59 protein-coding genes and 2 tRNA genes (2 of these 61 cut by a window edge) are annotated in these 54,796 nt (G+C 65.8%); 49 read left to right on the top strand and 12 right to left on the bottom strand.

Features of this window, described 5'->3' with window-relative positions; translation table 11 throughout:
- The 4 genes from CP958_RS27365 to CP958_RS15390 all read left to right on the top strand — a co-directional run.
- Positions 1 to 552, top strand: the 3' portion of a protein-coding gene (locus tag CP958_RS27365; RefSeq protein WP_277948884.1) for a cache domain-containing protein. Its footprint begins 1,137 nt before the window's first position; the window shows 552 of its 1,689 coding nt (coding positions 1,138-1,689); its start codon lies beyond the left edge, outside the window; the stop codon is at positions 550 to 552.
- Between the two features lie 122 nt (positions 553 to 674).
- Positions 675 to 1,886 carry an NnrS family protein gene (locus CP958_RS15400; RefSeq protein WP_096703099.1) on the top strand — a complete coding sequence of 404 codons (1,212 nt, stop codon included), beginning with the start codon at positions 675 to 677 and terminating at the stop codon, positions 1,884 to 1,886.
- Between the two features lie 19 nt (positions 1,887 to 1,905).
- Positions 1,906 to 2,631: an SAM-dependent chlorinase/fluorinase gene (locus CP958_RS15395; RefSeq protein WP_096702984.1), complete on the top strand. Its 726-nt coding sequence runs from the start codon at positions 1,906 to 1,908 to the stop codon at positions 2,629 to 2,631.
- 105 nt (positions 2,632 to 2,736) lie between these two features.
- Positions 2,737 to 3,561, top strand: a complete 825-nt coding sequence (locus tag CP958_RS15390) for an MBL fold metallo-hydrolase (protein WP_096702982.1) — start codon at positions 2,737 to 2,739, stop codon at positions 3,559 to 3,561.
- Between the two features lie 121 nt (positions 3,562 to 3,682).
- Here CP958_RS15390 and CP958_RS15385 read toward each other — a convergent pair whose 3' ends face one another.
- Entirely contained in the window at positions 3,683 to 4,138 is a 456-nt protein-coding gene (locus CP958_RS15385) for a MucR family transcriptional regulator (protein WP_096702980.1), read from the bottom strand.
- A 339-nt stretch (positions 4,139 to 4,477) separates the two neighbouring features.
- Between CP958_RS15385 and rpiB the strand changes: the two genes are divergently transcribed.
- The 11 genes from rpiB (at position 4,478) to CP958_RS15330 (ending at position 14,617) form a co-directional block, all read left to right on the top strand.
- Positions 4,478 to 4,927 carry a ribose 5-phosphate isomerase B gene (gene rpiB / locus CP958_RS15380; protein WP_096702978.1) on the top strand — a complete coding sequence of 150 codons (450 nt, stop codon included), beginning with the start codon at positions 4,478 to 4,480 and terminating at the stop codon, positions 4,925 to 4,927.
- Between the two features lie 42 nt (positions 4,928 to 4,969).
- Positions 4,970 to 6,253: a serine hydroxymethyltransferase gene (gene glyA, locus CP958_RS15375; RefSeq protein ID WP_096702976.1), complete on the top strand. Its 1,284-nt coding sequence runs from the start codon at positions 4,970 to 4,972 to the stop codon at positions 6,251 to 6,253.
- Positions 6,254 to 6,322: 69 nt separating this feature from the next.
- Positions 6,323 to 6,784: a transcriptional regulator NrdR gene (gene nrdR, locus CP958_RS15370; protein ID WP_096702974.1), complete on the top strand. Its 462-nt coding sequence runs from the start codon at positions 6,323 to 6,325 to the stop codon at positions 6,782 to 6,784.
- 31 nt (positions 6,785 to 6,815) lie between these two features.
- Complete coding sequence (gene ribD / locus CP958_RS15365; protein ID WP_096703097.1) at positions 6,816 to 7,892, top strand: bifunctional diaminohydroxyphosphoribosylaminopyrimidine deaminase/5-amino-6-(5-phosphoribosylamino)uracil reductase RibD; 1,077 nt, start codon at positions 6,816 to 6,818, stop codon at positions 7,890 to 7,892.
- A 104-nt stretch (positions 7,893 to 7,996) separates the two neighbouring features.
- Complete coding sequence (locus CP958_RS15360; RefSeq protein WP_096702972.1) at positions 7,997 to 8,590, top strand: riboflavin synthase; 594 nt, start codon at positions 7,997 to 7,999, stop codon at positions 8,588 to 8,590.
- Positions 8,562 to 9,710, top strand: coding sequence for a 3,4-dihydroxy-2-butanone-4-phosphate synthase (gene ribB / locus CP958_RS15355; RefSeq protein ID WP_096702970.1), 1,149 nt, complete (start codon positions 8,562 to 8,564; stop codon positions 9,708 to 9,710). Before CP958_RS15360 ends, ribB begins: the two co-directional genes overlap by 29 nt.
- Before the next feature lie 134 nt (positions 9,711 to 9,844).
- Positions 9,845 to 10,291, top strand: coding sequence for a 6,7-dimethyl-8-ribityllumazine synthase (ribH, locus tag CP958_RS15350; RefSeq protein ID WP_096702968.1), 447 nt, complete (start codon positions 9,845 to 9,847; stop codon positions 10,289 to 10,291).
- A complete protein-coding gene (gene nusB / locus CP958_RS15345) occupies positions 10,288 to 10,758 on the top strand; it encodes a transcription antitermination factor NusB (protein ID WP_096702966.1) in 471 nt (156 codons plus the stop codon). The genes ribH and nusB overlap by 4 nt, the downstream gene beginning before the upstream one ends.
- Before the next feature lie 15 nt (positions 10,759 to 10,773).
- The gene (gene thiL / locus CP958_RS15340) at positions 10,774 to 11,778 is read left to right on the top strand and encodes a thiamine-phosphate kinase (protein WP_096702964.1); all 1,005 of its coding nucleotides are present in this window, start codon (positions 10,774 to 10,776) and stop codon (positions 11,776 to 11,778) included.
- A gap of 15 nt (positions 11,779 to 11,793) precedes the next feature.
- Entirely contained in the window at positions 11,794 to 12,255 is a 462-nt protein-coding gene (locus CP958_RS15335) for a flagellar basal body-associated protein FliL (RefSeq protein ID WP_242442916.1), read from the top strand.
- Between the two features lie 280 nt (positions 12,256 to 12,535).
- Positions 12,536 to 14,617, top strand: a complete 2,082-nt coding sequence (locus CP958_RS15330) for a sodium-translocating pyrophosphatase (RefSeq protein ID WP_096702960.1) — start codon at positions 12,536 to 12,538, stop codon at positions 14,615 to 14,617.
- Positions 14,618 to 14,754: 137 nt separating this feature from the next.
- On the opposite strand, the gene bamE is transcribed toward CP958_RS15330, so the two are convergent.
- Positions 14,755 to 15,216: an outer membrane protein assembly factor BamE gene (gene bamE, locus CP958_RS15325; RefSeq protein WP_096702958.1), complete on the bottom strand. Its 462-nt coding sequence runs from the start codon at positions 15,214 to 15,216 to the stop codon at positions 14,755 to 14,757.
- A 139-nt stretch (positions 15,217 to 15,355) separates the two neighbouring features.
- Here bamE and CP958_RS15320 point away from each other — a divergent pair, with 139 nt between their 5' ends.
- From CP958_RS15320 to CP958_RS15285, 8 genes are all read left to right on the top strand, one after another.
- Positions 15,356 to 15,919, top strand: a complete 564-nt coding sequence (locus CP958_RS15320) for a ubiquinol-cytochrome C chaperone family protein (RefSeq protein WP_096702956.1) — start codon at positions 15,356 to 15,358, stop codon at positions 15,917 to 15,919.
- Positions 15,916 to 16,461, top strand: coding sequence for a DUF177 domain-containing protein (locus tag CP958_RS15315; protein ID WP_096702954.1), 546 nt, complete (start codon positions 15,916 to 15,918; stop codon positions 16,459 to 16,461). Before CP958_RS15320 ends, CP958_RS15315 begins: the two co-directional genes overlap by 4 nt.
- A gap of 85 nt (positions 16,462 to 16,546) precedes the next feature.
- A complete protein-coding gene (gene rpmF / locus CP958_RS15310) occupies positions 16,547 to 16,729 on the top strand; it encodes a 50S ribosomal protein L32 (protein ID WP_009869122.1) in 183 nt (60 codons plus the stop codon).
- A 35-nt stretch (positions 16,730 to 16,764) separates the two neighbouring features.
- Positions 16,765 to 17,820 (top strand): phosphate acyltransferase PlsX, encoded by a 1,056-nt coding sequence (plsX, locus tag CP958_RS15305; RefSeq protein WP_096702952.1) that lies wholly within the window; start codon positions 16,765 to 16,767, stop codon positions 17,818 to 17,820.
- Between the two features lie 13 nt (positions 17,821 to 17,833).
- Positions 17,834 to 18,808, top strand: a complete 975-nt coding sequence (locus CP958_RS15300) for a beta-ketoacyl-ACP synthase III (protein ID WP_096702950.1) — start codon at positions 17,834 to 17,836, stop codon at positions 18,806 to 18,808.
- Positions 18,809 to 18,924: 116 nt separating this feature from the next.
- Positions 18,925 to 19,245 (top strand): integration host factor subunit alpha, encoded by a 321-nt coding sequence (locus tag CP958_RS15295; protein WP_096702948.1) that lies wholly within the window; start codon positions 18,925 to 18,927, stop codon positions 19,243 to 19,245.
- Complete coding sequence (locus tag CP958_RS15290) at positions 19,242 to 19,793, top strand: MerR family transcriptional regulator (RefSeq protein ID WP_096702946.1); 552 nt, start codon at positions 19,242 to 19,244, stop codon at positions 19,791 to 19,793. The genes CP958_RS15295 and CP958_RS15290 overlap by 4 nt, the downstream gene beginning before the upstream one ends.
- 143 nt (positions 19,794 to 19,936) lie before the next feature.
- Positions 19,937 to 20,013 (top strand) — tRNA-Pro (locus CP958_RS15285).
- Positions 20,014 to 20,082: 69 nt separating this feature from the next.
- On the opposite strand, the gene CP958_RS26450 is transcribed toward CP958_RS15285, so the two are convergent.
- Together CP958_RS26450 and CP958_RS15280 are read right to left on the bottom strand one after the other, a co-directional pair.
- Entirely contained in the window at positions 20,083 to 20,226 is a 144-nt protein-coding gene (locus tag CP958_RS26450; protein ID WP_170958989.1) for a hypothetical protein, read from the bottom strand.
- A gap of 148 nt (positions 20,227 to 20,374) precedes the next feature.
- Entirely contained in the window at positions 20,375 to 21,364 is a 990-nt protein-coding gene (locus CP958_RS15280) for a dihydroorotate dehydrogenase-like protein (RefSeq protein WP_096702944.1), read from the bottom strand.
- A 140-nt stretch (positions 21,365 to 21,504) separates the two neighbouring features.
- Between CP958_RS15280 and CP958_RS15275 the strand changes: the two genes are divergently transcribed.
- Both CP958_RS15275 and cutA read left to right on the top strand, forming a co-directional pair.
- Positions 21,505 to 22,599 (top strand): hypothetical protein, encoded by a 1,095-nt coding sequence (locus CP958_RS15275; protein WP_096702942.1) that lies wholly within the window; start codon positions 21,505 to 21,507, stop codon positions 22,597 to 22,599.
- A 219-nt stretch (positions 22,600 to 22,818) separates the two neighbouring features.
- Positions 22,819 to 23,124, top strand: coding sequence for a divalent-cation tolerance protein CutA (gene cutA, locus CP958_RS15270; RefSeq protein ID WP_096702940.1), 306 nt, complete (start codon positions 22,819 to 22,821; stop codon positions 23,122 to 23,124).
- 1 nt (position 23,125) lies between these two features.
- Here cutA and CP958_RS15265 read toward each other — a convergent pair whose 3' ends face one another.
- On the bottom strand, positions 23,126 to 24,280 hold the full coding sequence (locus CP958_RS15265) for a bifunctional 2-C-methyl-D-erythritol 4-phosphate cytidylyltransferase/2-C-methyl-D-erythritol 2,4-cyclodiphosphate synthase (protein WP_096702939.1): 1,155 nt from the start codon (positions 24,278 to 24,280) through the stop codon (positions 23,126 to 23,128).
- A 228-nt stretch (positions 24,281 to 24,508) separates the two neighbouring features.
- Here CP958_RS15265 and ccsA point away from each other — a divergent pair, with 228 nt between their 5' ends.
- The 11 genes from ccsA to CP958_RS15210 all read left to right on the top strand — a co-directional run bounded on the left by ccsA (position 24,509) and on the right by CP958_RS15210 (position 37,043).
- Positions 24,509 to 25,312, top strand: coding sequence for a cytochrome c biogenesis protein CcsA (gene ccsA / locus CP958_RS15260; RefSeq protein ID WP_096702937.1), 804 nt, complete (start codon positions 24,509 to 24,511; stop codon positions 25,310 to 25,312).
- 66 nt (positions 25,313 to 25,378) lie between these two features.
- Positions 25,379 to 26,386 (top strand): tRNA dihydrouridine synthase DusB, encoded by a 1,008-nt coding sequence (gene dusB, locus CP958_RS15255; RefSeq protein ID WP_096702935.1) that lies wholly within the window; start codon positions 25,379 to 25,381, stop codon positions 26,384 to 26,386.
- Complete coding sequence (locus tag CP958_RS15250) at positions 26,386 to 27,507, top strand: ATP-binding protein (RefSeq protein WP_096702933.1); 1,122 nt, start codon at positions 26,386 to 26,388, stop codon at positions 27,505 to 27,507. Before dusB ends, CP958_RS15250 begins: the two co-directional genes overlap by 1 nt.
- A gap of 5 nt (positions 27,508 to 27,512) precedes the next feature.
- Positions 27,513 to 28,967: a nitrogen regulation protein NR(I) gene (ntrC, locus tag CP958_RS15245; protein WP_096703095.1), complete on the top strand. Its 1,455-nt coding sequence runs from the start codon at positions 27,513 to 27,515 to the stop codon at positions 28,965 to 28,967.
- Positions 28,968 to 31,205: a PAS domain-containing sensor histidine kinase gene (locus CP958_RS15240; RefSeq protein WP_096702931.1), complete on the top strand. Its 2,238-nt coding sequence runs from the start codon at positions 28,968 to 28,970 to the stop codon at positions 31,203 to 31,205.
- Positions 31,195 to 32,586 (top strand): sigma-54 dependent transcriptional regulator, encoded by a 1,392-nt coding sequence (locus tag CP958_RS15235; protein WP_096702929.1) that lies wholly within the window; start codon positions 31,195 to 31,197, stop codon positions 32,584 to 32,586. The genes CP958_RS15240 and CP958_RS15235 overlap by 11 nt, the downstream gene beginning before the upstream one ends.
- On the top strand, positions 32,583 to 33,959 hold the full coding sequence (trkA, locus tag CP958_RS15230) for a Trk system potassium transporter TrkA (RefSeq protein WP_096702927.1): 1,377 nt from the start codon (positions 32,583 to 32,585) through the stop codon (positions 33,957 to 33,959). The genes CP958_RS15235 and trkA overlap by 4 nt, the downstream gene beginning before the upstream one ends.
- Positions 33,959 to 34,618: an HAD hydrolase-like protein gene (locus CP958_RS15225; protein ID WP_096702925.1), complete on the top strand. Its 660-nt coding sequence runs from the start codon at positions 33,959 to 33,961 to the stop codon at positions 34,616 to 34,618. Before trkA ends, CP958_RS15225 begins: the two co-directional genes overlap by 1 nt.
- A gap of 104 nt (positions 34,619 to 34,722) precedes the next feature.
- Positions 34,723 to 34,977, top strand: coding sequence for an RNA chaperone Hfq (gene hfq / locus CP958_RS15220; RefSeq protein ID WP_011384768.1), 255 nt, complete (start codon positions 34,723 to 34,725; stop codon positions 34,975 to 34,977).
- Positions 34,978 to 36,285: a GTPase HflX gene (gene hflX / locus CP958_RS15215; RefSeq protein ID WP_096702923.1), complete on the top strand. Its 1,308-nt coding sequence runs from the start codon at positions 34,978 to 34,980 to the stop codon at positions 36,283 to 36,285. It begins immediately after the preceding gene.
- A complete protein-coding gene (locus CP958_RS15210) occupies positions 36,285 to 37,043 on the top strand; it encodes an inositol monophosphatase family protein (RefSeq protein WP_096702921.1) in 759 nt (252 codons plus the stop codon). Before hflX ends, CP958_RS15210 begins: the two co-directional genes overlap by 1 nt.
- A gap of 10 nt (positions 37,044 to 37,053) precedes the next feature.
- Here the strand turns inward: CP958_RS15210 and argE are convergent, their stop codons facing one another.
- Complete coding sequence (argE, locus tag CP958_RS15205) at positions 37,054 to 38,199, bottom strand: acetylornithine deacetylase (protein ID WP_242442926.1); 1,146 nt, start codon at positions 38,197 to 38,199, stop codon at positions 37,054 to 37,056.
- Between the two features lie 235 nt (positions 38,200 to 38,434).
- On the opposite strand from argE, the gene CP958_RS15200 reads away from it, so the two are divergent.
- Genes CP958_RS15200 through CP958_RS15190 form a run of 3 tightly spaced genes read left to right on the top strand, consistent with a single transcriptional unit; the run spans position 38,435 to position 43,774 of the window.
- Positions 38,435 to 40,183, top strand: coding sequence for an ABC transporter transmembrane domain-containing protein (locus CP958_RS15200; RefSeq protein ID WP_242442915.1), 1,749 nt, complete (start codon positions 38,435 to 38,437; stop codon positions 40,181 to 40,183).
- Positions 40,180 to 42,360 (top strand): ATP-binding cassette domain-containing protein, encoded by a 2,181-nt coding sequence (locus CP958_RS15195; protein WP_096702915.1) that lies wholly within the window; start codon positions 40,180 to 40,182, stop codon positions 42,358 to 42,360. Before CP958_RS15200 ends, CP958_RS15195 begins: the two co-directional genes overlap by 4 nt.
- Before the next feature lies 1 nt (position 42,361).
- A complete protein-coding gene (locus CP958_RS15190; protein ID WP_096702913.1) occupies positions 42,362 to 43,774 on the top strand; it encodes an HlyD family type I secretion periplasmic adaptor subunit in 1,413 nt (470 codons plus the stop codon).
- 211 nt (positions 43,775 to 43,985) lie between these two features.
- Here the strand turns inward: CP958_RS15190 and ssb are convergent, their stop codons facing one another.
- Entirely contained in the window at positions 43,986 to 44,477 is a 492-nt protein-coding gene (ssb, locus tag CP958_RS15185) for a single-stranded DNA-binding protein (RefSeq protein ID WP_096703093.1), read from the bottom strand.
- A gap of 66 nt (positions 44,478 to 44,543) precedes the next feature.
- Positions 44,544 to 44,954, bottom strand: a complete 411-nt coding sequence (locus tag CP958_RS15180; protein WP_096702911.1) for a hypothetical protein — start codon at positions 44,952 to 44,954, stop codon at positions 44,544 to 44,546.
- A gap of 187 nt (positions 44,955 to 45,141) precedes the next feature.
- On the opposite strand from CP958_RS15180, the gene gyrA reads away from it, so the two are divergent.
- From gyrA to CP958_RS15135, 10 genes are all read left to right on the top strand, one after another.
- Positions 45,142 to 47,829 carry a DNA gyrase subunit A gene (gene gyrA / locus CP958_RS15175; RefSeq protein WP_096702910.1) on the top strand — a complete coding sequence of 896 codons (2,688 nt, stop codon included), beginning with the start codon at positions 45,142 to 45,144 and terminating at the stop codon, positions 47,827 to 47,829.
- A complete protein-coding gene (gene coaD / locus CP958_RS15170) occupies positions 47,822 to 48,328 on the top strand; it encodes a pantetheine-phosphate adenylyltransferase (RefSeq protein ID WP_096702908.1) in 507 nt (168 codons plus the stop codon). The genes gyrA and coaD overlap by 8 nt, the downstream gene beginning before the upstream one ends.
- Positions 48,329 to 48,339: 11 nt before the next feature.
- The gene (locus CP958_RS15165; protein ID WP_096702906.1) at positions 48,340 to 48,816 is read left to right on the top strand and encodes a peptidylprolyl isomerase; all 477 of its coding nucleotides are present in this window, start codon (positions 48,340 to 48,342) and stop codon (positions 48,814 to 48,816) included.
- A 4-nt stretch (positions 48,817 to 48,820) separates the two neighbouring features.
- Positions 48,821 to 49,366: a peptidylprolyl isomerase gene (locus tag CP958_RS15160; protein ID WP_096702904.1), complete on the top strand. Its 546-nt coding sequence runs from the start codon at positions 48,821 to 48,823 to the stop codon at positions 49,364 to 49,366.
- 59 nt (positions 49,367 to 49,425) lie between these two features.
- Positions 49,426 to 49,501: transfer RNA gene (locus CP958_RS15155), tRNA-Lys, on the top strand.
- Between the two features lie 134 nt (positions 49,502 to 49,635).
- The gene (locus CP958_RS26445) at positions 49,636 to 49,785 is read left to right on the top strand and encodes a hypothetical protein (RefSeq protein ID WP_170958987.1); all 150 of its coding nucleotides are present in this window, start codon (positions 49,636 to 49,638) and stop codon (positions 49,783 to 49,785) included.
- Positions 49,786 to 49,855: 70 nt separating this feature from the next.
- On the top strand, positions 49,856 to 50,743 hold the full coding sequence (locus CP958_RS15150; protein ID WP_096702902.1) for an HTH domain-containing protein: 888 nt from the start codon (positions 49,856 to 49,858) through the stop codon (positions 50,741 to 50,743).
- 82 nt (positions 50,744 to 50,825) lie between these two features.
- Positions 50,826 to 51,413, top strand: a complete 588-nt coding sequence (locus CP958_RS15145) for a BON domain-containing protein (protein ID WP_096703091.1) — start codon at positions 50,826 to 50,828, stop codon at positions 51,411 to 51,413.
- Positions 51,414 to 51,418: 5 nt separating this feature from the next.
- Entirely contained in the window at positions 51,419 to 51,664 is a 246-nt protein-coding gene (locus tag CP958_RS15140) for a hypothetical protein (RefSeq protein WP_096702900.1), read from the top strand.
- A gap of 32 nt (positions 51,665 to 51,696) precedes the next feature.
- Complete coding sequence (locus CP958_RS15135) at positions 51,697 to 52,545, top strand: DMT family transporter (protein WP_096703089.1); 849 nt, start codon at positions 51,697 to 51,699, stop codon at positions 52,543 to 52,545.
- A gap of 6 nt (positions 52,546 to 52,551) precedes the next feature.
- Here CP958_RS15135 and CP958_RS15130 read toward each other — a convergent pair whose 3' ends face one another.
- The 4 genes in view from CP958_RS15130 to CP958_RS15115 are tightly spaced (at most 19 nt apart) and all read right to left on the bottom strand, a layout consistent with a single transcriptional unit that may run on beyond the window.
- Positions 52,552 to 53,304 (bottom strand): SDR family oxidoreductase, encoded by a 753-nt coding sequence (locus tag CP958_RS15130; protein ID WP_096702898.1) that lies wholly within the window; start codon positions 53,302 to 53,304, stop codon positions 52,552 to 52,554.
- A 19-nt stretch (positions 53,305 to 53,323) separates the two neighbouring features.
- The gene (locus tag CP958_RS15125; RefSeq protein ID WP_096702896.1) at positions 53,324 to 53,974 is read right to left on the bottom strand and encodes a hypothetical protein; all 651 of its coding nucleotides are present in this window, start codon (positions 53,972 to 53,974) and stop codon (positions 53,324 to 53,326) included.
- The gene (mazG, locus tag CP958_RS15120; RefSeq protein ID WP_096702894.1) at positions 53,961 to 54,782 is read right to left on the bottom strand and encodes a nucleoside triphosphate pyrophosphohydrolase; all 822 of its coding nucleotides are present in this window, start codon (positions 54,780 to 54,782) and stop codon (positions 53,961 to 53,963) included. The genes CP958_RS15125 and mazG overlap by 14 nt, the downstream gene beginning before the upstream one ends.
- Positions 54,782 to 54,796, bottom strand: the final stretch of a protein-coding gene (locus CP958_RS15115; RefSeq protein ID WP_096702892.1) for a transglutaminase-like domain-containing protein. It continues 654 nt past the right edge of the window; only the last 15 of its 669 coding nucleotides appear in the window; its start codon lies off the right edge, out of view — the gene reads right to left on this strand; its stop codon occupies positions 54,782 to 54,784. The genes mazG and CP958_RS15115 overlap by 1 nt, the downstream gene beginning before the upstream one ends.

Raw genomic sequence — 54,796 nt, 5'->3', positions numbered from 1 at the left:
ACCGATTCCGTGGTGCGCGGTCTGTCCGAGGCGGCCGACCGTATCGGCGAGGTGGTGCGCCTGATCAACGACATCGCCGGCCAGACCAATCTACTGGCCTTGAACGCCACCATCGAGGCGGCCCGCGCCGGCGAGGCGGGAAAAGGCTTCGCCGTGGTCGCCAACGAGGTCAAGCATCTGGCCAGCCAGACCGCCAAGGCCACCGACGAGATCGGCCAGCAGATCGCCGCCATCCAGTCGACCACCGCCGACGCGGTGGGGGCCATCGAGGGGATCGGCAAGACCATCGGCCGCATGGACGAGATCGCCACCGCCATCGCCGAGGCGGTGGATCAGCAGGGCGCCGCCACCCGGGAGATCGCCCGCAACGTTCACGAGGCGGCCGGTGGAGCGCAGGAAGTGTCCCGCCACATCTCCTCCATCAGCCGTACCGCCGCCGAAGCCGGCGTCGCCGCCCGCGAATTGCAGGGCGCCGCCGCCGGTCTGGCCCATGAATCCGAGACCCTGCGCAGCGGTGTCGACCGCTTCCTGGGTGAAGTGCGGGCCATGTGATCCTGTCTCCGGCCATGCGGTCATTGGGGCCGCATGGCGATGGTTGCCCTTGACGCTCCTCAAGGCACGGACGACTTGAAAGGGGCATCATCGCCCGGTCGTTCGCTTCAGGATGCTTGTTCATGGCCACCATTCCGTTGATGGAACCCGTCTATAAGGGCTCGCAGGGCCCGATGTTCTTCGCCGCCGGCTTCCGTCCGTTCTTCCTGTTCGCTGCAGTCCAGGCGGCGGTCATGCTGCCGCTGTGGCTTCTCGCCTTCTCGGGAATTCTGCCGGTGGGGGCCAACTGGAATCCGGTGGTCTGGCACTCCCACGCCATGGTCTTCGGCTTCGCCGGAGCGGCGGTGGGCGGCTTCCTGCTGACGGCGGTTCCCAACTGGACCAATTCGCACCACGTGTCGGGCAAGCCGCTGATGGCGCTGTTCGCCCTGTGGCTGGCCGGCCGCGTCGCCATCGCCCTGGCCGGGGTTCTGCCGCCGGTCCTGGTGGCGGTGCTCGATCTCGGCTATCTGCCGCTGCTCGCCTTCCTGCTGGCCAAGCCGCTGATCGAGGCGGGCAAGTGGCGCAACATCGTCTTCCTGCCCATCCTCGGCGTGCTGTGGCTGGCCGGGCTGTGCGCCCATATCGAGGCCCTGACCGGCAAGGTCGTCGGGCTCAAGGGCGTGACGCTGGGCATCTTCGTCCTGCTCCTGATGATCGCCATCGTCGGCGGACGCATCATTCCGTCCTTCACCCAGAACTGGCTGCGCATGCAGGGCCGTCCGGTGGAGCTGGCGCCGGTGGGCTGGATCGAGAAGGGCGGGGCGGGGGCCGTCGTCGCCCTGGCCGGTCTCGCCCAGGTCTTCCTGCCGTCCTCGCCGGCGGCCGGCGCGCTGCTGCTGCTGGCGGCGGTGGTCCACGCCTGGCGCCTCTCGGGCTGGCATGGTCTCAAGACCGTGTCCAATCCCATCCTGGTGGTCCTGCATGTGGGTTATGCCTGGATGGTGCTGGGCTTCGCCCTGCTGGGCCTGTCGGCCTTCATCGAGCCGCTGCCGGCCTCGGCGGCGCTGCACGCCCTGACCGCCGGTTCCGTCGCCACCATGGTCATGGCGGTGATGAGCCGTGCCGCCCTGGGCCATGCCGGCCACCCGCTGGTGGTGGCCAAGGCCACCGTGTGGGCCTATGGCCTGATTTCCGCCGGGGCGCTGCTGCGCGTGGTCGCTCCGGTCATTCCCGACGGCATGATGGTGCTGACCATGCTGGGCGGCGGTCTGTGGACCCTCGGCTGGATTCTCTATGTCGTGGTCTACTTCCCCATCTGCACCAAGCCGCGCGCCGACGGCCGGCCGGGGTGACACGGGGAGGGGCGGCGGGATGATCGTCCTTTTTACCGATTTCGGGGTGCAAGGCCCCTATCTCGGCCAGATGGAGATGGTCATCCGCCAGACCCTGCCGGCCGAGCCGGTGGTCAATCTGCTGGCCGACGCGCCACGCTTCGACCCCAAGGCCTCGGCCTATCTGCTGGCGGCGCTGGCGCCCGCCATTCCCCGCCAGTCGGTGGTTCTGGCGGTGGTCGATCCCGGGGTGGGAGGCGAGCGCCTGCCCCTGGTGGTCGAAGCGGACGGCGTACTGTTCGTCGGCCCCGACAACGGCCTGTTCGAGCCGCTGCTGCGCCGCGCCAAGACCTCTCGCGCCTGGGAGATCGTCTGGCGGCCCGACCGCCTGTCGGCCAGCTTTCACGGCCGCGATCTCTTCGCCCCCATGGCGGCCCGTCTGGCCGCCGGCCTGAATCCCGAGGATGCGGGGTGCAAGCCCCTGGACCCGCCGCGCCGTGCCGACTGGCCCGACGATCTGGCGGCCGTCATCTACCACGACCATTACGGCAATGCCTGGACCGGGCTGCGGGCCTCGGCCCTGGCCGGGGATGCCGTTCTGCGGGCCGGCGGGCACGAGTTTCATCGGGCGCGTACATTCTCCGACGTGCCGGCCGGCGAGGCGTTCTGGTACGAGAATTCTTCGGGATTGGTGGAGATCGCCGTCAATGGCGGCGCGGCCTCCAGCCTTCCGGCATTGGCCATTGGTGATTATGTCACAATTTAACTAACATTCTTTCTTATTTTTCCCCGTTTGTGTGACCAAATACATAGGCGCAAGGCGGCACTGTGGCTACAGTCGTGCCGTGGGGCTAGCGCGGGGAGCCAGGGAATGGTTTGCACGGTGAAGTTTTGGGGGGTGCGCGGAAGCATCGCCTGTCCTTCGCCCGATCATGTGGTCTATGGCGGCAATACCTCCTGTATTGCCGTTACCACCGAGGCTGGGATCATTGTCTTTGACGCCGGGACGGGTATCCGCTCCCTTGGGCGCGATATCATTGGTCGCGGCATCGGGCAGGCCCATCTGTTCTTCACCCACACCCATTGGGACCACATCAACGGCTTTCCCTTCTTCGCTCCCGCCTACAACCCGGCTTTCCGCCTCGAGGTTCACGGCCCCAGGCAGGAGGGCAGCCCGCGCGGCATCCAGCACGTGCTGACCGGCCAGATGGAAACACCCAATTTCCCGGTGCCCCTGGCCGCCATGCGCGGCATCGTCTCGTACGAGGATTTCGAGGTGGGCAGCGTTTTCACCCCCTATGACGGGGTGACGTTGCGTACCGCGCCGCTGCGCCATCCCAACGGTGCCTGCGGCTATCGCCTGGAGACCGGCGGCGTCGCCATGGCCTATATCACCGATACAGAGCATACGCCCGGCACCCTCGACGACAACGTGCTGTCGCTGATGCGGGGTGCCGATCTGGTGATCTACGACTGCACCTATACCGATGCCGAATTCCCCGGCAAGGTCGGCTGGGGGCACTCCACCTGGCAGGAGGGTATCCGCCTGGCCCGGGCGGCCGGTGCCGGGCGTCTGGCCATCTTCCATCACGACCCGGAGCACACCGACGACGTCATGGCCGGTATCGAGGCCGAGGCGCTTCAGACCTGGGATGGGGTAGTCGTGGCTCGCGACGGCATGGAAATCGTTCTGTAGGAGCGGTATCCGCCGCCCGGCAAACGTTGACCGGCGTATCTCGCCATCGGAACCGAATCCGGAATCGAAAACGGCGCGATGCCCGAGGCATCGCGCCGTTCGAGTTTCAGCCCGTCCGCGTTTAGCGGCGGCCGCGACGGACCGGCTTGTCGGTGGCTTCGCCGGCCTTGCGGCCCAGACCGATCTTCTTGGCGAAGTCCGAGCGCTGGGCGGCATAGTTGGGGGCGACCATGGGATAGTCGGGGGTCAGGCCCCACTTCATCCGGTACTCGTCCGGCGTCATATTGTAGGTGGTGCGCAGATGCCGCTTGAGCATCTTCAACTTTTTGCCATCCTCGAGACAGATGATGTAGTCGGGAGTCACCGACTTCTTGACGGCGATGGCGGGTTTCGGAGCCTCGGACTTTGCTTCCGGCTGGCCGCCTTCAAGGGATGAAAGCGATCCGTAGACCGTATTGATCAGTTCAGGCAACTGCCCCGCCGGAACCGGGTTCTTACCCACATAGGCGGCGACTACATCGACGGCCATGCGCAGCAGGTCGTCACGATTGGTCTTATCCGAGTTGATGTCGCTCATCTGGCTATCCGACCACAGTTTGTTGGCATAATTGAATCAATGAAGACATGGCAGGACTTCACTGTCAATTGGAAATTGAACCACATGAATAATGAGTTCTTGGAGTTGGTGTGAACTGCAATAATGATTATCCCGACGTATGGGGGTTTACGCCGATGGTCTGTATAAGCGGTCAGGCTTCTATTGCCGGAAGGCCTGTTCGTGATGCTTTTTTGGCCGTCGCCGCGGTGGTTCGGTGTCGCGATCGGGTATGCCCCATAAGCTTGTGGCGCATTGGCAAGGTGGTCCGACATATGGTATCTAGCCCATGCAAACAAGGATCGCCGGGGTAGGTTGCTGATGAGTGCCAAAACCATAGCCATTGCCTGCGATCACGGCGGCATCGAGATGAAGGAATTGCTGGTCAAGGATCTGGCCGCCTCCGGCTGGTCGGTGCTTGACCTGGGCACCGATGGGCCGGATTCGGTGGACTATCCCGATTTCGCCGTGAAGCTGGCCGACGCGCTGAAAAGCGGCAAGGCCCAGCGCGGCGTGCTGCTGTGCGGCACCGGTATCGGCATCTCCATCGCCGCCAACCGTTTCGAGCATGTCCGCGCCGCCCTGGTGCACGATGCCTTCGGAGCGCGCATGTGCCGGAGCCACAACGACGCTAACGTCCTGGTGATGGGCGGGCGTACCACCGGTCCCGAGGTGGCGCGCGATTGCCTGAAAATTTTTCTCGAGACCGAATTCGAGGGCGGCCGTCATGCGCGGCGCGTCTCCAAGCTGTCCGGCGACGGGCAGTCCTGAGCCCCCTACATCGTCACGACCCGACTGCCAGAAAGAGATCCGATGTCCAGCGCACCCACCGACGCCTTTTTCCGCACTCCGCTTTCCGAGCGTGATCCCGAGGTCTTCGCGGCCATCACCAAGGAACTGAAGCGCCAGCAGGACCAGATCGAGCTGATCGCCTCCGAGAACATCGTCTCGCGGGCCGTGCTCGAGGCCCAGGGCTCGGTGCTGACCAACAAGTACGCCGAGGGGTATCCCGGCAAGCGCTATTACGGCGGTTGCGAGTTCGTGGACATCGCGGAAAGCCTGGCCATTTCCCGCGCCTGCGAGATTTTCGGCTGCTCCTACGCCAACGTGCAGCCCAGCTCGGGTTCCCAGGCCAATCAGGGCGTGTTCATGGCGCTCTTGCAGCCCGGCGACACCATCATGGGCATGAGCCTCGCCGCCGGCGGTCACCTGACCCACGGCGCGGCCCCCAACCAGTCGGGCAAGTGGTTCAAGGCCGTGCAGTACGGCGTGCGCAAGCAGGATGCCCAGATCGACTTCGCCGAGGTGGAGGAACTGGCCCGCACCCACAAGCCGAAGCTGATCATCGCCGGCGGCTCGGCCTATCCGCGTACCATCGACTTCGCCCGCTTCCGCAAGATCGCCGACGAGGTCGGGGCCTTCTTCATGGTGGACATGGCACACTTCGCCGGTCTGGTGGCCGGCGGCGTGTATCCCAATCCGCTGCCCCACGCCCACGTGGTGACCACCACCACCCACAAGACCCTGCGCGGCCCGCGCGGCGGCATGATCCTCTCCAACGACGCCGATATCGGCAAGAAGATCAACTCGGCCATCTTCCCGGGCATTCAGGGCGGCCCGCTGATGCACGTCATCGCCGGCAAGGCGGTGGCCTTCGGCGAGGCGCTGCGCCCCGAGTTCAAGCTTTATGCCAGGCAGGTGGTGGACAACGCCCGTGCCCTGGCCGACGTCCTGGTGCGGCGCGGCCTGGACATCGTGTCGGGCGGCACCGATTCCCACCTGATGCTGGTGGATCTGCGGCCCAAGAAGCTGACCGGCAAGGCCGCCGAGGCCAGCCTCGAGCATGCCGGCATGACCTGCAACAAGAACGGCATTCCCTTCGACCCCGAGAAGCCGACCATTACCTCGGGCGTTCGCCTGGGAACCCCGGCGGCGACCACCCGGGGCTTCGGCGTCGAGGAATTCAAGAAGGTGGGCGAACTGATCGGCGACGTGCTCGACGGTCTGGCCGCGAACCCTGAGGACAACTCGGTGGCGGAGGCCCGTGCCCGCGCCGAGGTGGCCGAACTGTGCCGGCGCTTCCCGATCTATTCGTAAGGCGACCATCGACCAAGAACAGGGGCGGGGGCAGGGGAAGCCTCCGCCGGTTTCCCGGGGGGAAAGATCATGCGGTGTCCGTTTTGCGGTCACGACGATACCCAGGTGAAGGACTCGCGGCCGACCGAGGACAACTCGGCCATCCGGCGGCGCCGGTCCTGCCCGGAATGCGGCTCGCGTTTCACCACCTTCGAGCGGGTGCAGATCCGTGATCTGGTGGTGATCAAGAAGGACGGCGCCCGCTCGCCCTTCGATCGTGACAAGGTGCTCAAATCCCTGCGTATAGCGCTGCGCAAGCGTCCGGTGGACGACGAGCAGATCGAGCGTATCGTCAACGGCATCCACCGCCGCCTGGAAAGCATGGGCGAGAACGAGGTTCCGTCCAAGTTCATCGGCGAACTGGTCATGGAGGTGCTGATGGACCTCGACAAGGTCGCCTATGTCCGTTACGCCTCGGTGTACCGCAACTTCCGCGAAGCCAAGGACTTCGAGGATTTCCTGGGGAAGATGGTTGTCCCACGCCTCGACTGATCGCACCCAGGCCGAGATCGACCTCGGCCACATGCGGGCCGCCCTGGCGCTGGCCCGCCGTGGCCTGGGCACCGTGTGGCCCAATCCGGCGGTGGGTTGCGTCATCGTGCGTGACGACCGGGTGGTCGGGCGCGGCTGGACCCAGCCCGGCGGCCGTCCCCATGCCGAGACCGAGGCGCTGGCCATGGCCGGCAAGGCGGCCAATGGCGCCACCGTCTACGTCACCCTGGAACCCTGCGCCCATCATGGCAAGACGGCGCCTTGCGCCGACGCCCTGATCGCCGCCGGGGTGTCCCGCGTGGTGGTGGCGGTGCAGGACCCGGATTCCCGGGTGGCCGGCAAGGGAGTCGACCGCCTGCGGGCCTCGGGCATTCCGGTGACCGAGGGGATTCTTCGCGCCGAGGCCTCCGAACTGAACGCCGGTTTCTTCCTGCGCATCAATACCGGCCGGCCGCTGGTGACCCTGAAACTGGCCACCACGCTTGACGGCCGCATCGCCACCCATACCGGTGAAAGCCGCTGGATCACCGGCGAGCCGGCCCGCGCGGCGGCCCATCTGCTGCGTGCCGAGACCGATGCCATCATGGTGGGCAGCGGCACCGCGCTGTACGACGACCCCGATCTGACCTGCCGTCTTCCCGGACTGGTGGAGCGTTCGCCGGTGCGTGTGGTGGTGGACGGGCGCCTGCGCCTGCCGCTGACCAGCCGGCTGGTCTCCACCGCCAACGATGTGCCCACCTGGCTGCTGACGCTGGAGGATTGCGACGCCAATCGTCGCGAGGCCTTCGAGGATTCCGGCGTCGACGTGATCGAGGTGGCGGCCGGTCCCGATGGCGCCATCGATCTGGAATTGGCCTTGCAGGCCCTGGGCGAGAGCGGCGTCACCCGTGTTCTGGTGGAGGGCGGCGCCCATCTGTCCGCCGCTTTGCTGCGCGCCGATCTGGTCGACCGGCTGGTGTGGTTCCGCGCGCCGCGCCTGATGGGCGGCGACGGTCTGCCGGCGGCCGTGTCGTTCGGCATCGACCATCTGGTGCAGACCCCCCATTTCGAACGCGTCGAGATCCGCCCGCTGGGCGAGGACGTGATGGAAACCTATATTCGTCTCTGATACCGCCGCGCCTTATGGCGCGAAAACCAAGCGAAGCGCCCGGCGTTTGAGGGTAATGAGGCGAGCCACTTCGGTGGCTCGCCGGTATTTAAGTGAGGTCATCCATGTTCACCGGCATCGTCACCGATCTCGGCGAGGTGCGCCGTATCGTTCGCGGCGAGGGGCGCGAGGCCCGCTTCGAGATCGCCAGCGGCTACGACACCAGCACCATCGCCATCGGGGCCAGCATCGCCCATAACGGCGTGTGCCTGACCATCATCGAGGTCGGGCCGGACTGGCATGCGGTGGAGGCTTCGGCCGAAACCCTGTCCAAGACCACCCTGGGCGGCTGGAAGGAAGGCTCCAGGGTCAACCTGGAGCGGGCGCTGAAGGTGGGCGACGAACTGGGCGGCCATATCGTCTCCGGCCATGTGGACGGCGTCGCCAAGGTCGTCGACATCCGCCCCGAGAACGAATCGCTCCGCTTCACCTTCGAGACTCCTGTCGATCTGGCCTGCTTCGTCGCCCCCAAGGGCTCGGTGGCGCTGGACGGCGTATCGCTCACCGTCAACGAGGTTGATGGGCGTCGCTTCGGGGTCAATGTCATTCCTCATACCCAGTCGGTGACCACCTTCGGCACCTATCGCCCCGGCGACGAGGTGAATATGGAAATCGACATGCTGGCACGCTATGTTGCGCGCCTCTTGCAAAGGGAATAGCGCCTTGGTTTCCGAATACCACGACTACCTGTCGTCCATCGAAGAGATCATCGAGGAGGCCCGTCAGGGCCGCATGTTCATCCTGGTGGATGACGAGGACCGCGAGAACGAGGGCGATCTGGTCATCCCCGCCGAGATGGCCAATGCCGACTCCATCAATTTCATGGCCCGCTACGGCCGTGGCCTGATTTGCCTGTCGCTGACCCGCGGGCGTTGCGAGCATCTGGGCCTCAAGCCCATGAGCGCCGACAACGGCACCCGCATGGAGACCGCCTTCACCGTCTCCATCGAGGCGCGGGAAGGCGTCACCACCGGCATCTCCGCCGCCGACCGGGCCAAGACGGTGGCGGTGGCCATCGATACCGACAAGGGGCGCTACGACATCGTCTCGCCGGGCCACGTCTTTCCGCTGATGGCCCGGGACGGCGGCGTGCTGGTGCGCGCCGGCCACACCGAGGCGGCGGTGGATATTTCCCGGCTGGCCGGGCTCAACCCGTCGGGGGTGATCTGCGAGATCATGAACGACGACGGCACCATGGCCCGCATGCCGGATCTGGTGAAATTCGCCCAGCATCACGGCTTGAAGATCGCCACCATCGCCGACCTGATCGCCTATCGCCGCCGCAACGACAAGATCGTGGCGCGCGACGTCGAGGCGCCGTTCCATTCCAAGTGGGGCGGCGACTGGAAGATGATGGTCTACACCAACACCGTGGCCTATGCCGAACACATCGCCCTGGTGAAGGGCGACCTGCAGGCCGAGGGGCCGGTGATGGTGCGCGTCCATGCCGTCAACGTGCTCGACGACGTGCTGGGCGACCAGGGTTCGGGCAAGGCCGGCGAGCTTCATTCCGCCATGAAAATGATCTCCGCCCACGGTTCGGGCGTCATCGTCCTGATCCGCGAGCCGCGCCCCACCAGCCTGTCCGACATGCTCCGCGCCCATCTGGAGCGGCGCCCGCCGGCTCCGGCTCTGCGCGATTACGGCGTCGGCGCCCAGATTCTGCTCGATCTCGGCGTGCATGAAATGATTCTGCTGTCCAACACCAAGCGCTCCATCGTCGGCCTGGAAGGCTATGGCATGAAGGTGGTGGAGCAGCGGCCGATTCCGGTCGGCTGAAGAATAGCACCGACGAAGGCCGGCCCCGTTTGCGGGGCTGGAACGAGGAGGCAAGCCCAAGGGGCGCCGCGGCTTATGCCGCGAAAGCCAAGCGAAGCGCCCGGCGCCTGAGGGCCATGTAAGGAGACAATTCCATGGCGAAGGTTCTCATCATCGAGGCCCGCTTCTACGACCACATAGCCGACGGCCTGCTGGCCGGGGCGCGGGCCGAATTCGACAAGACCGGGGTGGACCACGACCTGCTGGTGGTGCCGGGCATCTTCGAACTGCCCGCCACGCTCAAGCTGGTGCTGACCGCCGCCGAGCAGGGCAACGACAAGGCCCGCTATGACGGCTTCGTCACCCTGGGCTGCGCCATCCGGGGCGAGTCCGACCACTATCACCATGTTGGCACCGAGTGCATGCGGGGTATCGCCGATCTGTCCATGGCCTATGACCTGGCGCTGGGCAACGGCGTGTTGACCGTCCACAACGAGGCCCAAGCCCTGGCGCGCTCCGATCCGGCACGCAAGAATCTGGGTGGTCAGGCGGCGCGGGCCTGCCTGCGCATGATGGCCGTCAAGCGCGAGTTGGGCCTATGAGCACGCCGAATCCCTCCGTCGCCAGGCGCAGCGCCGCCCGGCTGGCTGCCGTCCAGGTCCTATACCAGATGGAGATGACCGGGACGGATACCGAAAGGGCCTTGCAGGACGCCAAGGACCGTCGCGCCGCCGAGCCTAAGGGGCGCATGGCCGACCCCGATTCGTCGCTGCTCAATCAGGTGGTGCGCGGCGTTTCCGCCCAGATGGAGGCCATCGACGGGCATGTGGGCCGGGCGTTGTCGGGCGACTGGACCGTCGATCGCCTGGAAGCGGTGCTGCGGGCCATCGTCCGGGCCGGAGCCTGGGAATTGTCGGCGCGGCCGCAGACTCCGGCCCGCGTCTGCATCTCGGAATGGGTCGACGTGGCCCACGCCTTTTATTCCGGCCCCGAACCGGGGCTGGTCAATGGCGTGCTCGATTGTCTGGCCCAGACGCTTCGGGGTGGCGAGATGGGCAAGGGCGCCTAGGATGGAGAGCTGAGCATGAACGGCGGCGCGCCGGACGAGTTCGGACTGATCGCCGAATTGTTCGCGCCGTTGGCCGCCGGCTTTCCCGGAGCCCTGGGGCTTACCGACGACGCGGCTTTCATTCCGGCCGACCCCGGTTACGACACCGTCGCCACCATGGATTCCATGGTGGCCGGGGTGCATTTCCTGCCCGACGACCCGCCGGGTTCGGTGGCGCGCAAGCTGATCCGGGTCAATCTCTCCGATCTGGCGGCCAAGGGGGCCGAGCCCCGGCTGCTGATGCTGTCCGCCGCTTTTCCGAAAAACGTGACCCACGACTGGCTGCACGCCTTCGGCGCCGGGCTGGCCGAGGATGTCAGGGCATTCGGAATCCATCTGATCGGTGGCGACACGGTGTCGACGCCGGGGCCGCTGACCCTGACGCTGACCGCCCTGGGGCGGGTGGAGGCGGGGCGGGGGCTGAAGCGGGCCGGGGCCAAGGCCGGCGACACTATCTGGGTCTCGGGCAGCATCGGTGACGGCGCCCTGGGGCTTCGGGCCATCCGTGGGCAATTGCCGGGCCTGTCCGCCGCCCATGGGGAGTTTCTCGCCGGGCGCTACCGTTTGCCGCTGCCCCGGGTCAGCCTCGGCTCCCGGCTGGTGGGCTTGGCCCATGGTGCAATGGACGTATCCGACGGCCTGGTCCAGGATTTGGGGCATCTGTGCCGGGCCTCGGGCCTGGCGGCAGGCATCGGGGCGGGGCGGGTGCCGCTGTCGCCCGCCGCTGCGGCCGCCTTGGCCACGGACCAGTCCCTGCTTGCCTCGGTGCTGGCGGGAGGCGATGATTACGAGGTGCTGTTCACCGCGCCGCCCAAGGCGGCCGAGGACATCGCCCGCCTGTCGGTGGAGCTGGACGTGGCGCTCACCGCCATCGGCTCCATGGTGGCGGGCGAGGCGGGCAAGGTGACGGTGACCGGCCCCGACGGACGGGAATTGGCCGTGGGGCAGGGGGGCTGGCGCCATTTCGGCGGCGGCCCGTAACTGGGGGATCAGTATTTGGTTCGGTTGATTTTCTTGGTGGTGGCGTTGCTGATGCTGATCGGCGCGGTCATCGGCGGCCTGTATTTCTGGGGCGTCGATCCGCTGGCCAAGCTGGGCATCACCGCCCCCATGATGAGCAAGGAGCCCGCGGCTCCCCCTCCGCCGCCGCCGCCCGTTTACGTGGATTTCGGCCTGCTGATCGTGCCGGTGATCCAGGACCGCGAGGTCAAGAAGCAGGCGGAAATGATCGTCCGTCTCGAGGTGGATCCCAAGAACAAGGAAATCGTCGCCAAGAATTTGCCGCGTCTGCAGAACGCTTATCTGGCCGAGATGATCACCTATCTGGGCGCCACGGTGAGGGAGGGCCAGCCGCTGGACGTTCCCGCCATCCGCCGCCGCCTGACCATCAGTGCCGAGAAGACGCTGGGAGGAATCTACGTCAAGGATGTGGTCATCGAGAACCCCAACCTGAAATAGCCTCCACCCCTTCGGTTAGTCCCAAAGGCGATCGGTTCCTGCCCGAAGGTGCGGGAGACTCCCGGCAAAGATGGATGGCCGGTGCCGAAATTGCCCTGGACAATGAAATTTCATCGCAATAATTCCAGAATATCGTCGTGATGCGAGCATTTTATTGCATCAGCACGGTTCTTCTGGCAGTTTCTCCACGCTTCCGTCGCCCTCTCCGTACCCGGTCTCCCGACCGGACGTTCGGTGATAGGGCGGCGCCAAGAAGATTCATCAGGGGACTCGAACCACAATGACCTACCTCTTCGTGATCGCATGCGGCGTTCTGGCGCTGCTGTACGGGGTCTATGCCATCAAGTCGGTGATGGCGACCTCGGCCGGCACCGCCCGGATGCAGGAAATTGCCGCTGCCGTGCAGGAAGGCGCTGCCGCCTACCTGAACCGGCAGTACACCACCATCGCCATGGTCGGCGTCGTCGTCGCCATCATCCTGGCCGCCCGCCTGGGCATCTATCAGGCCGTCGGCTTCGTCATCGGCGCTGTGCTCTCGGGCGTCGCCGGTTACGTGGGCATGAACGTTTCCGTTCGCGCCAACGTCCGCACCGCCGAGGCTGCCCGTTCGGGTGGCATGCAGCAGGCCCTGGACGTGGCCTTCAAGTCGGGCGCCATCACCGGTCTGCTGGTGGTCGGTCTCGGCCTGATCGGCGTTGCCGGCTACTACATGATCCTGAAGAACGTCGGCATCGATCCGCGCGGTCTGCTCGAGGCCCTGGTGGCCCTGTCGTTCGGCGCTTCGCTGATCTCCATCTTCGCCCGTCTGGGCGGCGGCATCTTCACCAAGGGCGCCGACGTGGGTGCCGATCTGGTGGGCAAGGTCGAAGCGGGTATCCCCGAGGATGACCCCCGCAACCCGGCCGTGATCGCCGATAACGTGGGCGACAACGTCGGCGATTGCGCCGGCATGGCCGCCGACCTGTTCGAGACCTATGCGGTGACCGTGGTCGGCACCATGCTGCTGGGCTCCATCTTCTTCACTGGCGTCGCCCAGGAGCAGATGATGATGCTGCCGCTGATCATCTGCGGCGTGTGCATCTTCGCCTCCATCGTCGGCACCTTCTTCGTGAAGCTCGACTCCACCAACAACATCATGAAGGCGCTGTACAAAGGCGTCATCGTGACGGCCGTGCTGTCGGCGATCTTCGTCGCCGTCATCATCAACGTCTACCTGGGTGGCTTCGCCGCCAAGTTCCAGACGGCCACCCTGACCATCACCGGCATGGACCTCTTCGTCTGCGCCCTGATCGGTCTGATCGTCACCGGCCTGCTGGTGTGGATCACCGAGTACTACACCGGTACCGATTATCGTCCGGTCAAGTCGGTGGCCCAGGCCTCGACCACCGGTCACGGTACCAACGTCATCCAGGGTCTGGCGGTTTCCATGGAAGCCTGCGCCCTGCCGGTGATCGTGATCTCCGTCGCCATCATCGTGTCGTACAAGATCGCCGGCCTGTTCGGCATCTCGGTGGCCGCGACCACCATGCTGGCCCTGGCCGGCATGATCGTGGCCCTGGACGCCTACGGCCCGGTGACCGACAACGCCGGCGGCATCGCCGAAATGGCCGAGCTGCCCAAGGAGGTCCGCAAGACCACCGACGCTCTCGACGCCGTTGGTAACACCACCAAGGCCGTCACCAAGGGCTATGCCATCGGCTCGGCCGGTCTGGCCTCGCTGGTGCTGTTCGCCGCCTACACCGAAGACCTGCACCACTACTTCCCCAAGCTGAACATCACGTTCAGCCTCGAGGATCCCTTCGTGGTCGTCGGTCTGTTCCTCGGTGGTCTGCTGCCCTACCTGTTCGGTGCCATGGGCATGCAGGCGGTGGGTCGCGCCGCCGGTTCGGTGGTGGTGGAAGTCCGCCGCCAGTTCAAGGAAATCCCCGGCATCATGGAAGGCACCGCCAAGCCCGACTACGGTCGTGCCGTGGACATGCTGACCAAGGCCGCCATCAAGGAGATGATCATCCCCTCGATGCTGCCCGTGTTGTCGCCGATCGTGCTCTACTTCGTCATCCTGATGGCCGCCGATCAGAAGGCCGCCTTCACCTGCGTGGGCGCCATGCTGCTGGGCACCATCGTCACCGGCCTGTTCGTCGCCATCTCGATGACCTCGGGCGGCGGTGCTTGGGATAACGCCAAGAAGTACATCGAAGACGGCCATCATGGTGGCAAGGGTTCCGACGCCCACAAGGCGGCGGTGACCGGCGACACCGTCGGCGATCCCTACAAGGACACCGCCGGCCCCGCCGTCAACCCGATGATCAAGATCATCAACATCGTCGCCATCCTGCTGCTGGCCATGGTCGCCGGTCACTAATGGTCCGATCCGGGCGGAAGGAAACTTCCGCCCGGTCAAACGGCCCATCGGATAAGCAGGCTGAAATGAAAAACCCCGGTCGGAAACGACCGGGGTTTTTTTTATTCTGAAGGTGGCCAGGGCCGCGAACGGGGAGCCTACTTCTTGTCGGCTCCGGGAGACTTGGCGAAACGGCCCACATTGCCCATCAGCTGCTGCAGGATGGTCAGTTCCTTGCCGGCGGTAGGGGTCTCGCGGCCCACCGGGACCACGTCCTTGCCGTCCTCCAGACCGCGAGTGTCGATGGCCCGCACTGCACCGGCGCGGTCGAACACCACGGTGACCACCTTGCGCTCCTTGACGACCGGCTCGAAGAACGCCTCGCGCTCGGTGATGGCCGAGATGTAGTGCCAGGTCTCCTCGCCGAACGGAGTGACGTTGGACGGAGTCCCCAGCAGGGCCTGCACGTCCTCACGGGTGCTGGTGCCAATCTTGACCTGGGCCAATTGCTCGGGTGGCGGCTGGTTGCCGCGAACCTCGATGATAGGGGTGCAGGCCGCAGAAGTAATGACCACGGCCGCCGTAAACAGGGAACGGTAAGGAACTGATGTCTTTTTCATTCGCTACGACGCCGAGGCATTGACGACAGACGGCCCCATAGCCAATGTGAGGGGGGCCAATGTGGGGGGAACATTGCACCCCCCATTGCCGCCTTGTCAACGCCGTCGCCCTTCCGGGGCGAGGCTTCAGGACCAAGAGATGCCTTTTCGCAAATTCTTCGAGCGCCGGCGCCGCGAGCAGACCGCCCACGACCTCTACGTGACGGTGATCAATCAGGCCCGCCTGCCGGACTTTTATGTACGCTTCGCCGTTCCCGATACCCTGGATGGACGCTTCGACCTGATCGTCCTGCATGCCTTCCTGGTCATGCGTCGCCTGCGTCAGGTGACGGCGGAGGAGGGGGGCGAGCCGGCCCGCGAGGTGGCCCAGGCCCTGTTCGACCTGATGTTCGCCGATATGGACCAGAACCTGCGGGAGATGGGCGTCGGCGATATGTCGGTGGGCAAGCGGGTCAAGCAGATGGCCCGCGCCTTCTATGGCCGTGTCGCCGCCTATGACGATGCCTTGGCGGCGGATGGGGCCGGGCTGACCGAGGCACTGCGCCGCAACCTCTACGGCACGGTGGAGGGAGATGTGGACCCGGCCGCCGTGCGGCAGGTGGCGGCCTATCTGGTGGCCCAGGCCGCCCATCTCGCCGGGCAAGCCAGCGGCGACCTGTTGGAGGGACGGGTGTCGTTCACGGCACCGGAGGGGGATTCATGATGACCGAGGAGACCGCGCCCTTCACCCATTCCGTGATGGTGGACAAGATTCCCGCCCGAGGATGCCGCCTCCGCGTCGAGCCCTCGGCCGGCGAGCGCGAGGCGGTCGCCCGCTGGCTCGACCTGCGGGATATCTCTGAAATGTCTGCCGATTTCCAGATTAATCCCATGGGAAAGACCGGGTTGATTCGCGTCAACGGCCGGTTGACGGCGCGGGTAACCCAGTCCTGTGTGGTTACCCTGGCCCCGGTGGAGACGGTGGTGGACGAAGAGATTTCCCTCACCTTCGGCCCGCCCGAGGATGAGGCCGAGGACGAGAGCGAGGAAATCGAGGTCGACTTTCACGAGGCCGATCCCCCCGACCCCATCATCGACGGCGCCATTGACCTGGGGGCGGTGATGGTGGAGCATCTGGCGCTGGGAATCGACCCGTTTCCGCGGGCCGCGGGCGCGGAGTTCGCCCCGCCCGAAGACAAGGTCGAGGCCCCGGAACCCAAGGCGAATCCCTTCGCCGTTCTGGCCTCGCTCAAACAAAAAAGGTGAGGGGGGTCAGCATCCCCTTGCCCCGCGTCGCCTTTTTGGCTAATAAACCACCCTTTCCCATTCCGGGTTGAAGCGAGTAGATATTATGGCCGTTCCGAAGAAGAAGACCTCCAAGTCCCGCCGCGACATGCGTCGCGCTCACCACGCCCTGGTCAACGTGACCGGCGCCGAGTGCCCGAACTGCGGCGAAGTCAAGCTGCCGCACCACGTCTGTGGCTCGTGCGGCCACTATGACGGCCGTGAGGTTGTTGCCCAGGCGGAAGCCTAAGCCGTCTCATTGGCTAGGCAGGGGAGTGCGGGTCGGTGAGTGCTGCTGTCACCATTTCCATTGATGCCATGGGGGGCGATGCCGCCCCCGACATGGTTGTGGAAGGGGTGCGCATGGCTCATGAGCGCCTCCCCCATGTTCGCTATCTGATGTACGGGGACGCGGCGCGGATCGAACCGTTGCTGGCGCGTTTCCCCGAGATCAGGGGTGTCTGCACCGTCCATCACACCGAAGAATCGGTGTCCATGGAGGCCAAGCCCAGCCAGGTCTTGCGCAACGGGCGCAAGTCCAGCATGTGGCTGGCCGTCGAGGCGGTGCAGAAGGGCGAGGCGGCGGGTGTCGTCTCGGCCGGCAATACCGGCGCGCTGATGGCGGTGTCCAAGTTCGTGCTGCGCATGCTGCCGGGTATCGACCGCCCGGCCATCGCCGGCATGTTCCCCACCGTCAAGGGCGAGACGCTGATGCTCGACCTGGGCGCCAACGTCGACTGCAACTCCAACAATCTGGTGGAGTTCGCGGTGATGGGCGAGGTCTATGCCCGTGCCGTCCTCGGCCTGGAGAAGCCCTCCATCGGCCTGCTGAATGTCGGTTCCGAGGACATGAAGGGCAACGACGCGGTCAAGGCCGCCGCCGCCGCGCTGCGTGATTCCCATCTGCCTATCAGCTTCTACGGTTTCGTCGAAGGTAACGACATCTGCGGTGGCACGGTGGATGTGGTGGTGACCGACGGCTTCACCGGCAACATCGCCCTCAAGACCGCCGAGGGGACCGTGAAGCTGTATTCCACCTTCCTCAAGGAAGGGTTCCAGAGCTCGCTGCTCGCCAAGTTCGGCTATCTGTTCGCCCGCCACGCCATCAACAAGGTCAAGGTGCGGACCGACCCCCGCCGCTACAACGGCGCCATGTTCCTGGGCCTCAACGGCATCGCCGTGAAGAGCCATGGCGGTACCGACGCCTTCGGCTTCGCCAATGCGGTCGGCGTGGCCGTGGAATTGGTGACCCATGGCTACAACGACCGCATCCGCAAGGAATTCGACCGGTTGAAGCCGGCCGAGGTTTCCCCGTCGCAACTGGCCGCCGGAACCCGGTGACAAGGGACTGATTATGATCGTGCGCTCCCAGATTATCGGCTGCGGCTCCTATCTTCCGTCCCGTCTGGTCACCAACGCCGAACTGGCCGCCAAGGTGGATACCTCGGACGAGTGGATCGTCGAGCGCTCCGGCATCCGTCAGCGCCACATCGCCGCCGAGGGGGAGACCACCTCCGACCTGGCCACCAACGCCGCCCTGCGTGCCCTGGAGGCCGCCGGTATCTCCGGTTCCGCCGTGGACCTGCTGATCGTGGCCACCGCCACCCCGGACAACACCTTTCCCGCCACCGCCACCAAGGTGCAGAGCCGCATCGGCATGAAGCACGGCGCCGCCTTCGACATTCAGGCGGTGTGCTCGGGCTTCGTCTATGCCCTGTCGGTGGCCGACAACTTCATCAAGAGCGGGCAGGTGCAGACCGCGGTGGTGATCGGCGCCGAAACGTTCTCGCGCATTCTCGACTGGAACGACCGCGCCACCTGCGTCTTGTTCGGCGACGGCGCCGGCGCCGTGGTGCTGCGCGCCAATCGCGGCAAGGGCAGCAGCGCCGATCGCGGCATCCTTTCCACCCACCTTCACTCGGACGGCAGCCATTACGACCTGCTGTACGTGGACGGCGGCCCGTCCAGCACCCAGACCGTCGGCCATGTGCACATGGAAGGGCGCGAGGTGTTCCGCCACGCGGTGATCAACCTTGCCGCCGTGGTGGGCGAGGCCCTGGCGGCCAACGACCTCAAGGCCTCGGACATCGATTGGGTGGTGCCGCATCAGGCCAACCGCCGCATCATCGAGGGCACCGCCAAGAAGCTGGGCTTCCCGCTGGACAAGATGGTGATGACCGTCGAGCGTCACGCCAACACCTCGGCGGCCTCGATTCCCCTGGCTCTGACCGAGGCGGTGGGCGACGGACGGATCAAGCCGGGCCAACTGGTCCTGCTGGAAGCCATGGGCGGCGGATTTACCTGGGGCTCCGCCCTGGTGCGGATGTAGATCCCATCTTGCATGGCCGTTGAACGCCACCGCGCATCCCTCTGATATTGACGGATTTATCGTAAGGGTCTAGGGTCTCTCCAGCTTTTCGGATTCCTTCATTCGGCTGGGGCGTCATGACTGACAAGACCATTACGCGGGCGCAACTGAGCGAGGCCGTCTACCAAGAGGTCGGGCTGTCGCGCAACGAGTCCGCCGATCTGCTGGAAGCGGTGCTGGACGAGATTTCCGGTGCGCTCGCCAGGGGCGACGCCGTCAAGATCTCCTCGTTCGGCAGCTTTTCGGTCCGCTCCAAGGGACAGCGCATCGGCCGCAATCCCAAGACCGGCGAGGAGGTGCCCATCACGCCGCGCCGCGTGCTGGTGTTCCGGCCCTCTCAGTTGCTGAAGAAGAAGATCAACGACGGCATGACCGCCAAGCGTAGCGGGACCAAATGACCGGCGACGATGGGGAGGAGAATACGGTCCGCCGCAACGGCAAGTCCGAGGCGGCGTTCCGTACCATCAGCGAGGTCGCCGATGACCTTGACGTTCCCCAGCACGTCCTCCGCTTCTGGGAGGGCAAGTTTCCCCAGGTCAAGCCGCTGAAGCGCGGTGGCGGCCGGCGTTATTACCGTCCCGACGACGTGGCACTGCTGCGGCGCATCCGCGATCTGCTCTACAGCGAAGGCTACACCATCAAGGGGGTGCAGAAGCTGTTGAAGGAGGGCGGGGGCAAGGATGCCGGCACTCCGGCGGCAGCCCGCGCCGCCGAGCCCGAACTCCTGCTGGGCCTGGACCAGCCCGGCGATCATGACGAGGATGACGAGGTCGAGGACCTGGTCATCGAGGAGGACGAAGTCCGTCACGCCGTCGTGCGGACCATCATCGCCGGCGGGGATGACCTTCCGGTGCCGACCGGGGCGCTGGGCCCCAGCCTGCGCCATGAACTGGAAGATATCCTGGCCGAACTGGAGCAACTGCGGGCTCTGTTGCGGACACGCTAAAATTCCTTAAGAACTGGGTTGCGTTGGCCGAATGGCCTGACTATAGTGCGCCCCTCTCCCGGCACACCCCGCCGGTTCTTTCCCCCTCCCAGGGCCGTTCGCGGTCTGGGAACAAAGGTTTCGGTGGGCTTGCCCACCACGGTCGGAGCGTAGCGCAGCCCGGTAGCGCATCAGTCTGGGGGACTGGGGGTCGCAGGTTCGAATCCTGTCGCTCCGACCAAAAATTCAACAGCCCGGCTCATGACGATGAGCCGGGCTGTTTCGTATTGGAGCGGCGGGAATATCGTCCCTAGTCGCGCAGTATGGTGGTCAGGCCGATGATGGCCCAGCCGAACAAGGTGGAGCCGATCACCGCGCCGGCGATCACGATGGCGGCATAGCCCAGAATGCGGGGAATGCGGCATTCGGTGGAGCAGGCGGTCTGGGTGGTCATGAAAAGCCTCTATCCTCAGTCAGGTGTATGAGCTTTATATAATTGACCAAGGTTAAATTCAATAATTTGAATTGTTCTGATTCCGGATGGTCCATGCAAAAGGCCCGGCCGAAACGACCGGGCCTTGCCGTGAATTCGCCGAGGGAAATCAGGCGTTGTAGGCGCCGCCCCGCAGGATGCGGATATAGTTGACGCGGTCGAAGGCGGCCAGATCCTTGGTGGCGCCCCGGCTCATGCGGCCACGGATGTCGGCGACGGATTCGGCCTCGCGCTCCTTGAGTTCGGCGATCAGGCCGTCGTGCAGGGTCTTCATGTAATCGACGCCATGACGCATCAGGGCCGAGGTGGTCATCACCACGTCGGCACCGACGAACAGATACTTCACCACCTCGGCGGCGGTCTGGACGCCGGAACTGGCGGCGATGGAGGCCTTGATCTTGCCGGCCAGGGTGGCGATCCACAGCAGGGGCAGGCGAATCTCGCCCTTGTGGCTGAGCTTGAGGTCGCGGACCAGCTTCAACTCTTCCAGGTCGATGTCGGGCTGGTAGAAGCGGTTGAACAGCACCACGCCGTCCACCCCGGCCTGATCCAGGGTCTTCACCATGTTGCCCACCGAGCTGAAATAGGGGCTGAGCTTCATGGAGACCGGAATGGAGACCGTTTCTTTGACGGCGTCGAGAATGGCGAGATAGCGGGCCTCGACCTCGGCGCCGGTCAGGTCCATATCGGTCGGCAGCAGGTAGACGTTCAGCTCGACGGCATTGGCGCCGGCCTGTTCCATCTGCTTGGCGTAATCGGTCCAGCCGGTCCGCGTGGTGCCGTTCAGGCTGGCGATCACCGGAATGTCCAGGGCTTCACGGGTGCGGCGGATCAGGTCGAGATAGTTCTTCGGCCCGGCATTGGCGCTGATATTGGCGGGGAAGTAAGAGAACGCCTCGGAATTGCCTTCGCAGACTAGACGCTCGATCTCGTCGATCTCGTTCTCGATGTCCTCCTGGAAGATGGAGGGCAGCACGATGGCCGCCGCGCCGCAATCCTCCAGCCGGCGGGAATTGCCAAGGTCCAGCGCCAGCGGCGAGGCCGAAACCACCAGAGGATTCTTCAGGTCGAGGCCGAGATAGCGGGTGGCGAGATTCATGGCGGCTGTCCTTGCAGTATGATTCGGCGTTCGCGGGCGAATGTTGCGCGAGTGAAAGGGTAGCCCCGGCCGGGCTCGCGCGGCAAGCCGGAAACGGATATGGTGCCCGCCGTTCCGATTGTCCTGGTTCCCGTCAAGTCATGCTCAGCACTTCCGCTTCCAAGCATCTCTGGCTGGCCCTGTCGCCGCACGGTTACGGCCACGCCGTCATGACGGCCCCCGTCATCCATGCCTTGCGGCGGCGGCGGCCCGACCTGCGTCTCACCATCCAGACCGGCGTCCCCCGGAGTTTTCTGGAGGAGCGCTATGGCCCTGATTTCGATTACGTGCCCGAGGTGCCCGATTTCGGGCTGAAGATGCGGTCGGCCACCACCGTGGATTTGGACGCCTCGGCCGAGGCCTACCGCCGCATGCATGCCGACTTTTCCGCTGTGGTGGAGTGCGAGGCGGCCCGCCTGCGTCAGGCCCGCCCGGACTTGGTCCTGGCCAACGTCCCCTATGTGACCCTGGCCGCCGCCGCGCGGGCCGGCATTCCGGCGGTGGCGCTCAGTTCCCTGGAATGGGCCGACGTCTATCGCCACTACCTGGGGGACCGGCCCGAGGCCGATGCCGTCTGGGCGGACATGCAAGACGCCTACAACTCGGCCCTGGCGTTTCTGCGTGTCACTCCGGCCATGGAGATGCCCAGTCTCGGCAACGTGGTCGATATCGGCACCGTGGCGCAAAGGGGGCTGAACCGCCGGGGCGAACTGGCTCCGGGAAAGGTCGGGCTGGTGGCGTTCGGCGGCATCGATCATGACCTGACCATGGCCCGGTGGCCGCGCGTGGCGGGCTGGACGTGGTTGAGCGCCCAGGGGTGCCCGGCCGACCGGGACGACGTCATCGACTGGCGCGGGACCGGCCTGCCGTTTTCCGACCTGACCGCTTCGGTGGACGTCATCGTCACCAAGCCGGGCTATGGCACCTTTACCGAGGCGGCATTATCCGGAGTTCCGGTCTTGTACGTGGCGCGCCCCGACTGGCCGGAAACTCCGGCCATGGACCGGTGGCTGATGGCCCATACCAAGGCGCTGGCGCTTACGGCCGATGACCTGCTGAACGACCTGGAAACTCAACTGCGAACGTTGTTTTCGTTGCCGGAGCAGCCACTTGCCGAGGCGAAAGGCAACGAGGAGGCGGCGGATTTCATCGACCGGGTGCTGCTGGCCCAGGGCGGCACCTGCGAAAGCAGTTGATTGATGGTGGATTTGTCACGTGGGGGTATCGAAATCCGTTTACCCAATTCATATATGCGTGACATCGGTTGACGGTGCCGTGGTACCCGACCGGTGAGGGCTCCCGGTTCGATCTCCTCTTCCGGGATGACCTGCACAGACTCGTGGGGCGCGCCCAGCCGGCCTAAGGGCGCGCCCCGCTTTTCTGGGATACAAGGGGGTAACTCATTGACGACGAACATGATTTATATAACCGCCGCCGATCGCGAGGCGGCCTTGGCCCTGGCCCGCGCCCTGGTGGCCGAGCGGCTGGCGGCCTGCGCCAACGTGCTGGACGGCGCCACCTCGGTCTATTGGTGGGACGGCAAGGTCTGCGAGGGGCCCGAGGCGGTCCTGATCTGCAAGACCAGGGCCGATCTTGTGGATTCCGTGATCAAGCGGGTGCGCGAACTGCACGACTACGCCTGCCCCTGCGTGGTGGCTTTGCCCATCGAGACGGGCAATCCCGCCTATCTCGACTGGATCAGGACCGAGACCGGCGGCTGAGCTACCGGGGCAGCCAGACCGAGGCCATGGCCTGGGCGGCGATGCCTTCCTTGCGGCCGGTGAAGCCCAGCCCTTCCGTGGTGGTGGCCTTGACGCTGACCCGGTCCTGGGAAATGCCGAGGATTTCCGCCACCCGTGCCGCCATGGCGGCACGGTGCGGTCCCACCTTCGGGCGTTCGCAGATGATGGTGATGTCGACGTTGACGATGCGGCCGCCCTTGGCGGTGACCAGCGAACCGGCGTGGGCGAGGAACTGGTCGGAGGCCGCGCCCTTCCACCTGGGATCGGTGGGCGGGAAGTGGTGGCCGATGTCGCCGGCGGCAATGGCGCCCAAGACCGCGTCGGTCAGCGCGTGCAGGGCCACGTCGGCGTCGGAATGGCCTTCCAGGCCGGATTTGTGGGGAATTTCGACGCCACACAGCCATACGGCTTTCTTGGCCGGGTCGAAGCGGTGCACGTCATAACCGGAGGCCGAGCGCACCTCGCCGGGGCCGTCGAACAGGCGCCGGGCCCGCTCCAGGTCGGCGGCGGTGGTGATCTTGACGTTGTCCTCGGCACCGGCCACCAGTTCCACCGCCAGCCCGGCCCGTTCCGCCACGGCGGCGTCGTCGGTCAGCTCATTGCCGATCACCGCGTGATGGGCGGCGACGATCTCGGCATAGCGGAAGCCCTGGGGCGTCTGGGCGCGGAACAGATTGCTGCGGTCCACCGTGTCGGCCACGAAACCGTCCTGGCCACGCTTCAGGGTGTCGGCCACCGGCACGACGGGCAGGGCGCCGGGATGGTGATCCAGGGCGCGGATCACCCGGCCGACGGTGCCGTGATCGATGAAGGGCCGCGCCCCGTCGTGGATCAGCACCTTGGCGGGGCCCAAATCCTTCAGGCTGTCGAGTCCCAGGCGGACGCTGTCCTGGCGGGTGGCGCCGCCATGGACCGGCTCCAGCAGATTCAGGCCGGCGGCCGCCATGTCGTAGAGCTGGCGGTCGTCGGGGTGGATGACGGCGCGTACCGCGCTGATCTCGGGATTGGTGGCGAAGGCCGCCAGGGTGTGGCGCAGCACCATGCGCCCGGCCAGGTCGTGGTATTGCTTCGGCAGGTCACCGCCGAACCGCCGCCCGCGCCCCGCCGCCACCACCAGAACAACCGTCTTGGCCATCGTCACTCTCCAGGAAATGTGGGGCGACAGACTATGCGAGAGGATGCCGCCTTGCCAAGGCTTGATACCGGCGCCCTTGTGCGCCGGCCAGGCCCAAGGGGCCGCGCGGCTTATGCCGCGGGAGCCAAGCCGCCACCGGCGGCGCCCGGCGATCGAGGGGCCTGATGATCGGAGAGGACAGGCGCTGTCACCCCTTTGCGCCGCCGCAAAGGATGATATAGTCCGCCCATGTCGTCCGTGCTTCTCAATATGGTCGCCCTCGTGGCGCTGCTCCCCGCCGCGCTGGTGGCGCTTCGCGCCGGCGAGGGGCGGAGTGTCCAGTTCCGCCTTTGCCTTGGTCTGGCGGTCGCCGGACCGGCCCTGTGGGCGGTCTCCCAGATGAGTGCCCAGTGGCTGACCAGTCTGTCGGCCGCCCTGTGGGTCTCCATCGCCGCCACCGCGGCCCTGTTCGCCGTCCTGGCCCATGCCACGGCCCAGGGCTGGCGGCTGGCGCCGCTGGTGATGCCGTTCCTGGCCGCCCTGGGGCTGCTGGCGTCCCTGGTGCAGTGGGTGGAGGCGGCGCCGCCGCTCAGCGGACAGGTGCCCGCCGCCTGGCTGGACCTGCACATCGTCGTTTCGGTCCTGACCTATGCCCTGCTGACCCTGGCGGCGGTGGCTTCGCTGGCCACCTTCCTGCAGGAACGCGCCCTGAAACGCAAGGCGCCCACCACGCTCACCCGCATGCTGCCCAGCGTCGCCGACAGCGAGACCCTGGCCGGGCGCCTGCTGCTGGCCTCGGAAGCCGTGCTCGGCCTGGGGCTGGCCACCGGGATGGCGACCCAGTATTTCGAGAGCGGCGCGGTTCTGGTCCTCTCCCACAAGACCCTGCTGTCGCTGCTGGCCTTCGGCCTGATCGGCCTGCTGCTGATCGGTCACCGGGTCTGCGGCGTACGCGGCCGCGTCGCCGCCCGTGTGGTGCTGCTGGCCTATCTGCTGCTGACCCTGGCCTATCCCGGGGTCAAATTTGTGACACAGGTCCTCGTCCCGCACTGAATTGCTTTTTTTCCAGGCAGCTTTTGCCGTTGCATTGTGTCGCATCTGCATAATAAATACGCAGCCATGGCACAGATCACGCGCAAGACCGTTTCCATCGGAGCGGTAACCCTGGACAATCCGGTCATCCTGGCCCCCATGGCCGGCGTCACCGACATGCCCAACCGCCGGCTGGTCAAGCGCCTGGGCGCCGGACTGGTGGTGTCCGAAATGATCGCCAGCCAGGCGATGATCCGCCAGAACCGCCAGACCATGCAGATGGCGAGCCATACCGCCGAGGAATTTCCCATGTCGGTGCAACTGGCCGGCTGCGAGCCCAAGGTGATGGCCGAGGCCGCCAGGCTGAACCAGGATATGGGCGCCGCCATCATCGACATCAACATGGGCTGCCCGGTCAAGAAGGTGGCGCTGAAGGGTGAGGCCGGCTCGGCGCTGATGCGCAACGAGAATCTGGCTGCGCGCATCCTGACCGCCGTGGTGAAGGCGGTGGACATCCCTGTCACGCTGAAGATGCGCACCGGCTGGGACATGACCAGCCGCAACGCTCCCAGTCTGGCCCGCGTCGCCGAGGAATGCGGCATCCGCATGGTCACCGTGCACGGCCGGACCCGCAACCAGATGTACACCGGTCAGGCCGATTGGGCCTTCATTGGCGAGGTCAAGCGCGCCGTGTCCATTCCGGTGATCGGCAACGGCGACGTGGAAAGCATCGACGACGCCGTCCGCATGCTGGAGATGTCGGACGCCGATGGCGTGATGATCGGGCGCGGCACCTATGGGCGGCCGTGGCTGCCGGGGCAGGTGGCCCACTTCCTCGCCACCGGGGAGCGGCGTCCCGACCCGTCGCTGGCCGAGCAGATGGAGATCATCCTGGAGCACCTGGACGCCATCCTGCTCCATTACGGCTCCGAACCGGGTGTCCGCATCGCCCGCAAGCATATGGGCTGGTATTCCAAGGGTCTGCCGGGGTCGGCCGAGTTCCGTGCCGAGATCAACCGTACCAACGACCCGGCCGTCATGCGGCAGACCATCGCCGCGTTCTACGGCCCCCTGCTGGAAAAGGCCGCCGCCTGATGCCCATTCCCATCGTCACGGCCCTGAAGCGCGGCTTGTCCAGTTCCACCTTCGATCCGACCACCGTGCTGAGCGCGCTGGGCGCCGCCGTGGTGGCCCTGGACGCCGAGAACCGCATCCGCTACGTCAACGGTGCCGCCGAGCAATTGTTCGCCTGCGGCGCCGCCTACCTGATCGACCATGCCGCCACCGATTTCCTGCCGCCCGATTCGCCGGTCCTGTCGCTGGTGAGCCAGGCCCGCGACGGCAACATCTCGGTGGCCGAGCACGGCGTGACGCTCGACACGCCCCGCACCGGTCACCGCACCGTCACCGTCCAGGTCTCGCCCATCATCGAGACGGCGGGTGCCGTGGTGATCAGCCTGCACGAGCAATCCATCGCGCTCAAGATCGGTGCCCAACTGACCAGCCGCAACGCGGCGCGCTCGGTGACCGCCATGGCGGCCATCCTGGCCCACGAGGTCAAGAATCCGCTGTCGGGCATCCGCGGCGCCGCCCAGTTGCTGGAGCAGAACGCCGGCGAGGAGGATCGGGTCCTCACCCGGCTGATCTGCGACGAGGCCGACCGCATCGTGGCGCTGGTGGACCGCATGGAGGCCTTCTCGGACAATCCCACCGTGGAGCGCGGCGCCGTCAACATCCACCGGGTGCTGGAGCACGTGCGGCGCATCGCCGAGGCCGGCTTCGCCCGCTCGGTGCGGATCATCGAGAATTACGACCCGTCGCTGCCGCCGGTCCTCGGCGACCGCGACCAGTTGGTGCAGGTGTTCCTCAACCTGGTGAAGAACGCCGCCGAGGCGGTGCCGGAGGAAGGCGGCGAGATCGTCGTGTCCACCGGCTATCAGCACGGCGTCCGCCTGGCCCTGCCGGGCAGCGAGACGCGGCGCCACCTGCCGCTGGTGGTGAGCATCCAAGACAACGGCCCCGGTATCCCCGAGGATCTGAAACCCAATCTGTTCGACGCCTTCGTCACCACCAAGACGTCGGGCAGCGGCCTGGGGCTGGCCCTGGTGGCCAAGATCATCGGCGATCACGGCGGCGTGATCGAATTCGACAGCGTGCCAAGGCGGACCATATTCCGGGTGATGCTGCCCATGGTCCAGGATGGGGACGGCAAGTGAGCACCATGACCACCACCACCACCGCCACCATTCTGGTGGCCGACGACGATCGCGGCATCCGTACGGTGCTGTCCCAGGCGCTCGGCCGCGCCGGCTACGAGGTGCGGACCACCGGCAACGCCTCGACCCTGTGGCGATGGGTGTCGGAGGGCGAGGGCGATCTGGTGATCACCGACGTGGTCATGCCCGACGAGAGCGGTCTCGACCTGCTGCCGCGCATCAAGAAGATCCGTCCAGAGCTGCGCATCATCGTCATGAGCGCCCAGAACACCCTGCTGACCGCCGTCAAGGCCACCCAGCGCGGCGCCTTCGAGTACCTGCCCAAGCCGTTCGACCTGAAGGAACTGGTCAACGTGGTGGGGCGCGCCCTGTCGACGCCGCGCGCCGCTCCCACCGAGGCGGCGGGGGCCGAGGACGACGAGAAGCTGCCGTTGATCGGCCGCTCGCCGGCCATGCAGGAAATCTACCGTACCCTGGCCCGCCTGATGAGCACCGACCTGTCGGTGATGATCACCGGCGAGTCGGGAACCGGCAAGGAACTGGTGGCCCGGGCGCTCCACGATTACGGCAAGCGCCGCAACGGCCCCTTCGTGGCCATCAACATGGCGGCCATCCCGCGCGAACTGATCGAGAGCGAGCTGTTCGGCCACGAGAAGGGTGCCTTCACCGGCGCCACCCAGCGGGCCGCCGGCCGGTTCGAGCAGGCCGAGGGCGGCACCCTGTTCCTCGACGAGATCGGCGACATGCCGCCCGAGGCCCAGACCCGCCTGCTGCGCGTGCTGCAGGAGGGCGAGTACACCACGGTGGGCGGCCGCACGCCCATTCGCGCCAATGTGCGCATCATCGCCGCCACCCACCGCGACCTGACCCAGCTGATCCGTCAGGGCCTGTTTCGCGAGGATCTGTTCTACCGCCTCAACGTGGTGCCTATCCGCCTGCCTCCGTTGCGAGAGCGTTCCGAGGACATTCCCGAGCTGATCCGCCATTTCCTGGCCCAGGCGGGGTCCGAGGGCTTGCCGTCCAAGACCATCGACGGTCTGGCCATGGACCGGCTGCGCAAGCATCGCTGGCCGGGCAACGTGCGCGAGCTGGAGAATCTGGTCCGCCGTCTCGCCGCGCTGTATTCCCAGGAGGTGATCGGCATCGAGGTCATCGAGCAGGAACTGGTGGGCGGCACGCCCCATGCCGATTCCATCGCCGGCGGCGTTGAGGGCGAGGGGCTCTCGGCCACGGTGGAGCGTCACCTGCGCGAGTATTTCGGCAATCACGGCGACGGCCTGCCGCCGGCCGGGGTCTATGACCGGGTGCTGCGCGAGGTGGAGCGTCCGCTGGTAACCATCGCGCTGGAGGCGACGCGCGGCAACCAGATCAAGGCCGCCCATCTGCTGGGCGTCAACCGCAACACGCTGCGCAAGAAGATCAAGGATCTGGATATCCAGATCAGCCGCGGCCTCAAGTAAATGGCGTTCGGTCGCCGCATACGCCACTGGGCGCGCCGGGTCGACCTGGCCCGCCGGCTGGCTTATGGGCTGACCTTCGCCTCGATTCCCGCCATCGTCGCCACCGTCTGGGTGATGGCCGGCGGCGGGAATGGTCCCGCCGGTCCCGATCCCCGCATCGTCCTGTCGCTGCTGGCCACCGACGGCGTCCTGCTGGCCGCCCTGGGCGGCGTGGTGGGGTTCCGGGTGCTGGACGTGCTGAAGGCCCGGCGGCGCGGCGCCTCGGGCTCCAAGCTGCATTTGCGCTTCATCATGCTGTTCGCCCTGGTGGCGGTGACGCCTTCGGTGCTGATGAGCGTCGGCTCCACCGCCTTCTTCCGCTACGGGGTGGAAAGCTGGTTCTCGGACCGGGTGCGCACCGCGCTGCAGGCCTCGCTGGAAGTGGCGCACGCCTATCTCGAGGAACACAAGCGCATCATCGGCGGCGATGCCCTGGCCATGGCCAACGACATCAACCGCGAAGGGCCGCTCCTGCTGCGCTCGCCCCAGCATTTCAGCCAGTTCGTCGGCACCCAGGCGGCCATCCGCGGCCTGACCGAGGCCATCGTCTTCGATACCCGCGGCAACATCATGGCCCGCTCGGGGCTGATCTTCGCGGTGGAGGCCAGCATCGACCAGATTCCCGCCTGGGCTCTGGAAAAGGCCCGTGGCGGCGACGTGGTTGTGCTGTCCGGGTCGGGCGAGGACCGGGTCAAGGCGCTGGTCCAGCTTCAAGGGCTGTTCGGCGACACCTTCTTGTATGTGGGCCGCTTCGTCGATCCCAAGGTGATCGGCTACATGGCCCAGACCTCCGAGGCGGTGGCCCAGTACGAACGCCTGGAGGGCCGGCTGTCGGGGGTGGAGCGCGCCTTCTCGCTGATCTTTGCCCTGGTGGCCCTGCTGCTGGTGCTGACCGCCATCTGGGTCGGCGTGTCCATGGCGGTGCGGCTGGCGACCCCGATAGGGCGGCTGATCGATGCCGCCGAAAAGGTGCGGTCGGGCGACCTCGATGCCCGGGTGGCCGAGGATGCCGCCGACGAGATCGGCGTGCTGAGCCGCGCCTTCAACCGCATGACCCATCAGTTGTCCAGCCAGCGCCAGGATCTGGTCGACGCCAACCGTGAGCTGGACGAGCGCCGCCGCTTCACCGAGACGGTACTGGCCGGCGTCTCCTCCGGCGTCATCGGCCTGGACGCCGATGGCCGCATCCATCTGCCCAACCGCTCGGCGGGGGAACTGATCGGCATCGCCCTCGAGGAACTGGTCGGTCACGATCTCCGCGAGGTCATCCCCGATCTGGCCGAGCCCCTGGACGAGGCGGTCCGCCGCCCCGACAAGCTGATCCAGCGCGAGGTGCGCCTGTCCACTCCCGGCGGCCGTGCCCGCATGCTGCTGGTGCGCGTGGTGGCCGAACGCCTCGACGCCGAGGAGGTCATCGGTTACGTGGTGACCTTCGACGACATCACCGAGCTTGTTTCCGCCCAGCGCACCGCCGCCTGGGCCGACGTGGCGCGGCGCATCGCCCACGAGATCAAGAATCCCCTGACCCCGATCCAACTGTCGGCGGAACGGCTTAAGCGTAAGTATCTCAAGGAGATACACAGCGATCCTGAGACATACGTCAATCTGGTGGAGACCATCGTGCGCCAGGTGGGCGACATCGGCCGCATGGTGGATGAGTTCTCGTCCTTCGCCCGCATGCCGGCACCGCAGATCAAGTCCGATGACCTCAACGATATCTGCCGGCAGGCGATGTTCCTGCAGCGGACCGGCAATCCCGGCGTGGAATTCGTCCATCAATTGCCCGACGGCAAGGTCCCGGTGCAGTGCGACGGCCGCCTGATCGGCCAGGCCTTGACCAACCTGCTGAAGAACGCCGTCGAAGCCATTCAGGGCCGCGACGACCCGCAAGCGCCGCGCGGCCGCATCGTGCTCAGTCTGGTCCCCCAGTCGGACCGGCTGGTGGTGACCGTCGAGGACAACGGCAAGGGCCTGCCCACCGAGAACCGCGAGCGGTTGACCGAGCCCTATGTCACGACCCGGACCAAGGGAACCGGTTTGGGGCTGGCCATCGTCAAGAAGATCATGGAAGACCACGGCGGTGATCTGTATCTTGAGGATGCGCCTGGGGGGGGCGCGCGGATCGGGCTGATATTCCCGGCCCCCGAGCATCTGCAATCACAGGCAACCGGCGACACCACGGCAACCCATGGCGCATGACATTCTGATCGTCGACGACGAGGCCGATATTCGTGCTTTGATCGCCGGTATTCTCGAAGACGAAGGGCACAACACCCGCGAGGCCGCCAATTCGGACGAGGCCCTGGAGGGGATTCGCGCCCGGCGGCCCAATCTGGTGGTCCAGGACATCTGGCTGCAGGGTTCGCGCCTGGACGGTCTGGAAGTGCTGGACGCCATCAAGCGCGACCATCCGGAAGTCCCCGTGGTGATGATTTCCGGCCACGGCAATATCGAGACCGCCGTCCAGGCCATCAAGCAGGGCGCCTACGACTTCATCGAGAAGCCGTTCAAGGCCGACCGGCTGCTGCTGGTGGTGGAGCGCGCCATCGAGGCGGCCCGTCTGCGCCGCGAGAACGAGGAACTGCGCCTGCGCTCGGGCTCGGCCGATGAACTCGTCGGCGGCGCCATGGGCATCCTGCAGGTCCGCCAGGCGGTGGAGAAGGTGGCCCCCACCAATTCCCGCGTGCTGATCACCGGCCCGGCCGGTTCCGGCAAGGAAGTGGTGGCCCGCCAGATTCACGTCCGGTCGCGCCGCGCCGACGGGCCGTTCGTGGTGCTCAACTGCGCCGCCATGCACCCCGACCGCATGGAGATGGAGCTGTTCGGCACCGAGCACGGTCTCGACGGTCCCGATACGCCGCGCAAGATCGGCACCTTCGAGCAGGCCCACGGCGGCACCTTGCTGCTGGACGAGGTGGCCGACATGCCGCTGGAAACCCAGGGCAAGATCGTCCGCGTATTGCAGGACCAGATGTTCGAGCGGGTAGGGGGCGGGAAACGGGTCGAGGTGGATGTGCGCGTCATCGCCACCACCAACCGCGATCTGCAGGGCGAGATGACCGCGGGCCACTTCCGCGAGGATCTGTTCTACCGCCTCAACGTGGTGCCGGTGAAGATGCCCGCTCTTCGCGATCATCGCGAGGATATCCCGGCCCTGGCCCGGCACTTCATGGCCCTGGCCGCCGCCGCCGCCGGGGTGCAGCCCCGGGTGGTGGGCGAGGATGCCTTGGCCGCTCTTCAGGCCTATGACTGGCCGGGCAATGTGCGCCAGCTCCGGAACGTCATGGATTGGCTGCTGATCATGGCTCCCGGCGACGCCCGCGAGGCGATCCGCGCCGACATGCTGCCGGGCGAGATCGGCGCCATCACGCCGGCCGTTTTGCGGTGGGAGAAGTCGAGCGAGATCATGACCTTGCCCCTGCGCGAGGCGCGTGAACTGTTCGAGCGGGAATACCTGCTGGCCCAGGTCAATCGTTTCGCCGGCAACATCTCACGCACCGCCGCCTTCGTCGGCATGGAGCGCTCGGCCCTTCACCGCAAGCTCAAGCTGCTTGGCGTCAACACGGACGAAAAGAAATGAAGGTCATAGTCTGCGGCGCCGGCCAGGTCGGCTTCAACATCGCCCACTATCTGGCGGGCGAGAACAACGACGTCACCATCATCGACCAGCGTCCCGAACTGATCCGCAAGGTCAGCGATACCCTGGACGTCCAGGTGGTGCTGGGCTTCGCCTCCCATCCGGCGGTGCTCGAGCAGGCCGGAGCCGGCGACGCGGACATGATCATCGCGGTCACCGCCGCCGACGAGGTCAACATGGTGGCCTGTCAGGTCGCCCATTCCCTGTTCAACGTGCCGACCAAGATCGCCCGTGTGCGCAGCCAGAGCTATCTGGCGCCCATCTGGTCCAACCTGTTCTCGCGCGAGCATCTGCCCATCGACGTGATCATCAGCCCCGAGATCGAGGTGGCCCGCGCCATCACCAAGCGCCTGCAGGTGCCGGGCGCCATCGATGTCATTCCGCTGGTGGGCGACAAGGTCCGGCTGATCGGGGTGCGCTGCACCGGGCAGTGCCCGCTGATCAACACGCCGCTGCGCCAGCTGACCGTGCTGTTCCCCGATCTGGCCATCGTCATCATCGGCATCGTGCGCGACGGCAAGGCCATCGTTCCCACCTCCGAAGACCAGATGATGGAGGGCGACGAGGTCTATTTCGTCGTCGATACGGCCCATGTGGACCGGGCGCTTTCGGCCTTTGGCCGCGAGGATCAGGAAGCGCGGCGCATCGTCATCTTCGGCGGCGGCAATATCGGCCTGTTCCTGGCCCAGCAGTTGGAAGCCGCCCGGCCGGGCACCTCCATCAAGATCATCGAATCCAACAAGGAGCGTGCCGAGTTCGTCGCCAAGGCGGTGGGCCATACCGTGGTGATCCATGGTGACGCCCTGGACCCGGAAATCCTCGAGGAGGCCTCGGTGGGGGCCGCCGAGGCGGTGGTCGCGGTCACCAATGACGACGAGACCAACATCCTGTCGGGCCTGCTGGCCAAGCGCTACGGCTGCCGCCGCACCATGGCGCTGATCAACAAGACCACCTACAACGCGCTGGTGGCGCCGCTGGGCATCGACGTGGCCATCAATCCCCGGGCCATCACCGTCTCCAATATTCTCCAGCACGTGCGCCGTGGCCGCATCCATGCCGTCCACTCCCTGCACGAGGGCTTCGGCGAGCTGATCGAGGCCGACGCCCTGGAAACCTCGTCCCTGGTGGGCAAGCCGCTCAGGGACGTCAAGCTGCCGGCCGGCGTGTTGCTGGGCGCGGTGGTTCATGACGGCAAGGTGGTCAGTCCGCGCGGCAGCACGGTCATTCATCCCGGCGACCGCGTCATCCTGTTCGCCACCGCCGACGCGGTGAAGAAGGTCGAGAAGATGTTCTCGGTCCGGCTGGAATACTTCTGATGTCCGGTCCGCCGCTGACCCGCCCACGGGCGGTCATCTTCGACTGGGACAACACCCTGGTGGATTCCTGGGTGTGCATTCGCGAATCCTACAACATGACCTTCCGCCATTTCGGCATGGCGGAATGGAGCCTGGAGGAAACCCGGGAAAGGGTGGCCGCCTCCATGCGCGATTCCTTTCCCGCCATGTTCGGTGATCGCTGGCCCGAGGCCCGCGACATCTTCACCCGAAGCTTCGAGGCTATCCACCTGGACTACCTCAATCCTTTGCCCGGCGCCGCCCAGATGCTGGACACCCTGCGGAGCGAGGGGCTGGTGCTGGCGGTGGTCAGCAACAAGCGCGGCGGTTTCCTGCGCAAGGAGGCCGAGATCATGGGCTGGGCCGGCCATTTCGTCCGCCTGGTCGGGGCCGATGACGCCGAGGCCGACAAGCCGGCCGCCGCGCCCGTCCACCTCGCCCTGGCGGGGACCGGCATCGCCGCCGGGCCGGATGTGTGGTTCGTGGGAGATTCCCCCATCGACACCCATTGCGCCGTCAACTCCGGGTGCACACCCATTCTGATGCGGCCCGACACTCCCCACGAGGGGGAGTTCGCCCATCCGCCGGCCCGTTTTCTCCCGGCTTGCATGGATCTCGCCCATCTTGTCCGAGAACTATAGGTTCCCATCTGTTGGAAATGGTGGTAACGACAGGGGCTCAACGGGGTCGGTGCCTGAATCGCACTCCAAAAATCAAAATCGGCCAATAAGAACGGATTCCAATCATGTCCGCGGAAAAATCCCAAAACGTACAGGATGTGTTTCTTAACTTCATCCGCAAGAACAAGACTCCCGTCACCATCTTCCTGGTCAACGGGGTCAAGCTCCAGGGTATCGTCACCTGGTTCGACAATTTTTCGGTGCTGCTGCGGCGGGATGGGCATACCCAACTCGTTTACAAGCACGCCATCTCGACGGTGATGCCGTCCACCCCCATCTCTCTCTTCGAGCCTCCGATCAAGGAAAACGGCGAAGAATAGGTGGGAGAGACAGGTTCCACAAAGGCGGCGCCCCAGCGCGCCATGGTCGTCCACCCCGCCTTCAAGGGCGGGGAGGGCTCCCGCCTGCCTGAAGCCCGCCTTGCCGAGGCGGTCGGGCTGGCCGGGGCCATCGAGCTGGATATCGTCGCCGCCGAGGCGGTGAACGTGGCCAAGGTGCGCCCCGCCACCCTGATCGGCAAGGGGGCGGTGGAACGTCTGGCCGAACTGGTCGAGGAGCGCGAGATCGGGCTGGCGGTGGTCGACGGCCACCTGTCGCCGGTGCAGCAGCGCAACCTGGAAAAAGCCTGGGGCTGCAAGGTCATCGACCGCACTGGCCTGATTCTCGAGATTTTCGGCGCCCGCGCCCGCACTCGCGAGGGCACCCTGCAGGTGGAACTGGCGGCGCTCAGCTACCAGCGCTCGCGCCTGGTGCGGTCGTGGACCCACCTGGAACGCCAGCGGGGCGGCTTCGGCTTCCTGGGCGGCCCCGGCGAGACCCAGATCGAGGCCGACCGCCGCATGATCGGCGACCGCATCGTCAAGCTGGAACGCGAACTGGAAGACGTCAAGCGCACCCGCGACCTGCACCGCAAGGCGCGGCGCAAGGTGCCTTATCCCATCGTCGCCCTGGTGGGCTACACCAATGCCGGCAAGTCGACGCTGTTCAACCAGCTGACCCGGGCCGAGGTGATGGCCAAGGACATGCTGTTCGCCACGCTGGACCCCACCATGCGCACCCTGGTGCTGCCGTCGGGCCGCAAGATCATCCTGTCGGACACGGTGGGTTTCATCTCCGACCTGCCCCACGAACTGGTCGCCGCCTTCCGCGCCACCCTGGAGGAGGTGCTGGAGGCCGACGTGGTGGTGCATGTGCGCGACATCTCCCATCCCGACACCGAGGCCCAGGCCGCCGACGTCGAGACGGTGCTGAAGGAGCTGGGGCTGGCCGAGGTGGTCGACCGCGGGCTGGTGGAGGCCCTCAACAAGATCGATCTGCTGGACGAGCCGGGCCGGATCGAAATCCTCAATCAGGTACGGCGTCGCGAGGGGGCCATGGCACTCTCGGCGGTCACCGGCGAGGGCGTCGACGAATTGCTGGCCGAACTGGACCGGCGGCTGGGCCATGCCCGCGAGACCATCGATGTGGCGCTGTCCCTGGCCGATGGCGCTTCCATCGCCTGGCTGTACAGCCATGGCGAGGTGGTGGCGCGGCGCGACGACGAGGCGCAGGCTTTCATGCGGGTCAAGCTCGACCCCGCCGACGTCAAGCGCTTCCACCAGCGGAAGGCCGAGGGCAGGGGGCACTGATGGATTTCGAGACGGTGGCTTCCATCATCCGCGAGGCGGCGGCCGAGGAAATCCTGCCGCGCTTCAACCACCTCTCGGCCGGGCAGATTCGCGAGAAGCGGCCGGGGGAACTGGTCACCGAGGCCGATACGGAAGCCGAACGGGTGATGACCCGGCGGCTGCGCGACCTGATTCCCGGCTCCGCCGTGGTGGGCGAGGAGGCGGTGGCCGCCGATCCCGCCCTCCTCAAGGCTCTGGACGGCGACGGCAACGTCTGGATCATCGATCCGGTGGACGGTACCGCCAATTTCGCCAAGGGCAACGCCCGCTTTGCCGTCATCGTCGCCCTGGTGCGCGATGGGGTAACGGTGGCGGGGTGGATTTTCGATCCCCTGGGCGAGCGGATGATCACCGTCGAGCTGGGTTCCGGCGCCTGGGCGGGGGGTGAACGCCTCTCCGTTCTGCCCCCCGCGCCTCTGGCCGAACTGACCGGCTCGGTCAAGCGGTCGGGGCGCCTGTCGGCGCTGGTGGCCAAGACGGGGCGCAAGGGCAGCGCCGCCCACGACTATATCGATCTGGTAACGGGCCGGCTGCACTTCGCCCACTACAACCGTCTGATGCCCTGGGACCACGCGGCCGGCGTGCTGATCCACGCCGAGGCGGGCGGTCACGCCGCCCTGACCGATGGCCGGCCCTACCGTCCGAGGGCGGAGGACGGCTGCCTGCTGCTGGCGCCCTCGCCGGGAACCTGGACCTCGCTGCGGGCGGTGATCGAGTAGGCTTCCCGCCTCAGCACATATGGGCCAGCAGGCGCCGCAGGAAATCCTCGCATTTGGCCACCTGCTCGATGGTAACGAACTCATCCGGCCGATGGGCCTGATCGATGCTGCCGGGGCCGCAGACTACCGCCGGAATACCCGCCTTCTGGAACAGGCCGGCCTCGGTGGTGAAGGCCACCTTGCTGGTCCGGTTGCTGCCCGACAGGGCGCAGACCAGGCGCACCGCCGCGTCCATCTCGTCCATCCCCAGGCCCGGCGTGCTGTTGTGCTCGTCCAGGGTGATGCCGCTGGCCTCGCTGATGCCGAGCATTTCCGGCACCAGATCCTGAGCCCAGCCCCGTACCTCGGCCATCAGATCCTCGGGATCGTGGTCGGGCAGATTGCGGATCTCGAATTCGAAGGCGCAGGACTTCGGCACGATGTTGAGCGCCGTGCCGCCCTGCATGGTGCCGGTATGGACGGTGGTGTAGGGCGGCTGGTAACCGTGATCGAAAGGACCCTGCTCGCGGATACGGCGCTGCATGGCCCGCAGCCGGGTGACCATTTCGGCGGCGATCTCGATGGCGTTGACGCCCTGGTGGTTGAGGGCGGAGTGGCATTCGTGCCCTTCCACGTGGCAGCGCACGCTTTTCTTGCCCTTGTGGCCGATCACCGCCTTCATGTCGGTGGGCTCGCCGACGATGCAAAGGCTGGGGCGGACCGCCAAGTGGGCCAGATCGTCGATCAGCCGGCGGACGCCGACGCAGCCCACTTCCTCGTCGTAGGAAAAGGCGAAGTGTACCGGCATACGCAGTGGCGCGGCGGCGAATTCCGGGGCCAGGGCCAGACAGACGGCGATAAAGCTCTTCATGTCGGCGGTGCCGCGGCCGAACAGCCTGCCCCCGGCCTGATGCAGCCGGAAGGGATCGGTGGACCAGTCCTGCCCCTCGACCGGGACCACGTCGGTATGACCGGACAGGACAATACCCGGGACATCATTGGGGCCAATTGTGGCAAAGATATTCGCCTTGTTTCGGTCCTTATCCCAAGTCCTGCGCACAGTCGCTCCAAGACCGGAAAGGATTTCCGATGCCAGGTCGATTAACTGTAAATTAGTCTTGAAACTTGTAGTATCGATCGCGATTAATTTCGCGATCGTTTCGATGCTGGCCGGCAAGGGCTTTTCCGCATGTTGGTTCAAGGACCCGTTCTCGCTCTGGGGGGCTTTGCGCATTCCTCCCATCATAGAGCGCCCCATGGTCTGAAGACCAGTCTTGTGCTGCGGCTTATAACCAATATCTGGTGGTTATTACGGATGCTGGGCGCTATTCTGCCGCTTGCCGACGGGGCAGGGGGCGGCTGGTTTTGTTGGTGGCGAGGGAGCGCGAGCTTGCAGCCCGTGGTGCTTACGCATGAGTGACCCTGTGGCCGGGCAGCCCGAGGGCGCGGACGCGCCCGCATTCAGCATCGCCTCGCTTTCAACCCTGAAGGGCAGTCTGTTCGACCTTGCCCTGGGGTCGCTGTTCCTCAACATCCTCGGTCTGGCGCTGCCCATGGCGCTGCTGCAGGTCTACGACCGCATCCTGCCCAACAAGTCGGTGGGCACCATGGTGTTCCTGATGGGCGCAGTGCTGGGCGCCCTGCTGCTGGAATCCACCCTGAACTTCTGCCGCTCGTGGATCACCGGCTGGGTCGGGGCCAAGTTCGAGCACAATGCCGGCTGCACGGCGCTGAGCCATCTGGTGATGGCCGGCGTTGACGAGTTCGAGAAGGAAGGCTCCGGCGCCCATCTCGAGCGCATGAACTCGCTGGCCACGGTGCGCGAGTTCTATGCCGGACAGGCCATGCTGACCCTGCTGGATCTGCCCTTCGCCATCCTTTACCTCAGTCTGGTGGCCATGATGGGCGGCATCCTGGTCCTGGTGCCCATCGCCCTGCTGATCCTGTTCTGCATGACCGCCGTCATCCTGGGCGGCAAGCTGCGGGCCTCGCTGCAAAAACGCATGACCGCCGACGACCGGCGCTTCAACTTCATCATCGAGGTGCTGGGCGGCATCCACAGCGTCAAGGCCTTCGCCATGGAGGCGCAGATGGTGCGCCGCTACGAGCGCCTGCAGGAGACCTGCGCCGAGGGCGCCTATCAGGTGGCGCTCAATTCCTCCACCGCCATGGGCGTGTCGTCGTTCTTCTCCCAGGCCACCACCATCTGCGTCGCCATGTTCGGCGCCCTGGTGGTGCTGAACGGCGACATGACCACCGGCGGTCTGGCGGCCTGCTCCATGCTGTCCGGCCGCGCCATGGCTCCCATCCAGAAGGCTCTGGGCGTATGGACCCGTTTCCAGTCGTTCATGCTGGCCCGTCACCGCCTGACCGAGCTGTTCAAGCTGAAGCCGGAATCGGCCAGGGGCCTGCCCAAGATGACCGCCTGCAAGGGGGCGCTGGAATTGCAGGATTGCAGCTTCCGCTACGGCGAGAAGCTGCCGATCATCATCCGCGACGCTTCCATCAAGATCGGCGAGGGCGAGTGCATCGCCATCTCGGGCGGCAACGGCAGCGGCAAGACCACCCTGCTGACCCTGATGCAGGGCGCCATCAAGCCCACCACCGGGCAAGTGCTGGTGGACGGCCAGCCCATGACCATGTTCGAGCCGCAGAGCGTGCGCGACCACATCGCCTTCCTGCCGCAGATGGGCGTGCTGTTCCAGGGTACGATCCTTCAGAACATCACCATGTTCCGCAAGGAATTCGACGACGTGGCGGTGGAAACCGCCGCGTTGCTCGGTCTGGACGAGGTGGTGGCGACCATGGCGCTGGGCTACGACACGCCGGTGGGCGACGGCGCCTATGATTCCCTGCCGCGCGGCATCAAGCAGCGCATCGCCATCGCCCGCGCCCTGGTCAACAATCCGCGCGTCGTGCTGTTCGACGAGGCCAACACGGCGGTGGACACCACCGGCGACAACTTCCTGCGCGTCTGGCTGGAGCGGGCCAAGGGCAAGCGGACCCTGGTGCTGGTCACGCCGCGCCCCTCGCTGGTCAAACTGGCCGACCGGGTGTTCGACCTGAAGGACGGGACGCTGATCGCCAAGGCCCCGCGCGAGGAGCGGCCGCCCATGCCCGAGGCTCCTCCGACCCTGCTGCCCCAGGGCGGTCCGGCATGACCGTCACCGCGGCCCATAGCCTGTCCTCGGCGCGCAAGCCCAATCAGCAGGCCATCGAGCAATACGAACAGCAACTGGCCCAGAACGCCCTGGGCGGCTTCTCGGCCGCCTCGGATCTGGCCGCCTGCCTGCTGCCCCTGCTGAAATCCCTGGGCTGGAAGGGCGATCCGCGCCACGTGGCGGAATCCCTGCCGCACTTCGCCAACGACCTGGACCTCACCGGTCTGCGCAACGTCATGGCGACGCTCAATTTTTCCAGCCGGCCCGAGCGTCTCGACCTCGAGATCATCGATGCCCGCCTGCTGCCCTGCCTGTTCCTGCCCGACGAGAGTCACGCCCTGGTCGTCAAGAAGATCGACGAGGAGGGGGAGGCCGAGGTCTTCGACAGTGCCCAGGGCATCACCGTCAAGCTCGACACCTCGGGCATCAAGGGAACGGCATACTTCTTCACCAACCTGGGCAGCGACGCCGGCGCCGCCAAGCCGGCGAGCTGGTTCAGGAGCGTGCTCGAGCGCTTCCGCCCTCTGTACTGGCAGGCCTTTTTCGTCACCTTCGTGCTCAACGTCTTTTCCCTGGGCACGCCGCTGTTCGTGATGAGCGTCTACGACAAGGTGATCGGCGCCCAGTCCTATTCCATGCTGGTATCGCTCTCCATCGGCGTGACCATGGCGCTGGCGGCGGATGCCATGCTGCGCGAGGTCCGCGCCCGCATCCTGGCCTTCGTGGGCGCCCGGCTTGACAACATCATGGGCAACAACATCTTCCAGCACATCCTGGCCTTGCCGCCGGGCTTCACCGAGCGGGCCACCATCGGTGCCCAGGTGGCCCGCATCAAGGACTTCGAGTCGGTGCGCGAGTTCTTCACCGGGCCGCTGGCCACGGTGTTCATGGAACTGCCCTTCGCCATCTTCTATTTCACCGTCATCGCGCTGCTGGGCGGCGTGATCGCCCTGGTGCCGGTGGTCGGCACCTTCCTGTTCCTGGTGGGCGGTTGGGCGGTGATGCCCGTGGTGCGCAAGAATGTGGGCATCGCGTCGCGCGCCGGTTCCAGGCGCCAGGAATTCCTGGTCGAGGCCCTGGGCAAGATGCGCGCCGTCAAGCTGGCCGCCGCCGAGCACACCTGGGTCAAGCGCTATCGCGAGATGTCGGCCCGCGCCGCCATGGGCGGCTTCAAGAACGGCATGTTCGCCATCGCCATCAGCACCGGCTCCAATATCCTGATCATTTCGTCGGGTTTGGCCACCATCATGGTCGGCGTGCTGGGTGTCATCGACGGGGTACTGTCCATCGGCGGCCTGATCGCCGCCATGATGCTGGTGTGGCGGGTGCTGTCACCGTTGCAGACCGGCTTCACCATGCTGCAGCGGGTGGAGCAGGTGAGGGGGTCCATCCGCCAGATCGACGGGCTGATGGGCATCAAGCCGGAACGCGACCCCAAGGCCATCGTGGCGCCGCTGAAGAACATCAAGGGCCGTGTGGTCTTCTCACGGGTCTCGTTGCGTTACAACAACGAGTCGGACCCCGCCCTGGTCGGCGTCTCCTTCGAGGTGGAGCCGGGCGAGGTGGTGTGTGTCACCGGGCGCAACGGCTCGGGCAAGTCCACCATCCTCAAGGTGCTGCTGGGCCTTTATGCGCCCCAGGCCGGCGCGGTGAAGATCGACGCCACCGACATCCGCCAGATCGATCCCATCGAGATGCGGCACATGATCTCCTACACCCCGCAGCAGTGTAATCTGTTCTTCGGGACGGTGGCCCAGAACCTGCGCCTGTCGCACCCCACCGCCACCGATGCGGACATTCGCTGGGCCTGCGATCAGGCCGACGTCTGGGAGGAGATCATGTCCCTGCCGCGCGGCCTCGAGACCCGCATCGGCGAGGGCGCGTCGGAGCACCTGCCCACCAGCTTCGTCCAGAAGCTGTCGCTGGCCCGCGGCTATCTCAAGCGCAGCCCGATCATGCTGTTCGACGAGCCGGTCAACGGTCTGGATTTCGAGGGCGACCGCACCTTCATGCAGTCGGTCGAGAATTTCCGCGGCCAGTCCACCATCTTCATGGTCACCCATCGCCCCAGCCACCTGCGTGTCGCCGACCGCATCCTGGTGTTCGATGGCGGCTATCTGCGTCTCGCCGGCCCGGCGGAAGAAGTCCGGGCCCGCATACCGCCGGATCTGATCTGACATGAGCACCAATGCGAACCCGAATCCGGGCCAGAATCTGGTCAACGTTCCCCAGCCCGACAAGGTGCCTCAGGCGGCCGGTCCCGGCAAATCGCTGGTCAAGCTGTCCAACCGGCAGTCGCGCCATCTCGCCCAGGCCCTGGTGCTGGAGGAAAGCGGCACGTCCGGCCTGATCCGCTTCACCATGCTGCTGGCCAGCGCCACCACGGCGGCCTTCGTCGTCTGGGCGGCGCTGACCGACGTGCCGGAAATCGCCACCGCCGAAGGCCAGATCATCCCCTCGGGGCAGGTCCAGGCGGTGCAGCATCTGGAAGGTGGCATCGTCCAGGACATCGTCGCCCGCGACGGCGACCTGGTGGAGGCGGGGGCTCCCATCGTCCGCCTCAACCCCGCCCAGGCCATTTCCGATCTGGAACAGACCCGGGCGCGCGAGGCCACGTTGCTGATCAAGGCCGAGCGCCTACGCGCCCTGGCCGAAGAGCGTCAGCCCGATTTCACCCACATGCCTCAGGGCTACGAACGGCTGATCGCCGACAATCTGGCCATCTTCAACAGCCAGTCCCAGGCCCGCGATACGTCGCGCTCGGTGATCCTGTCGCAGATGGAGCAGAAACGCGCCGACCTGCGTCTGCTGGAATCCCAGGAAAAATCCCTGCGCGAGCAGTTGGGACCGCTGCAGGAAGAAATGACCATGCGGCAGGAACTGGTCGCCAAGGGACTGGTGTCGCGAGTGGTCTTCCTGGACACCAAGCGCGAGCTGTCGCGCGTCCAGGGTGAACTGTCCCGCCTGATCGGCCAGGAAGTGTCGGCGCGCGAGGCCTTATCCGAGGTGGAAAACCGCCTGATGGACAATAAGTCGACGCTGCAGAAGACCACCATGGATGACCTGGGCACCACCGTCAACGAACTGGCCCAGGTACAGGAAAGCATCGGTCGTCTGGAAGATCGGGTGACCCGCCTGGACATCGTCGCTCCGGTGCGCGGATTGGTCAAAGGCCTGACCGTCAAGAATCGTGGCGCCGTTATCCAGGCCGGCGGCAATGTCTGCGAGGTGGTGCCGGTCGAGACCCAGATGAAGGTCGACGCCAAGATCAGCACCAAGGATGTCGGCCACCTCAAGGTCGGGCAGCCGGTCCGGGTCAAGGTCACCACCTATGATTTCGCCCGCTACGGCGCGGTGGAGGGTACCCTGACCAAGATCTCGGCCTCCAGCTTCGCCGACGAGAAGGGCAATCCCTTCTTCAAGGGCGTGATCGACCTGAAGCACAATTACGTCGGCGCCACCGCCGGACGCTTCACCATCCAGCCCGGCATGTCGGTGACGGCGGAAATCATCACCGGCGACAAGACCCTGCTGCAGTACATGCTGAAGCCGATCTTCACCCAGATACAGCAATCGTTCCACGAGCGCTGAGGCTGGCAAAAACGGGCATCAACGCCATGTTGGCGTCCGTCTGTGGTTTTTCACACGAATCGTGGATTTCCCTGTTCATCCGCGAGCGGTGCATAGCACCGCATCCGTGCCCATCCGTGTCTTGTAACTCTGTCCCTACAAATTCATGAGCCAATGAAAAACGGCACCGCTGTGGGCGGTGCCGTTTCCGTTTGCACGAGGCCATCGGGCCTCAGAAGGGGATTTCGTCGTCCAGGTCGGCCGGGGGCTCCCAGGACTGGCCGCCACCGCCGCCGCCCTGGCGCGAACCGCCGCCGCCGCTCTGGCGCGGGCTGTCGTCATATCCGCCGCCGCCGCCGGCACCGCCGCCGTCACGGCCGCCCAGCAGGGTCAGCTCGCCCTTGAAGCGGCCGATCACCACCTCGGTGGTGTATTTTTCCTGGCCCGACTGATCGGTCCACTTGCGGGTCTGCAACGCGCCTTCCACGTAGACGCTGGAGCCCTTGCGCAGATAGCGCTCGGCCACGTCGGCCAGGTTGGGATTGAAGATCACCACCCGGTGCCACTCGGTCTTTTCCTTGCGCTCGCCGGTGCCGCGATCCTTCCAGGTCTCGGAGGTGGCGATGTTCAGGTTGACGATCTTCGACCCATCCTGCGAGGTCCGAACCTCGGGATCGCGGCCCAAATTGCCGACGAGAATGACCTTGTTGACGCTGCCAGCCATGGCGATTTGGCTCCCATTGACGAAATTGGCGCGGATCATATTGCAAGGAGACCGCGCGAGAAAGGGCTAATGCTTGGCCTTGGTCGGCGGGGCGGGGAGCAGGCGGCCCAGCATGGAGGTCAGCGCCTTGGCATAGGCGGCGACGCCGCTGCGGTGCATGCGCAGGCTCATTTCCGCGCCCTTGGCCAGCTTGAAGCCCAGCAGGATGTGTTCGTCGTCGGCCTCGGGCTGAATGGTCCAGCGCTCGACCGAATGGGCGGGGGCGGTGATGGGGGTGTCCTGGGCGGGCTGGGACGCCTCTTCGGCGGGAATGCGCCCGGCCTGTTCCAGCCAGGCCGACAGCAGGGCCAGTTGATCCAGCGGCAGGACCACCACGTGCTCCTCGCCCGATTCGTCGGCCAGCACCACGCGGACCGCATCGCCGGTCTCGGATGCCCGGGCCGAAACCACCTGGGCCGCAGAGATTTCTTGCTTCATGCTCCATCCCGAGGCAAGCCGCGCCGTCGCCCATTATGACAGAGCGTCGGCAAGAGTTCACTTCGAATACCGCGTAGCCCATACCCTCGGGTTGTCGGGACTCACGATATCTGGTAGCGTGCGCCCGCGTGGACCTGCGTCCACCCCAAATTCTGGTTCCTCTATTGAAACCGATGGGAAAATTTCGTTGACCACGCCTCCCGCGTCGCCGCAATTCGACATTACTCCGGTCACTATCGAAGACGAGATGAAGCGCTCTTATCTCGATTACGCCATGAGCGTGATCGTGAGCCGTGCGCTTCCCGACGTCCGTGACGGGCTGAAGCCGGTCCACCGCCGCATCCTGTTCGCCATGAACGAGGCGGGGTATCACTACAACAAGCCCTTCCGCAAATCGGCCCGCATCGTCGGCGACGTCATGGGTAAGTATCACCCCCATGGCGACTCGGCCATTTACGACGCCATGGTTCGCATGGCGCAGAATTTCTCCATGCGTCTGCCGCTGGTGGACGGGCAGGGCAATTTCGGCTCCATGGACGGCGATCCGCCGGCGGCCATGCGTTATACCGAGGCCCGCTTGGCCCGCTCGGCCCATTCCCTGCTCGAGGACATCGACAAGGAAACCGTCGATTTCCAGGCCAATTACGACGAATCCACCTACGAGCCCATGGTGCTGCCGGCCAGGTATCCCAACCTGCTGGTCAACGGCGCCGGCGGTATCGCGGTGGGCATGGCCACCAACATCCCGCCCCATAACCTGGGCGAGGTGATCGACGCCTGCTGCGCCTATATCGACGACCCCAATGTGACGGTCGAGCGGCTGATGGAGCTGGTGCCCGGTCCGGACTTCCCGACCGGCGGCACCATTCTCGGCCGCTCCGGCATCCGCGCCGCCCAACTGACCGGCCGCGGCTCGGTGGTCATGCGCGGCCGCGTCCATATCGAGGAGATCCGCAAGGACCGCGAAGCCATCGTCGTCACCGAGATTCCCTATCAGGTGAACAAGGCCCGCATGCTCGAGCAGATCGCCGAGCTGGTCCGCGACAAGAAGATCGAGGGCATCTCCGACCTGCGCGACGAATCCGATCGCGACGGCGTGCGGGTGGTGGTCGAGATCAAGCGCGACGCCATCGCCGAGGTGGTGCTGGCGCAGCTTTACCGCTTCACCCCCTTGCAGACCAGCTTTGGCGTCAACTCGCTGGCGCTCAACGGCGGCCGGCCGGTGATGATGACGCTCCGCGACATCATCGTCGCCTTCATCGCCTTCCGCGAAGAGGTGATCACGCGGCGCACCATCTTCGAACTGGGCAAGGCCCGCGACCGCGCCCATGTCTTGGCCGGTCTGGCCATCGCCGTGGCCAATATCGACGAGGTGATCCGCCTGATCCGCGCCGCTCCCGATCCGGGCGAGGCGCGCGAGAAGCTGATGACCCGCGCCTGGCCGGTGGGCGACGTGGAGCCGCTGATCCGCCTGATCGACGAGCCCGGCCGCACCATCGAGGACGGCTGCTACCGCCTGTCCGAGATTCAGGCCAAGGCCATCCTCGACCTGCGTCTGCACCGCCTCACCGGGCTGGAGCGCGACAAGATCGGCGACGAATTGCGCGAGATCGGCCACCAGATCGAAGCCTACCTGCTGATCCTGTCGTCGCGTCCGCGCCTGTTCGAGGTGATGCGCGGCGAGCTGATGGAAATTCGCGAGCAGTTCGCCACGCCGCGCCGCACCACCATCGAGGAAAACGAGTTCGAGGCCGATATCGAGGACCTCATCGCCCGCGAGGACATGGTGGTGACGGTGACCAACACCGGCTACATCAAGCGGGTGCCGCTGTCGGCCTATCGCGCCCAGAAGCGCGGCGGCAAGGGGCGCTCCGGCATGAACATCAAGGACGAGGACTTCCTCTCCCAGGTGTTCGTGGTCAACACCCACACGCCAGTACTGTTCTTCTCGTCCACCGGCATCGCCTACAAGCTGAAGGTCTACCGCCTGCCGCTGGGCAATCCCCAGGCACGCGGCAAGGCCATGGTCAATCTGCTGCCGCTGGACGACGGCGAGACCATCTCGACCATCATGCCGCTGCCCGAGGACGAGACCACCTGGGGCGACCTGCACGTGATGTTCGTTACCTCCAAGGGCGACGTGCGGCGCAATCCGCTGTCCGACTTCACCGAGGTGCGCGCCAACGGCAAGATCGCCATGAAGCTGGGCGAGGGCGAGCGCCTGATTTCGGTGCAGACCTGCGCGGCCGAAAGCGACGACGTGCTGCTGGCCACCCATCTGGGCAAGGCCATCCGCTTCCCGGTTCAGGACGTGCGCGAGTTCAAGAGCCGCGATTCCACCGGCGTGCGCGGTATCCGGCTGGATGGGGAGGACGAGGTCATCTCCATGTCCATCCTGCGCCACACCGATTACGATTCCGAGACCCGCGACGCCTTCCTCAAGGGTGATCTGCCGGCCGAACAGCTGGAAAAGATGGTCGCCGAGCAGCAGTTCATCCTGACCGTCACCGAGAACGGCTTCGGCAAGCGCACCTCGGCCTTCGAGTACCGCATTACCGGCCGAGGCGGTTCCGGCATCGCCAATCTGGACATGACCGCCAAGACGGGTCTGGTGGTGGCGTCGTTCCCCGTCGACCACGAGGATGACATCATGCTGGTCAGCGACGGCGGCAAGCTGATCCGCATGCCGGTGGACGACATCCGCATCGCCGGCCGCAAGACCCAGGGCGTGACGCTGCTGCGCACCGCCGAAAACGAGCGGGTGGTTTCCGCCGCCAGACTGTGCGATATCGGAAGCAATGGCGATGAATCCGACGAATCCGACGAGGGGGCCGGGGATGCAGCCGATGATATGGCGGGAGGCGAGGATGCCTAAGCGCGTCGGTCTTTATCCAGGAACCTTCGATCCGATCACCAACGGCCACATGGATATCGTGGCCCGCGCCGCCCGGGTGGTTGACCACCTGATCGTCGCCGTGGCGGTCAATGCCGGCAAGGGACCGCTGTTCACCCTGGAAGAGCGGGTGGAGATGGCCGAGGTCGAGATGGCCGACCTCGCCAAGGCGGTGGGGGCCAGCATCGAGGTGCGGCCCTTCGATACCCTGCTGGTGGATTTCACCGCCAAGTGCGGCGCCAACCTGATCGTGCGCGGCCTGCGTGCCGTCTCGGATTTCGAGTATGAATTCCAGATGGCCGGCATGAACGCCCGCCTGTCGCCCGATATCGAGACCATCTTCCTGATGGCCTCCGAACGCTGCCAGTTCATTTCGTCGCGCTTCGTCAAGGAGATCGGCCGCCTGGGCGGTGAGATCTCCCAATTCGTCAGTCCCCGCGTCAAGGCGCGGCTGGACGAGAAATTCGGCTTCTCGGCTTAAGGAAGACCACTGTGGACCTTGAGAATACTCTTTATCTCGACCTGAAGGACGGTCGCGTCGTCATCGAACTGCGCCCCGACCTCGCCCCCAACCACGTTGCCCGCATCAAGGAACTGGCTCGCGCCAAGTTCTACGACGGCATCAAGTTCCATCGGGTGATCGACGGCTTCATGGCCCAGACCGGCTGCCCGCAGGGCACCGGCACCGGTGGTTCGGGCACCAAGCTGAAGGCCGAGTTCAATGCGGCCAAGCATGTGCGCGGTACCTGCTCCATGGCGCGCGCCCAGTCGCCGGACAGCGCCGATTCCCAGTTCTTCATCTGCTTCGACACCCAGTCGTATCTGGACCGCCAGTACACCATCTGGGGTCAGGTGGTCGAGGGCATGGACCTGGTCGACAACATCAAGAAGGGCGCGCCGCGCAGTGGAGCCGTTACCGACCCCGACTGTATCGTCACGCTCCGCGTCGCCGCTGATTCCGAGGATTGAGACCATGCTGAAGCGACTGTTTTTCGCCGCCGCCGCCCTGGTTCTGGCCGTGGCCCAGCCGGTCCTGGCCGCCGATCCCGAGAATACTCTGCTGCTGGAACTGCCCACCGGCAAGGTGACCATCGAACTGCGCCCCGATCTGGCCCCCAAGCACGTGGCCCGTATCAAGGAACTGGTCCGCAAGGGCTTCTATGACGGCACGGTGTTCCATCGCGTCATCCCCGGCTTCATGGCCCAGGGCGGCGATCCCACCGGCACCGGCACCGGCGGCTCGGGCGTCAAGCTGCGTGCCGAATTCACCGGCGAGCCCTTCGTGCGCGGCGTGGTGGGCATGGCCCGTTCGGCCAGCCCGGACAGCGCCGATTCCCAGTTCTTCATCATGTTCGGCTCGGCCCCCAGCCTGGATGGCCGTTACACCGCCGTGGGCAAGGTCGTCGAGGGCATGGAGAGCGTCGACCGCATCAAGGCCGGTGACGCGGGGGACAACGGCATCGTCTCCAAGCCCGACAAGCTGATCCGCATGCAGGTGCTGGCCGACGTCAAGAAATAGAGATTTTCCAAGCGTTGACGAGCGGCGCTCATCTGCCTATGGTGAGCGCCCTCTTTTCCGGGTCCGTAGCTCAGTTGGTAGAGCAAGCGACTTTTAATCGAGAGGTCCCGGGTTCGAGTCCCGGCGGACCCACCAAGACCTCGAGAGCCCGCCGGCCCGTCCGGCGGGCTTTTCTACATCTCGTCATCGGTCAGCCCGATTAACCGGTTATTCACGCGCATTATGCTAGATTTTTCTAGACTTTCACTGCCGTCGTCTTGACGGAGGCCATGATGATCCCGCGACTGCTTCTTGCCGCAGTAACCGCCTGCCTCGCCAGCGAAGGCTATTCCGTGCTGACGGCGCCCCCCAGTCTGGTCAAGGCGGTGGTGGCCAAGGTCGCCGCCGAGCGGCAGGATCGGAACTCCCAGAACACTTAAGATGGATTGCGGTGTCTTGACAGGGCGCCCGGGGCGTTGCACCGTCAACCCGTGTGTTGACGAGGGGGCGATGGACCTTTTCGATTTGATGAGCCAGGGGCGGGAGGATAAGGCTCTCGACCGCCTGGAAGGCATGCTGGCGCTCTATGAGGCCGAGAACGAGGCCGAGCAGGACGAGGCGCTGGAGCGCGCTCGGGCGTTCTGTGATCTGGAATGGGGCAGCTATCCCGCCGGGCTCGAGGTGTTGGCGCGGCGCTGGGCCACCCGCAAGGGCGACGGCGCCGAGGCCGCCATGCAGGCGCTGCGTCTGCACGAGGAAGGCGCCAAGCCGGGCAGCATCATCCGGGCGGTACGGCTGTTCCGCCTGCGCGAACTGACCCGTATCGACGAGCGGGCCGTGGTGATCCAGCGCTACGGCAGCGAGGAAGCGGTCCTGCGCCCCACGGATTTCGAGTTGCTGTTCATCCAGGCCGCAAGCGCCTGCGAGACGCCGTCGGAGGTAGAGGCGATCGTGGCCGCCGTCCATCCCATGCCGGCCAGCGTCGAGGCGGCACGTGCCGAGTCCCTGCGCTGGGAGGGACGGCTGCGCCACATGGAACTGGTGGCCGACCCCACCGCCCAGCCCCCCGCCTTGCCGGCGGCCTGCGCCGCCCGTCACCGGCTGGTGGAGGCGGCATGGCGCAACGGCCTTCCGGCCGTGACCATCGCCGATTTTTCCGCTCGTCTGGAATACTGGGCCGGGCGAGGGGGCGAGGACGGCAGCGGCTACGGCGTCCTGGCGGCGGATTTCGCGGCGCTTGCCACGGGGTTGAGCACCCGTGGCGCCGGGCAGTCGACCAAGGATCGCGCCCGCGCCCTGAAGGAGGCCAATCCCGAATGGTCGCTGGCCCGCATCGGCAAGGAACTGGGCATCTCGCGTCAGGCGGTGCACAAGCACCTCAAGGGCGCCGCCAGATAAATAGCCAGGACAAATAGCCGATTGGCGCCGTTGGTCTTGGCCTGTATGGTTGGTGGTCACACCACCCATGCGGAACCGCACCATGCGCCGAATTGCCGTTGTCGTACTTGCGACTTTCGCCCTTGCCGCTCCGGCCCGTGCCCAGTTGATGGACGTGCTGACCGCGCCCAAGACGCTGATCGACCGGGCCATCGAGGCGCGCTCGGCTTCGGACATCGCCAAGGACAACCTGATCGTCGCCAAGGTCAACGGCTATATGGGCAAGAACACCACCATCCAGGCCTCCACCGAGATCTACGAGCAGCGTCTGCTGGTCACCGGTCTGTTCGATGACAAGGCCACCTATGACCAGTTCCAGAAGGACGTGCGCAGCATCGAAGGCGTCAGAAAGCTCTACTGGCAGGTGACCTATCTGGCCAAGGACGATGCCCGGCGCAAGGCACTGCCCAGCTGGGCCGATACGGTGGAGATGGGCGTCAAGGCGCAGGCGCGCCTGATCGGCACCAAGGGGGTGGCCGACGTGAACTTCCGCACCACCGTGGATTCCTACGGCAATCTCTACGTGATCGGCCGCGCCCGGTCGCAGGAGGAGGCCAACAAGGCCATTGCCCGCCTGAAGGAAGGCGAGGGGATCAAGAAGGTCGTCAATTACATCGATGTCAGGCCCTGAAGAACATGAGTGAATCCCCCAAGAAGAAGGGCCTGCCGCGCCACGTGATCGGCGCCGCCTGGACGGTCTGCGGCTTTGTCGGCGGCATCACGCTGCTGCTGGTCCTGCCCAGGTATTTCGGCGTGCCGCCCAAGCTGGCCGGCTTCATCGCCATGGTGGCCTGGCTGGCCTCCACCTGGGTGTTCTGGACCGGCGGCGAGGCGCCGCCCAAGCGGCCCGAGCCGGTCGAACATCCCAAGGCCGAGGGCTGAGCCAAGTGCGGGAACACGCCTGGACCAAAGCCATGCCGGGCGTCTTCGTGCTGCTGTGGAGCACCGGCTTCATCGGCGGCAAGTACGGCCTGCCCTATGCCGAGCCCTTCACCTTCCTGGTGCTGCGCTTCGTCATCGTCATCGCCCTGCTGGGCGTGGTGGTGGTGGCCAGCCGCGCCAAATTTCCCGCCGATCCCAAGCTGTGGCTCCATCTGGCGGTATCCGGCCTGCTGGTCCACGCCATCTATCTCGGCGGAGTGTTCAGCGCCATCCATCACGGCGTTCCCTCGGGCATGGTCGCCCTGGTGGCCGGATTGCAGCCTTTGCTGACCGCCGCCGTGGTTGGGCCGTTGCTGGGCGAGACCGTGGGACCGCGGCAGTGGCTGGGCCTCGGCCTGGGGCTGGTCGGCGTCGCCATGGTGCTGTCCACCCGGCTGACGGGAGTGAATTTCGACGGATTCGGTTGGGACGGCATGGCTTTCGCCATCGCGGCGCTGCTGGCCATTACCGGCGGTACGCTGTACCAGAAGCGGTTCTGTACCGGCATGGACCTGCGCACCGGCACCCTGATCCAGTATCTGGCCGCCCTGGCGGCCCTGCTGCCGCTGGCCCTGACCGGCGAGACCATGGTCATCCAGTGGACGACGCCGTTCATCCTGTCGCTGGGCTGGCTGGTGCTGGTGCTGTCGCTGGGAGCCATCAGCCTGCTGATGACCCTGATCCGCCTGGGCGAGGCGGCCAAGGTGGCCAGCTTCTTCTATCTGGTGCCGCCGGTCACCGCGCTGCTGGCCTGGCTGCTGTTCGACGAGATGCTGACGCCCCTGGCCCTGGCCGGCATGGCCGCCACGGCCGCAGGCGTGGCGCTGGTGGTGCGGAAATAACCCCGCCTACGACCGATGGATGGCGAAGGGCGCCGAGGCCTGGCAGACCGGCATCATCTCGATACGGTTGATGTTGACGTGGGCGGGCAGGGAGGCGGCCCAGAACACCGCCTCGGCCACATCCTCGGAGGTGAGGGGCGTGGTGCCCTCGTAGACCTTGGCGGCCTTTTCGGCATCGCCATGGAAGCGGACTTCCGAGAACTCGCTGCCGCCGCACATTCCCGGCTCGATATTGGTGACCCGCACCTTGGTCTTGACCAAATCGGCGATCAGGTTGAGCGAGAACTGGGTCACCGCCGCCTTGGTGGCGCCGTACATGTTGCCGCCGGGATAGGGATAGGTGCCGGCCACCGAGCTGATGTTGACCACATGACCGCGATCACGCTCCACCATGCCGGGCAGGATGGCGCGGGTCATGTACATCAGGCCCTTGAGGTTGGTGTCGATCATGGTTTCCCAGTCGTCGAGCAGGGCGGCCTGGGCGGGCTCCAGCCCCAGGGCGAGCCCGGCATTGTTGACCAGCAGGTCGACGGGCCAGGGCAGGGCGGCGGTAAAGGCGGCCACGGCGGCACGGTCGCGCACGTCCAGGCTGGCGGCATGCACCGGAACGGCACCCAGTTCGGCCTCAAGAGCCTCCAGCCGTTCGGCGCGGCGGCCGCAGATCACCAGATTGGCGCCATCGGCGGCGAAACGCCGGGCGATGGCGGCGCCGAAACCGGCGGTGGCGCCGGTGACCAGCACTGTACGGTTCTTCCACATGCTGCTTTATCTCCGAGGCCTACTTCATTTCCGAAGCACGGGGGGCGAGGGGGCGTTGCGGATCGTTGTCGCGGATCATCACCAGTTCAGGCATGACGGACAGGGGATTCTCGATCTTCCAAATATAGACCTTGGCGGTACCGAACGGCTTGACCTGGGTGGCATTGTGTTTGACCACGTTGCCATCGGTGGTGATGCGGAATTCGCCTTCCATGTTGAGACCCAGTTCCGCCAGGATCTGGGCGTCGGAGGGCTTCATGGCGTTGGCCTTGATGACGATGGCGCCGTTTTCCATGGAACGCATGGAAATGAGGCGGGCGTCGCGGCGGATCAGCGAGGTCAGCTGAACCCGTTCCAGCCGGCCGACCCGCTCGTATTCCACGGCGAAGCGGCCCTTGCCCTTGGATTCGATCTTGCGGAAGGCGATGTCGCGGGCGAGGTCGCGGCGGATGTTCTCCTGCCGCTCGGCCTCGTCCTCGGGCTTGATCTTGTTCTTGCGGTAATCGTCCAGGATGGGGGCGAACATCAGGTCGCCCTTGTAGGTCAGCGAGTAATCGCCGTACTTGGACAGGCGCAGCTCGCTCTTGAATTTGTCGGGGATGTAGCACGACGACAGCAGCAGCACCGCCGCCAGAACGCCGATCCGCTTCAGCCAGTCACCCGCCACCATGCCCTCCGGCCTTCTCCAAGGTCTTGGCAGCCTGCCACAGAGCCTCCATCTCGTCGAGGGTGGCCGACTCGGCGGATCGCCCGGCGGCCTTCAACTCCGTCTCGATATGGCGGAAGCGGCGCTCGAATTTGGTATTGGCGCGCTTCAAGGCGCGCTCGGGATCGACGTTCAGTTTACGGGCTAGATTGACGCAGACGAACAATACGTCGCCCATCTCGTCCTCCAGCCGGTCGAAGGGGGCGTCGGCACGGATTTCATCGGCGATTTCAGTAGCTTCCTCGGCGAGCTTGTCGAGGATGGTCTCCGGCCGGTCCCAGTCGAAGCCCACGCGGGCGGCCCGGTTTTGCAGCTTCAGGGCCCGCGTCATGGGGGGCAGGGTGCGGGCCACGCCGTCCAGGATGCCCGGCTCGGCAGCGCCTTGCGCCTTGGCGGCGCGCTCGCGAGCCTTGGTTTCCTCCCAGGCTTCCACCTGACCGGCACAATCGCGGCCATCGTTCTCGACGAACACGTGGGGATGGCGGCGGATCATCTTGTCGGCGATGGAGGACGCGATGGCGTCGAAGTCGAAATCACCGTTCTCCCTGGCCATCTGGGCGTAGAACACCACCTGGAACAGCAGGTCGCCCAACTCGTCCTTCAACTGGGGCATGTCGCCGTGCTCGATGGCCTCGGCCACCTCGTAGGCTTCCTCGATGGTGTAGGGCGCGATGGTGGCGAAGGTCTGTTCCAGATCCCAGGGGCAGCCGCCCTCGGGCGAGCGCAGCCGCGCCATGATCGACAGCAGACGGTCGATGGGCCTTTCCGTCATCACTGGGCCTTGGC

The organism is Magnetospirillum sp. 15-1 (assembly GCF_900184795.1).
Classification (GTDB): domain Bacteria; phylum Pseudomonadota; class Alphaproteobacteria; order Rhodospirillales; family Magnetospirillaceae; genus Phaeospirillum.
Note: the sequence above shows the minus strand (reverse complement) of the source record. Positions and strands in the feature narration are given on the sequence as shown.

Excerpts from the sequence above, each read along its gene's own strand:
- CP958_RS15400 (WP_096703099.1), top strand. The coding sequence starts at position 675 with ATGGCCACCATTCCGTTGATGGAACCCGTCTATAAGGGCTCGCAGGGC.
- CP958_RS15395 (WP_096702984.1), top strand. The coding sequence starts at position 1,906 with ATGATCGTCCTTTTTACCGATTTCGGGGTGCAAGGCCCCTATCTCGGC.
- CP958_RS15390 (WP_096702982.1), top strand. The coding sequence starts at position 2,737 with ATGGTTTGCACGGTGAAGTTTTGGGGGGTGCGCGGAAGCATCGCCTGT.
- CP958_RS15385 (WP_096702980.1), bottom strand. The coding sequence starts at position 4,138 with ATGAGCGACATCAACTCGGATAAGACCAATCGTGACGACCTGCTGCGC.
- rpiB (WP_096702978.1), top strand. The coding sequence starts at position 4,478 with ATGAGTGCCAAAACCATAGCCATTGCCTGCGATCACGGCGGCATCGAG.
- glyA (WP_096702976.1), top strand. The coding sequence starts at position 4,970 with ATGTCCAGCGCACCCACCGACGCCTTTTTCCGCACTCCGCTTTCCGAG.
- nrdR (WP_096702974.1), top strand. The coding sequence starts at position 6,323 with ATGCGGTGTCCGTTTTGCGGTCACGACGATACCCAGGTGAAGGACTCG.
- ribD (WP_096703097.1), top strand. The coding sequence starts at position 6,816 with ATGCGGGCCGCCCTGGCGCTGGCCCGCCGTGGCCTGGGCACCGTGTGG.
- CP958_RS15360 (WP_096702972.1), top strand. The coding sequence starts at position 7,997 with ATGTTCACCGGCATCGTCACCGATCTCGGCGAGGTGCGCCGTATCGTT.
- ribB (WP_096702970.1), top strand. The coding sequence starts at position 8,562 with ATGTTGCGCGCCTCTTGCAAAGGGAATAGCGCCTTGGTTTCCGAATAC.
- ribH (WP_096702968.1), top strand. The coding sequence starts at position 9,845 with ATGGCGAAGGTTCTCATCATCGAGGCCCGCTTCTACGACCACATAGCC.
- nusB (WP_096702966.1), top strand. The coding sequence starts at position 10,288 with ATGAGCACGCCGAATCCCTCCGTCGCCAGGCGCAGCGCCGCCCGGCTG.
- thiL (WP_096702964.1), top strand. The coding sequence starts at position 10,774 with ATGAACGGCGGCGCGCCGGACGAGTTCGGACTGATCGCCGAATTGTTC.
- CP958_RS15330 (WP_096702960.1), top strand. The coding sequence starts at position 12,536 with ATGACCTACCTCTTCGTGATCGCATGCGGCGTTCTGGCGCTGCTGTAC.
- bamE (WP_096702958.1), bottom strand. The coding sequence starts at position 15,216 with ATGAAAAAGACATCAGTTCCTTACCGTTCCCTGTTTACGGCGGCCGTG.
- CP958_RS15320 (WP_096702956.1), top strand. The coding sequence starts at position 15,356 with ATGCCTTTTCGCAAATTCTTCGAGCGCCGGCGCCGCGAGCAGACCGCC.
- CP958_RS15315 (WP_096702954.1), top strand. The coding sequence starts at position 15,916 with ATGATGACCGAGGAGACCGCGCCCTTCACCCATTCCGTGATGGTGGAC.
- rpmF (WP_009869122.1), top strand. The coding sequence starts at position 16,547 with ATGGCCGTTCCGAAGAAGAAGACCTCCAAGTCCCGCCGCGACATGCGT.
- CP958_RS15300 (WP_096702950.1), top strand. The coding sequence starts at position 17,834 with ATGATCGTGCGCTCCCAGATTATCGGCTGCGGCTCCTATCTTCCGTCC.
- CP958_RS15295 (WP_096702948.1), top strand. The coding sequence starts at position 18,925 with ATGACTGACAAGACCATTACGCGGGCGCAACTGAGCGAGGCCGTCTAC.
- CP958_RS15290 (WP_096702946.1), top strand. The coding sequence starts at position 19,242 with ATGACCGGCGACGATGGGGAGGAGAATACGGTCCGCCGCAACGGCAAG.
- CP958_RS26450 (WP_170958989.1), bottom strand. The coding sequence starts at position 20,226 with ATGACCACCCAGACCGCCTGCTCCACCGAATGCCGCATTCCCCGCATT.
- CP958_RS15280 (WP_096702944.1), bottom strand. The coding sequence starts at position 21,364 with ATGAATCTCGCCACCCGCTATCTCGGCCTCGACCTGAAGAATCCTCTG.
- CP958_RS15275 (WP_096702942.1), top strand. The coding sequence starts at position 21,505 with ATGCTCAGCACTTCCGCTTCCAAGCATCTCTGGCTGGCCCTGTCGCCG.
- cutA (WP_096702940.1), top strand. The coding sequence starts at position 22,819 with ATGATTTATATAACCGCCGCCGATCGCGAGGCGGCCTTGGCCCTGGCC.
- CP958_RS15265 (WP_096702939.1), bottom strand. The coding sequence starts at position 24,280 with ATGGCCAAGACGGTTGTTCTGGTGGTGGCGGCGGGGCGCGGGCGGCGG.
- ccsA (WP_096702937.1), top strand. The coding sequence starts at position 24,509 with ATGTCGTCCGTGCTTCTCAATATGGTCGCCCTCGTGGCGCTGCTCCCC.
- dusB (WP_096702935.1), top strand. The coding sequence starts at position 25,379 with ATGGCACAGATCACGCGCAAGACCGTTTCCATCGGAGCGGTAACCCTG.
- CP958_RS15250 (WP_096702933.1), top strand. The coding sequence starts at position 26,386 with ATGCCCATTCCCATCGTCACGGCCCTGAAGCGCGGCTTGTCCAGTTCC.
- ntrC (WP_096703095.1), top strand. The coding sequence starts at position 27,513 with ATGACCACCACCACCACCGCCACCATTCTGGTGGCCGACGACGATCGC.
- CP958_RS15240 (WP_096702931.1), top strand. The coding sequence starts at position 28,968 with ATGGCGTTCGGTCGCCGCATACGCCACTGGGCGCGCCGGGTCGACCTG.
- CP958_RS15235 (WP_096702929.1), top strand. The coding sequence starts at position 31,195 with ATGGCGCATGACATTCTGATCGTCGACGACGAGGCCGATATTCGTGCT.
- trkA (WP_096702927.1), top strand. The coding sequence starts at position 32,583 with ATGAAGGTCATAGTCTGCGGCGCCGGCCAGGTCGGCTTCAACATCGCC.
- CP958_RS15225 (WP_096702925.1), top strand. The coding sequence starts at position 33,959 with ATGTCCGGTCCGCCGCTGACCCGCCCACGGGCGGTCATCTTCGACTGG.
- hfq (WP_011384768.1), top strand. The coding sequence starts at position 34,723 with ATGTCCGCGGAAAAATCCCAAAACGTACAGGATGTGTTTCTTAACTTC.
- CP958_RS15210 (WP_096702921.1), top strand. The coding sequence starts at position 36,285 with ATGGATTTCGAGACGGTGGCTTCCATCATCCGCGAGGCGGCGGCCGAG.
- CP958_RS15200 (WP_242442915.1), top strand. The coding sequence starts at position 38,435 with ATGAGTGACCCTGTGGCCGGGCAGCCCGAGGGCGCGGACGCGCCCGCA.
- CP958_RS15195 (WP_096702915.1), top strand. The coding sequence starts at position 40,180 with ATGACCGTCACCGCGGCCCATAGCCTGTCCTCGGCGCGCAAGCCCAAT.
- CP958_RS15190 (WP_096702913.1), top strand. The coding sequence starts at position 42,362 with ATGAGCACCAATGCGAACCCGAATCCGGGCCAGAATCTGGTCAACGTT.
- ssb (WP_096703093.1), bottom strand. The coding sequence starts at position 44,477 with ATGGCTGGCAGCGTCAACAAGGTCATTCTCGTCGGCAATTTGGGCCGC.
- CP958_RS15180 (WP_096702911.1), bottom strand. The coding sequence starts at position 44,954 with ATGAAGCAAGAAATCTCTGCGGCCCAGGTGGTTTCGGCCCGGGCATCC.
- coaD (WP_096702908.1), top strand. The coding sequence starts at position 47,822 with ATGCCTAAGCGCGTCGGTCTTTATCCAGGAACCTTCGATCCGATCACC.
- CP958_RS15160 (WP_096702904.1), top strand. The coding sequence starts at position 48,821 with ATGCTGAAGCGACTGTTTTTCGCCGCCGCCGCCCTGGTTCTGGCCGTG.
- CP958_RS26445 (WP_170958987.1), top strand. The coding sequence starts at position 49,636 with ATGATGATCCCGCGACTGCTTCTTGCCGCAGTAACCGCCTGCCTCGCC.
- CP958_RS15150 (WP_096702902.1), top strand. The coding sequence starts at position 49,856 with ATGGACCTTTTCGATTTGATGAGCCAGGGGCGGGAGGATAAGGCTCTC.
- CP958_RS15145 (WP_096703091.1), top strand. The coding sequence starts at position 50,826 with ATGCGCCGAATTGCCGTTGTCGTACTTGCGACTTTCGCCCTTGCCGCT.
- CP958_RS15140 (WP_096702900.1), top strand. The coding sequence starts at position 51,419 with ATGAGTGAATCCCCCAAGAAGAAGGGCCTGCCGCGCCACGTGATCGGC.
- CP958_RS15135 (WP_096703089.1), top strand. The coding sequence starts at position 51,697 with ATGCCGGGCGTCTTCGTGCTGCTGTGGAGCACCGGCTTCATCGGCGGC.
- CP958_RS15130 (WP_096702898.1), bottom strand. The coding sequence starts at position 53,304 with ATGTGGAAGAACCGTACAGTGCTGGTCACCGGCGCCACCGCCGGTTTC.
- CP958_RS15125 (WP_096702896.1), bottom strand. The coding sequence starts at position 53,974 with ATGGTGGCGGGTGACTGGCTGAAGCGGATCGGCGTTCTGGCGGCGGTG.
- mazG (WP_096702894.1), bottom strand. The coding sequence starts at position 54,782 with ATGACGGAAAGGCCCATCGACCGTCTGCTGTCGATCATGGCGCGGCTG.